Source organism: candidate division KSB1 bacterium (assembly GCA_024655945.1).
GTDB lineage: Bacteria > Zhuqueibacterota > Zhuqueibacteria > JANLFK01 > Oleimicrobiaceae > Oleimicrobium.
Genome location: JANLFK010000010.1, coordinates 57,672 through 115,342 on the forward strand (window position 1 = coordinate 57,672; position 57,671 = coordinate 115,342).

Below are 57,671 nucleotides of genomic sequence, written 5' to 3' on the forward strand. Positions count from 1 at the left end.
CCTCGGGGGCCGCGCGAATAAGAAGGTCGATGCCCTGGTAAGGCTCGAAGGTGCCGGTGTAGAGCACCACCTTGTGGCCCTGCAGGTGATATCGCTCGCGGAGGGTCTCGGGGGTGAGCGGACGAGCGCCCGGCGGAGGGTCCAACTCCAGCACGTTTTCAATGACTGTGATCGGCGTGTGCGGGGCGATGCTCTTGGCGTGGGCCGCTAATTCCGGACAGATGGCAATCACGCCGTCGGCGTTGCGAAGGGTCTTCTTCTCCGCCCAGCGGAACAGGCCCAAAGCCAGCCCGGAGGTGGTGAACTTGAAGTTGAGCAGCTGCTGCGGCAGGCTGGAGTGCATGTCGTACAGGTGGGGAATTCCCCGCCAGCGTGCCAGCACCGCGCCCCAAAAGCAAGCTTCTTCGTGGGTATGGATGAGGTCATAGCGCCTGCGCAGCAGCATCCGCACCGAATAGGGGATCATCCACACCATGTCCAGGAACAGCTTCTCCCTGGATGGCCCCACGCGCGCCTCGCGAATGCACGGCAGTCGCGGGATGCGCACGATGCGCACGTTGGGGTAGGAGATGTCACGTCCAAAAGGGTAAGTGAGGAGGTCAACCTGGTGCCCCATGTACGCCAAAGTGCGTAGTCGATGCAAGGAGCTAAAGGACGTCCCACGTGGTTCAAAGAAGGGCTGGGGCAAAAGCATCAGGATTCTCGCCACACACACCTCACTTCCCATGCTGATGCATAGAGGGACTACAAAGGTTCTTCTTGCTCCCTGCCGGTGGATTCTTCCAGTTTGCGCTGGAGCTCTTCGATCCGCTGCCGGAAACGGGGGTTGTCTGGATGTTTGCGCGCCAGGATGGTGAACACGCTCATGGCCTTTGCGTATTGCCCTTGCGCGGCGTAGATCTCCCCCAAAGTCGGGGTGACCATGCGCTCCTCCTCTGCTTTCGGAGCCTCACGGGCGGGCTCCGCCACTGGTTTAGGCGCCTCAGGCTGCGGTGGCGGCGGGGCTGTCTCCTCTTGGGCCTCGAACAGTTCCTCGGCCAACGGCTCTGCTTCCTCCTCGACGGGAGGCGGCGGTGGAGGTGGAGCGGGCACCGGAGCCGTTTCCACCGGTCCTGGCTCCGGCTCCGGCCAGAAGATGTCCTGCAAGTCTGCAGTCGGCCCAGGAGTCTGCTCTTCATTTTCTATGGTTGGTGCCGCGCCTTCCTCCTCGCTAAAGATGTCGTCAAGAATGTACGAGAAGCGGTCCTCGACAGCTTCGGCGAGTGCAGGTTCTGCCGCCGCCTCTCCTGCCACAGCCCTGGGCGGAGAAGGGGCCTCCTCAGGCGGGGGCGCCAACCGCTGCTGGCGCAAGGCGTTCAGCATAGCCCGCACGTCCTCGTTCAGCGCATCTATGGCCAGCAGTTCACTGTAGCTGCGCTCGGCGGCTTCCTCCTTTCCTAAGCTCTTTTGCAGATCGCCGTAATACTTCCAGCCCAGGGGATGGCGCGGGTCCAGGTCCAGGAGCGACTTTAGCGTGTGCAGGGCCTTGGTGTGCTCACCCTGCGCCAGCAAAGCCTTGGCCAGCACTATCTTGCCTGTCACGTAGCGAGGGTGGTGCCTCAGCCCTTGTTCGCACAGCTCCACCGCCTTGTCCGGGCGGCCTATGGCAATGTACGCGTCCGCCAGACGAGCAAAGCGCATAGAGTCCGGATGGCGGGCCAGTACCGGCTCCAGCTCGCGAATGATGTCTTGCGCAATGTGCGAAGGTGTGGTCATCTCCAATCCCCACGTTCACTGTTGCTCCCCACAGCAGCGGCAGTGCCGCATTCGCGTCCCGTGGCACGCCGCGCCCTTTCTATACGGCAGAACCGGTGCATGTGCTGACAGTTTGTTCGAGCATGCCCTACCATCCGGACACCGTGCGGTTGAGGATCTCGGTGACCAGCCTGCGGATTGCCTCGTTGATCCCTTCCTGCCGAGCGCTGGTGCCGCCGGCCTTAGGGTCGTAGGCGCCCCACTGCGTGAGGCGGTCTTTCCAGACCTCCTGGCTCTTCTTCAGATCGAAGTAGCGGACGTCCACGGTGATATAGACCTTGAGTTCCTGCACCATCTCCTGCTTGTCATAAGGTCCGGCACGGTCATCCACCGACACGATGACACCTTCAAGCACAGAGTCGGCGCTGTGCCGCTCGGCGATGCGCAGCGTGTTGTCGCGGGTGAACTCCTGCACCAGCGCCTCGGTGAGCTGCTCGCGGATGCCAAACTCGGCGGTGCGGTCGTCAAACACCGGGATAGCCACCGTCTTGATGTGCGAGGCGCTCCCCGGCGAGAATGAATAGTAGCCACACGAGCACAGCAACGAGGTGGCCGACAAGAGCAAGACGAGGCGTAAAGGTCTACAGGCCATACTGCTTGATCTTCCGGTAGATGGTGCGCTCCGAAATGCCCAAGAGTTTGGCCGCCTGGCGGCGGTTGTTGTTGGCCGCCTGCAGCGCCTTGCGAATGGCCTCGCGCTCGCTGTCGCGCAGCGCGTGTACAGGAGCTTCGCGCGGCTCGTCCACGGCGACGTCCACCACTGGCTCTGGCTGTGTCGCCCGCCACGGCATCAGGCCACGGGGGGCGATCAGACCGTCGTAGATGAGGCGGCGCAGCTCGGCAATCTCATCGCGCAGTTCCAACAAGGCGCGGTAGATGAACTCGCGCTCTACCTGCTCCACCGTCTTGCCCACGCGCACCGGCAGGCTGCGCTCGCCTTCGCTTGCCGGCCGCAGATGGCGGGCAAGCACGCGCTCATCGATCCTCTTGCCTTTTTCCAGGACAATGATGCTCTCCACCAGGTTCTTGAGCTGGCGGACGTTTCCCGGCCAGGTGTAGTTCTCCAGCAGGTGGTAAGCCGACTCGGTAAAGCCTTCGAACTCGATATGGTTCTCGCGGCAGAAGCGCCGCGCAAAGAGGTCTACCAGCGGACGAATGTCCTCGCGTCGCTCGCGCAAAGGCGGCACCTGAATGGTAACGGCGTTAAGGCGGAACAAGAGGTCCTGCCTGAAGGTGCCCTTCTTGACCTCTGCCTCTAACTCCTTGTTGGTGGCCGCGATCACGCGCACGTCGACGCGCACCGTGGTACTGCCCCCGACGCGCATGAACTCCTTGTACTCCAACACGCGCAGAATCTTGACCTGGGTCGCCAGCGGCATCTCGCCGATTTCGTCAAGGAAGATGGTGCCGGCGTCGGCAATTTCAAAGTACCCCTTTCTCGTGCCGATGGCGCCGGTGAACGAACCCTTCTCGTGCCCAAAGAGCTCTGACTCCAATATGCCCTCGGGGATTGCCCCGCAGTTGACCACCACCAGCGGGCGTTCTCTGCGCAGGCTGCCGGCATGGATGGCTTTGGCAATGAGCTCCTTGCCAGTGCCGCTTTCACCGGTAATGAGCACCGAGATGTCGGTGGGGGCCACCTGCTCCACCGCGCGCAGGACACGCTGCATCGCCTCAGAGGTGGCGATAAAGCCTTCCTCTTGCAGCCAGCTGGTGGTCTTCTGCGGTTGGTCGCTCACGGGTCACCCCTCTGCCTGCGCCCGGAACCACGCCACCGTCCGCGCCAGTCCATCGTCCAGGCTGACCTCTGGCTCCCAGCCCAAGATCACCTTTGCCTTGGCGACATTGAGCACGCTGCGTCGTTGTTCCCCCTCTTTCGGGGCATCGTGCACCTCCTTTTGCCGCGCCCCACACAGCGCATTGAGCTTGGCGAAAATGGTGTTGACGTCGGTCTCGATGCCGGTGCCAATGTTCACGTAACTGTTTGCCGAACTCCGCAAAGCGAGCAGGTTGGCGCGCACCACATCGCCCACGTACACATAGTCCCGCGTCTGTTTGCCGTCTCCATGGATGACCGCTTCCTTGCCGGCCAGCAGGCGGCTGGTGAAGATGGCGACTACCCCTGCTTCGCCAAAGGGGTTCTGGCGCGGCCCGTACACGTTGGCATACCTGAGGATGCAGTAGCGCATGCCATAGGTGGTGGCGTAGAAGTGGATGTACTTCTCGCAGGCCAATTTAGTGATGCCGTAGGGACAAGCCGGCCAGGTGGGATGCTCTTCGTCCGCAGGGAAGGTCTGCTGCTCGCCGTAGACGGCCCCCCCGGTGGAAGCGAAGATGAAAGCCCGCACGCCGTGCCGCTTGCAACTCTGCAGGAGGTTGATGGTGCCCAACACGTTCACCTGCGCGTCGTAGATGGGGTCATCTACCGAGCGGCGCACGTCCATTTGCGCCGCGTGGTGGTTCACCAGGTCGAAGTGCCCTTCTGCGAAAACGGCGCCAAGCTGCGCTTCCCGAATGTCCACTTGCCAGAAGCGCGCCTTCGGGTTGATGTTCTCGCGGCGCCCAGTGGAGAGGTTGTCCACCACGGTGACCTCATGTCCCTCAGCAATGTACGCATCAACTACGTGACTGCCGATGAAACCTGCGCCTCCGGTTACCAGTATCCTCATCAATCGTGTCCCTTTCCCAGCTGTCTGCGTCGCAGGTGTTCCAAAGCGCGTGCCCCAATATCCTTGCGGTAGTAGGCGCCATCAAAAGTTATCTGCTTGACTGCCGCGTAAGCGTCGCGGATGGCCTGGGGGATGCTGTCGCTCACGGCCGTGACGCCTAACACGCGGCCGCCGTCAGTGACCACCTGGCCGTTGTTCCTCTTCGTGCCGGCATGGAAGAGGAGCACGTTGTCCGGAAACTCGTGGTCCAGGCCGGAGATAGGCTTGCCTTTGTCATAGGCACCTGGGTACCCTGCGGAGGCGACAACCACGCACACGGCCGCAGCCTTGTTTTGGGCAAAGGTCTCTTTTGCCAGCGTCCCCTCGATCGTTGCATTCATGAGCGCCGCCAAGTCGCCTTCCAGAAGCGGCAGCACGGCCTGCGTCTCCGGGTCACCGAACCGGCAGTTGTACTCCACCAAACGTGGCCCCGCAGCGGTGAGCATGAGCCCCAAGTAGAGGACACCGCCGTAGGGGTGACCTTCCTGTCGCATTCCCTGGATGGTCGGCCGCACCAGCTCCTCTTCGATGCGGCGGAGCTGCTTAGCATCCACCACCGGCGCGGGGGCATAGGCCCCCATGCCGCCGGTGTTGGGCCCCTGATCGCCGTCAAATATGCGCTTGTGGTCCTGGGCCGGAGCCAGGCAACGGTAGGTGTCGCCGTCTGTGAGCACGAGTAGCGAGGCCTCCTCCCCCTGGAGAAACTCCTCGATGACCACCACGTCGCCGGCCGGCCCAAAAGCCCGCTGCACCATGATGGTGTGCAAGGCTGCGCGCGCCTGCTCCAGCGTCTCGCAGACGATGGCCCCTTTGCCGGCAGCAAGGCCGTCCGCCTTTATCACTAAAGGCAAGGGGTGGCGTTCTATGTACTGCCAGGCGGTCTGTGGATCGCGGAAAATGGCAAAAGCTGCGGTAGGGATGCCATGGCGATGGGCAAATTCCTTGGCAAAGGCCTTGCTGCCCTCCAGAGCAGCTGCCGCAGCAGTCGGCCCGAAGATGCGCAGCCCCTTTTTCGCGAACTCGTCGACGATCCCCAGCACTAAGGGTGCCTCAGGTCCCACGACCGTAAGGGCGATGCGCTGCTTCTTGGCAAAGTCCAGCAGGCGGCGGATGTCCGTGGGGGCAATGTCCACGCATTCAGCTATCTGGGCGATGCCTGCATTGCCAGGCGCACAATAGAGCTTGCGCACCTGGGGGCTCTGCGCGAGCTTCCAGACCAAGGCGTGCTCTCTTCCTCCACCGCCGACCACCAGTACCTTCATCTTCCTCTTCCGTTTGACCGCAATGGAATGATATCCCCAGGTGCTTAGAATTGCACTTTGAGCTTCCTGCTCCTCCCCTGCAGCGCGTCGATCTGGTCGCGCAGTTCGGCCGCCCGTTCGAATTCCAAGCGTCGGGCGGCTTCCATCATCTCCGCCTCCAGCTGCGCGATGAGTTGCTCGCGCTCCACGGGAGTCATCCGTCGCCAGCGCGCCGCCAGCGATTGCGTGCGCTCGGCAGCGCGCGCCCACTTGCTCCCTTTGGCGTCGGCCACGCGTGTGGCCCCGAGCACGTCTTCAACTGACTTGTAGATTGTCGTCGGGGTGATGCCGTGCTCTTCGTTGTACTGCTGCTGCATGAGGCGGCGACGGTTTGTCTCCTCAATGGCCCGCTGCATGGAGGAAGTCATCTGGTCGGCGTAGAAGATGACTCTGCCGGCGGCGTTGCGCGCGGCCCTGCCCGCCACTTGAATGAGCGAGCGCTCAGAGCGCAGGAAGCCCTCCTTGTCGGCGTCCAGCACCGCGATGAGACTGACCTCCGGCAAATCCAGCCCCTCGCGCAGCAGGTTGATGCCCACCAGCACATCGAACTCTGCCAGGCGAAGGTCGCGCAGGATCTCCACCCGATCTAAAGCGTCGATCTCCGAATGCAAGTAGCGCACGCGAATGTCCAGGCCAGCCAAGTAGTCGGTGAGGTCCTCGGCCATGCGCTTGGTCAGCGTGGTGACCAACGTGCGCTCGTTGCGCGCTACCCGCTCGCGAATCTCTTTGACCAAGTCGTCGATCTGCCCCTTGATGGGCTTGACCACGATCTCCGGGTCCACCAGCCCCGTGGGGCGGATAATCTGCTCGACCACCACCCCCTGGCACTTTTCGAGTTCATACTCCGCAGGGGTGGCCGAAACGAACACCGCCTGGTTGAGAAGCGACTCGAACTCGTCAAAGCGCAGCGGGCGGTTGTCCAAAGCCGAGGGCAGACGGAATCCATACTCCACCAGGGTCTCCTTGCGCGATCGGTCCCCGTGGTACATGCCCTGGATCTGCGGAATGGTCACGTGCGACTCGTCGATGAAAACGATAAAGTCCTTGGGGAAATAGTCCAAAAGGGTGTACGGCCGTTCGCCAGGCCCCCTGCCGGAGAGGTGGCGCGAATAGTTCTCGATGCCTGGACAGTAGCCCAGTTCCCGCAACATCTCCAAGTCATAACGGGTGCGCATTTCCAGGCGCTGTGCCTCCAAGAGCTTGTCGTGCGCCCGAAAGTACTCCAGCCGCTCCTGGAGCTCGGCCTCGATGCTTTTGATCGCCTGCTCCAACTTCGGGAAAGTGGTCACATAATGCTTGGCGGGATAAATAGCCGTGCGCTCCAGTTCCGCCTTGATTTCGCCCGTGAGCACATCCACGCCGTAGATGGCCTCGATTTCGTCGCCGAACATCTCGATGCGCAGCGCGTCTTCCTCGTAGGCGGGGATGAGCTCCACCACGTCCCCTCGCACGCGAAAGGTGCCCCGACTGAAGGCGATATCGTTGCGTGTATAATGGATGTCCACCAGCCGAGAAAGGAGCTCGTCGCGGTCGATTCTTTGGCCGCGCTCCACAAAGACCAGCAACGCCTGCCAGTCCTCCGGACTCCCCAGGCCGTAGATACAGGAGACCGAGGCGACGATGATGACATCGCGCCGGGACAGGAGCGAGCTGGTGGCTTTCAGGCGGAGGCGGTCGATCTCCTCGTTGATGGAGGTGTCCTTCTCGATGTAGGTGTCCGTCTGCGGCACGTAGGCTTCCGGCTGGTAGTAGTCGTAATAGCTGATGAAATACTCGACGGCGTCGTGCGGGAAGAAGCCCTTGAATTCGCCGTAGAGCTGGGCAGCCAGGGTCTTGTTGTGGGAGATGACCAGGGTGGGTCGATCCACGTTGGCGATGACGTGCGCCATGGTAAAAGTCTTGCCGCTGCCGGTGACCCCCAGCAGAGTCTGGAAGCGCTGGCCGCGCAGGATGCCCTCGGTCAGCTCGGCGATGGCCTTAGGCTGATCGCCCTTGGGTTCAAGGTCAGTCACTAATTCGAAGCGGCTCATGGTCTCACCCTCTGTCATCTTTCCGGTTAAATATACCCTACTTCTGCCAAAATGTCAAGCCGAAAAAGGGGGATGCCGTGGAGCCAGCCGTCGCCCGTGCGGGGCGAAGGGGGCCAGTGGATTCGGCCTGAACTCCTCCAGACAATGGTAACAAAACGCCTGACAGTCGGTCATGGGTTTATTATATTGCCTGCCACAGGTTATCGTACGTCGCCGCCGGGACGAGTACCATGCAACCGTTGGCCCCACAAGCGCCCGGCTTGGCTGCTGGCAGCCGTGCAAGGCTCCTCGACGAACTGCGTAGCGCCTCTTCGCCCCGCCACTACTCTCGCCGGACGGAGCAGGCACACAGAATGTGGGTCAAGCGGTTCAGCTTTTTCCACCACGTGCCTCATCCGGCGGAGATGGCGGAACCAGAGACCAACGCCTTTCGCACCCAATTGGCGGTCGACGAGAAGGTCAGCGCCTCGAGGCAGAACCAAGTTCTTTCGGCCCTCCTTTGCCACTCACTTGTTCGAAAGCGGTTGCGATGTCGGTACGGTGCAAGCACTTCTTGGTTATGGCCACATCAAGGTTACGATGGTCTATGCCCATGTGCTCAATCGTGGGCCGGGGGGTGTGCAGGTGCCCAGTGGCTGCAGTTTGGGACGATTGCAAATGGGCGTATTATGCCGATGGCTATGAAATGACATATGAAGCCCTAGAGGAAGAGGAAGCGATCTAGAGCAAAGGGGAATTGGACAAGGGATCCTAGAGTTTGTTATTGCTCCTCACGCGAATCTGTGCACGAATGTGGGCATCTTGAGGCCACCGAGACAGTGGAGCAACAGGGTAGAAAAGAACACTGGGGATCGATAGCCCCCTGCCCTCATGCTGATCGCCTTGGCACTGGCATTCATTGCCTCCACAAGGCCGTTGTCAATGGGAAGCTCAAAGTGAGCCAGCACCCCATCGCGATGCCTCCTGAGCAGGGAGGCGAACTCTTGCATCGGGCGGAGTTGGGACTCCATCTGACCCGGCACGCTGGCCAAAAGGGTCCTCTTTATGAGGTCATAAACCTGCGTGTGATAGACATGTCGCCTCCTGCGGCTGATCTCATCAATGCCGACGATGAAGGCCTCTGTCTTGTCACGGCAGGACAGGCCATAGGCTACCACGCGCCTGACTGCCGCATAGACCGCCTGCCAGGAGACGCCAAACAGATGGGCCACTCTGCCCATGGCCAGCAACCGTGCCCATTCGGCCAGCGCCAAATGAGCGGCTACGACAGCGAGCTCTCCCCTTGCTTCCACGGGACAGACGGTCCCGCACCGGGTACATTCCCAATGTTGGCCGAGGACGAAATCAAGGTGAATGCTCAGACCCTTCCGGTCGTCAGTCGCGCTTGCGACAAGATAATTCTTGATTGTCAAAGTCCAGTTTACTACTCTTCGGCTCCTCTCTAGAATTTGTGCAGCATATGCGTGAGGTAACTACTTGAAAGGCATGAGAGATATTCGTAACTTTTGGGGCCTTTCACAGTACCCTGAGCTACGAAAAGGTCTCTCATGCCGATTGAAAAGCTGGTAAAGTAGACTTGGGGAATCAAGTATCATTTTGTCGCAAGCGTCACTGGTGACCTCAAGGCTCTGACCATACACATTGAGCTGACGCCCGGCCAGGATCGGGAAGGCTTCCGTTGCGGCAGCTGCCGGCCAGTGGTGGCTCACTCACCTCTAGACTCATGGCCTCACGAGGCGTGGCCAGCCCTCGTGAAACAACAAGGTCGAGCTGTCTACCCTGTGAACGGCCTTTCATGCCCTGCAGTGCCTGCACAAGCCCCGAACAACCCTAACGACATCACCACTTTGTGGCTCGACCTCTGCCTTTCTCCTCCGTGGCGCTGAAGCGATTTTTCCTGGCAGAATGCATGGGGCTCAGTTTCCGTCTGCCTGGTCTACCTCCCTGCTCCGCGGGAGGCTCCCACTGGCCTGGAAGCGACCTACAACCTGATACCTCGAGAACCATGAGGCGTTACCTGGAACCTATCAATGGTGCCCGCCGAGGCAAGTGATTTCACCAACCTCCGGGAGTTTAGTCGACAAGGTTCTGCTGCTAATACGGCTTTACCCAACGCCTGCCAAAGTCGCAGATGTCCCCCACTCGCGCGTGCGGCCACACGACGGGAAGGCAGACAAAGCTCGCCCGACTCGGTCCCTGAGCGCCAACAAAAAGGCCGCAGGCGGTTTTGCCCGCGGCCTTTCTCGAAACAGGGGGCCGTAGCACCAAGGGCAGGAGGGTGCCCTTTGCTACTTGAGAAGCACCATGCGACGCGTCCCCGTAAAGTCCCCGGCCTGCAGCCTGTACAGGTACACGCCAGAAGGGAGATCACTCCCATCTACCACGATCCGGTGACTCCCGGCGGCCAAAGGTGCGTCGACAACCTCTTTGACCTTCTGCCCGATCACATTGAGGATGACCATGCTGACGTGCGTGTTGTGGGGCAAGTAGAGCTCCACGTAGGTGGTCGGGTTGAAAGGATTGGGGTAGTTCTGGCTCAGATGATAGGTACCCAGTACGGCCGGCTGTTCAGCGACGCGCACCGGCGAGCCGTTGCTACTGCCCCGCGTGATGACCGACACCAGCTGCCAGGGCCCGCCATCAGGGACACGGCTGTACGATTGGGCGACGTCCATCGCGGGAAAGGCCACCGAGTCTATCACCACGCCGGCAGTGTCCTCAAGCCATACCCACTCACCGTTGCTTGACAAGCCAAAGTCGGCGGCGTCGCCAGTGTTGTCGGTGACGATGACAACGAACCCATTCGGCGGAAGCACCGTGCCTCCAGGGAAGAGTTTCTTCGGCTTGGTTCCTGCCTGGCCAGCGTTGTCGTAAATCTTGTAGCCGGAGATGTCCACGGTGTCCAGAGACGCGTTGTAGACTTCGATCCAGTCCGGGTCAGAGGTGGTTCCGCGGGAGTAAATCTCGTTCATCCGCAGGACGCCGTTGAGCGAGCCGCGCGTGACGCGCTTCAGTATTCGCCACCCGCCACCGTCCGGGTACCTGCCGTACGATTCCGCGGTGGCCAGCGCAGGGAAGGCCACCGTGTCGATCACCGCACCGGTCGCGTCCTCCAGCCATACGGTCTCGCCACTGCTGGAAAGACCGAAAGCGCTCGCCGTGCCGTCCTCAGTGACCACCACGTACACGCCTAGGGGTTGGAGCACGGTGCCGGCCGGAAACTCCTTCTTCGGCTTGGTGCCCGCCTTGCCTCCGTTGTCGAAGATCTTGAAACCGGCGATATCGACCGGCTGCGTGCCGGCATTGTAGAGCTCAATCCAATCGGGATTCTCGTTGGTGCCACGAGAGTACACCTCGTTGAGGAGAATCGTCGATTGCGCGTAAAGAGCTCCTGCCAACAGCCATGCGGCAACCACGAGCGCCGCACCGTAGCTAAGCTTTTTCATGTCCGCCTCCTTTGCATTACACTTTTTCTGTGAGCCAACTCCGCGCTGCAGCGTGCACGGAGCTGGGGCATCTTACGGCTTGTCAAAGACATAAAGCTTTGACTCGCCGTCCTGCACCACGTACAGGGTGCGCCCAACAACAGCGATCCCCTCCCCTTTGGAAAACGGTATGAACCACTCCCCCAGCAGCACGCCGTCCCGGCTGAACTTGCCGATTTTGAGCGACTCGTCGCTGATGATCCATAGGCAGTCTTCTGCCTCGTCGTAACAGACATCCGAAAGGTCGGCAAATGCCGTGATTTCGACGCGTGCCATTTCGGCCGGCCCGCGATACTGGAGCAGCATACGCGGGTCCTTTTCGTTCACCACGTACAGGTTGCCTGACTTGTCCAGAGTCACCCCTTCCAGAGCGTGATTCTCCGCAGTGGCCACGCGTACGGACAAGGAAAACAGTTCCGTTCCGTCCCAGCGCACGGCGGTAAGGAGCTGGGGGCACTCCTGAACAACATAGACCGTATCGCCATCGGCGGCGACTGCCACTCCCTCGAGGTCCACGCAGGTGGTCGGTATGCTTCTGATGACCCTGCCCGTGAGGTCTATTTCAAAGACCTCCGGCCGGTCATCGGATACCACTAGCAGCGAATTACTCACCTTGCGGTAACAGATGCCGGAGGCCTCCGCAATCGCCGGAGTGATGAAGTAGGTCGCCACCGGTTGCAACGTCGGCAGCTCAGCCTGCGGGAGCCCAATGGGTGCTTTGCGCGTGCACCCACCGAGCACCACGCCCGCGAGGAGCACCTGGACTGCAAGCCTCTTTGCCAACGCACCGGCTGACTGTAGAAAGCTCAATGCCGCCTCTCCGTCGCCAGTGGCCCTCCCTCGGCAGGATGCCGTCACGGCTGGTTTGGCCCGCCGCGGGTAATCGTGGCAAGCTGCCAGTTAGGACCGCCATCGGGTATCCGCGAGTACGACTGTGTGACGTCCATGGCTGGGAAGGCGACGTGGTCGACAACGGTGCCGGTGCTGTCCTCCAGCCACACTTCCTCACCGGCGCTGGACAGGCCAAAGTCCGAAGGATCGCCTGTGTTGTCGGTCACGACCACATAGAAACCACCAGCCGGAACGGTGACACCTTGGGGAATGGTCTTCTTGGGCTTGGCGCCGCCCTTTCCCCCGCTGTCGTAGATGCGGTACCCGCTGATATTCACCGCCGAGTCGAAGGGATTGAAAAGCTCAATCCAATCTGGGGCATCGGCGGTGCCACGGGAGTAGATTTCGTTCATCACCACATAGGTGGCCTCTGGCGGGGGAGGCTCGGGGCCTTGAATGGGCGGGGCCTCGCGCGAGCAGGCCAGAATGAGCAGGCCGGCCACGATCCCCACACTGATCGCTTTCATCTTTCTCAGCATCGCGCACCCTCCTTTGCTTAGAACGCGGCCTGAACGCGGAACTGAATGAACCAGTGGTCGTCGTCGCCCAGCATATTGCCTTTGCGCGTGGCGTACTGGTCCAAGTCGACCGCGGAGTAGTTGAACTGCAGCTTAATGTTTCTGTTTGGGTAGTAGTTGACGCCCAGCATCAACTGCTTGGAATAGCCGCCGTGGATGCCTGCTCCCAGGTCGTTCAGGTCAAGGAAGCTGGCGCGGGCCGCCAGTTCCAACGCTCCCCACGAGTGCTTCGGCATCTCCACCGGGCCGGGTTCACCTTCGTCGATGTAGTAGTCGCGCGTCTCGCCGGTGACCATCCAGGTGAGGAAGGCGTAGCCGCCTTTCATGTCCACGCGCGGCTTGTTGTACCAGCGCTCCACCGAGGTCCACATCGCCTCAGACTGCAGGAAAAGCGGCCCGTAGATGCCAAGCAGTTCCACGCCGGAGCGCAGGTAGTAGTTCACGTCGCGAAGGTCACCGGTGTGCAGAAGTTTGGGGTCGGACACGTAGGTCTCGTGCCGCGCCTTGATCTCGATGGTGTTCTCCGGCAGGTCAGCCACCGCATCTGGGATCTTGTAGGCGAAGGCGCCTCCGATGTGCAGATTCTTTCCGTGCTGATTGATGGGAGCCAAAGTGAGGCGCACGTTGGTGGAGTAGCCCTCGTCGCGCGTCCCTTTATCGATGCGCGTGCCGGCCTCGTGTCCCATGATCGCACCGGTCAACTGCCCGTACTTGGTCCAGTACCGTGCTGCGGCTCCCATTCTCCTGCCAAGGGGAAAGGCATTGGAGACCGAGGAACGCTCCAAAAAGGTCAGCAGCAGCGAACTGGTGAGCCTCTCAAGCCCAAAAGGCTCCTTGAAATTCCCCACCTGGAGAGAGAGATGAGTGCCTGGCACGCGGTACTTGAGCCACATGTCGCGCAGGTCGAGGACCGCCTCGGCAAAGTCGACGTCTAACTCAGTCTCCCAGTCCTTCCAGAGCACCGTCTTCATGGCGAAGGTGAGCCTGCGGAAAACGGTGCCATCGCTCATGGGGTTCTTGCTGTTGAAGTAAAAGGCCGCGTCCATTTGCAGCCGTGCGTCGAACCACCAGCGGAAGGAACCGTCCGCGGTCTGGAACACCATCCTGCCATTCCTGGCCTCTGCGCCCAGGGGTACCGAGTAGTCGCCTCCCGGAATCCTGGAGGCCTGGCCGAAGACGAGCGCGGTACCCAGCAGCAGCAACACGACAACGGCGAATCGCTGTTTCATGACATAGCCCTCCCAATTAGTCCAAAAGCCTCCTACTGCACTCGTCAACCCTCCCTCCCCCCACGCCGAACATTTCCGCCACTTTCTCCACAGGGGCTGCCCTTCTCTGGAGCACGACCCCCCCACCCTTGGCACCAGGGCACAGGCCAGGCGAACCCTCCTGCGGCGGGACCGCCTTTGCCCGGGCCTGCCCCCTCCGCTCTCCGGCGGAGAACCTGTTCGCCTCCCGAATTGCCCCGGCCCCGGCTACCGCACCACCGGTTGCTGGAAGACATTCTGCACGAAAAACAGGGCAACGAAACTCAACAGGGCCGCAACCACCGGCGTGAGCACCCAGCCGACCACGATCTTGCCCAGGTACCGATAGTTGACCGTACGACTGCTCTTGAGCAGCCCCAACCCGCAGATAGCCCCGACAATCGCTTGGGAGCTGGATACCGGGACCAGTGGCAGTGACGGCAGCCCCACACTGGTCAAGAGCGTCTTCAGCCCCTTTGAAGCAAAGACCAAAAGCACCAGCGAATGCGCAAGCACCGCGATCATGGCCAGAATGGGCGTCAGCTTCACGATCTCGTTGCCCACCGCCGTCATCATGCGAAACGAGTAGCTGCAGATGCCGAACGAAATCGCCAGGCTCCCCAGCAGAAAGAGCTGCTGTGCGCCACTGATGTGTAAAGACCCCGCAATGCCGATGTCGGTGAACGGGGAAGCACGGACAAAGACCCCCACGACATTGGCAATGTTGTTCGCCCCTAAACTGTACGCGCCAAAGGCCCCCACTATGATGAGCCCCGCTCTTGTGTAGGCATCAAGGCGCAACAGATGAATATGGGCCCTGTTGAGCACCCTCTTGAAAAGCAAGTACAGCACCACGGCGAATGCACCCGCCAAAACGGGCGATAACACCCAGGTGGCGACGATCTTGGTGAGCACCGCAGGATCGGTGCGCGAATGGGTGAACATGTTCCACCCTAAGATGGCCCCGACGATGGCCTGCGTCGTGGACACGGGCAAGGTCGCCTTGGTCATCCAGAAAACGGTTAGGCCGGCGACCAGGGCCAAGGTGAAAGAAGCAGCCGGTGCGCTGACGGCCCCGAGCGCCACCAACGTCTCCGTGGTGCCTGCCCCACTAAGTACCGCCCCGAGCAGGACGAAGGCGCTGGAGATAACAGCGGCCGTCTTGAAACGCACCATCCTTGCGCCCACTGCCGTCCCGAAGACATTGGCAGCATCGTTGGCCCCAAGCGACCAACCCAAGAAGAGCCCACTTAGCAGGTAGAACCAGAACATGCGCACTCGCTCATACGTACCGCTTGATCGTCGCGATGGACAACCTGTCGCAGACGTCCTCCGCTTCCTCAGCGATCAGCTCCACATGGTAAGCGAAATATCGCAGGTGAATCTTGTGACTGAGGCGCAACTGGTGCGCAAAGACTTCCCGCTTCAACTTCTCCGCCATCTTGTTTGTCTCTTTGCGGTAGAACTGCACCTGGTTTATGTTGTCCCGCACCGAGGTCAAGTCAGTGAAGTAGGCGCGAATCGCCTTGACCATCCCCTCAACTGCCGAGATGGAAAAGTCGGCAAGATCCACAAAAAAGGGGGAGAACTCCTCGCAGATATCCGGGCTTTCCACGGAGAACTGGAGCAACGTCTCGGCCATCCTGTTGAGCACCTTGTCGGCGTTTTCCAGCAAGCCAAGGACGTCGCCTCTGGACTCGGGGATCAAGGTGTGCGAGTAGAGACTCGTCTCGATCTCTCGTCGCAGCCTGTCCCCAAGGTCTTCCATGTCGGACAACTGCTCCAGGTGCGACTCGAAATCTGGCAATCGCCCTTTCAGGTAGAACTTTACCCCCTCCCTGAAGACCAATCCGCCTTTGACGATGAGGTCCAGGTACTCATCAATCTGCACCTCGAGCCTTTTGCTGCGCCGAAAGAATATGCCCATACCTGCTCGCCAAGTTAGAAGATGCCAAAGACACCGTGCGGCGTGATTCCCAGCAAGCGGAACCACGTCTCGCTGGCCAGCAAAGTAATCACCCATGTGACAATGAGCATGGTAAAGCCGTAACGAAAAGCCTCGCCAAGGCTGTAGTGGTCGGTTTCATAGAGCAGCAACGCCGGCTTGCTGTTGAACGGCAGGACGTAGACGTGTTCGATCAAGAAAGCCACGGGCAGAGCCAAACTAACTATGGGATAGCCGAACCGGGAGGCAGTACCGATGGCAAGCGGCACAAAAATCATGGCGCGCATCGTCTTGGACTGGAAGAGCAGCGCGCTGAACAACATCACGCTCGTCAGCAAGACATAAAGCAACCAGTAGGGAGTGCCTTGGCCGATCCCCACATGGTCGAAGAAGGCATTGACTAGGAGCGAGGGCAGGTCGGTGATCGACAGTCCGGCGCCAAGGGCATAGGCGCCCGCAGAGAAGAGCATCAGGTGCCAGGGGATGTCCACCTCGTTCCACTTCACAATGCCAATGCCCGGAAGGAGCGCCACGATGCCACCCACAAAGGCCACCGCCGTGGCACTAATGCCGTGCAGACGGTCCGTCGCCCACATGGCCAAGATAGCCACCAGGATGAGCACTGCCCGGATTTCTCGTGGTGAGACTGGCCCGAGGCTGCGGTACTCGGCGCGCAGGCGCTCCATTCCCCCCTCTATCTGCGGCACCCGCTCTTGCGGCGACAAGGGGAAGAAAACCTTTGTGGCCAGCACAAATCCAACCAGCAAAATCACGACCGTGACCGGGAACATGGCCACCAACCAATCGGAGAAGAAAATCTTCTCACCGGTAGCCCCAGCGATGATGGCCACCGCCAGCAGATTGGCTGCCGAGCCAGTCATGAACGCCTGGGCGCCGACGCAGTTCTGAAACAGGTTCTGCAGCACTATGCTCCGGCCGAAATTGTTGCGCTTCTCCCCTCCCTGAGCGCCATAGATGGCCGCAATGACCATGAAAATGGGCAACAGAATGGCCGCCTTGGCAGTGGTGGCCGACACCAGCGCCGAGAGCACAAGATTGATGACGAGGAAGCTGAGAAAGATGTAGCTGGGATTGCGCCCAAAGCGCAGGATGAACCACAAGGCAAACCGCTTGGCAACACCGGTCGATACCAGCATGCTCGCCAACACAAACGACATGATATTCAGCCACATCACCTCGTGGCCCAATTGCGCATAGGCCTCCTTCTCGGGGAGAACCTTGGTCAACACCAGCGTGACGATCAAAATCAGGGAGGTCAAGTAGTTGGGGATGGCATCTGTGGCCCACAAGATTATCCCTGCCAAGAAGATGCCCAACATCAGGTGGTTGCTGCGCACAAACGCCTCGGGCCCGAGGTTGCGGTAAGCCCTCTTGGCGGCGTTGGACACCAGCTGCGCCCCATCGATGTGCTGCAGGAAGGGAAGCCGCACCAGGTAACCGATGGAGATAAACGCTCCCAAGGCAAGAAAAGGACCCGCCAGAGCGATCCACCGCTCCAAGGAGGTCTTTTCCCTTTTCGGCAACCGGTCGATGCGGTAGTTGCGCATCTCAAGGGGGTCGAAGGCGCTCATCGCTCACCAGTTTTTGCCCAGTTCTTGTAGGGGTTCTTCATGAGCATGGCATTGTAGTAACGTACGTCCCCGGTCACCTCTTCCCCTAACCAGTCGGGCTTCTCGAACCTCTCCTCTTCGGATTCCAGCTCCACTTCGGCCAGGATGAGGCCCTCGTTGTCGCCATAGAATTCGTCGACTTCAAACTTCTTCCCCCCGACCTTGACCTCGTAGCGGCACTTGTCGATGACCCCGGGTTCGCAGATCTTCAGGAGGTCCTCGGCGACGTCGACGGGTATCTCTTGCTCCCACTCGAAGCGGCTGGCTCCGGAGGCGCCACCGATGCCTTTAATGGTCAGGTACCCTTTGTCGCCTTTGATGCGCACGCGCACCGTCCTTTCTGGCACCGAAGAGAGGTACCCCTGCACAATGCGGGTCTTCTTTTCCGCAAGGTGCTTGAAGGGACCTTTCACCAGGAATTTGCGCTCAATCTCTCGGCCCATGCTCCAATCCTTTCTCTTCGCCGCCCGACCTCAGAAACGAACGCGGTACACTGAGGAATTAGGCAGCGGCGCCATGCCGATGATGCGTTTGATGGCCAACAGATAGTTGACGTTCTCGTAGCCGTTCAGACCCACCATCTCCTTCGCCTGCAGAATGGCCTCCACATGCTCGGACTCTATGCTGGCGGTCATGATTTTGGCTCCGTTGACATACACCTCGGCCAGTTCGGCAATGCAGCCATTGATCGTAAAGCCGAACCGCCGCTTGAAGACGTGGACTGCCACTAGGGAAGGATGAGGGAGAATCAGCTCTTGGAGGAATTGCGACAGAGTATAGGTCTCGCGGTCAAACTTGGGCGTGGCTACCCCAAACGCCGGGAACACCTGCTCGCCAATGACCTGTGCAGACATGGGGAACTGCCCCTTCATGCGAGGGTTCCACTGCTCCAAGCCCAGCTTTTTCTGCACAAGGACCTTGATGTCCATCAACTGGTCACGGATCTTGGTGTTGTTGTCATTGTTCTCCGCAGAGACGATGTAGATTTCAAGGCTCTCGCGTATCTGCTCAACCGGACTCAGCGTGCGCATCCTCTCCTCTACAAGTCCAAAGTTCTGCGCAAAAGCACGAAACTCAAATCGCGGTCTTACCTCTGCCATTCCTTCTCCTCCAGCTGAATTTCCCGGACTTCCCCTTTGTCACCGCCGACGTAGCCACTCACATTGCTCAGCGCGCCTCGCTGCGCAGTCCTGGATCAGCCCTTGGCAATTGCGCAGCAACCGCCTGTCAGTACGATCGCTCGCGGAGGGAACCGGTGCCACACAAAAGAGTCCATTTCGCCTGTGCCGATTTTGGCAGCCACAGGCTGTCGTGGGCCCGTGAACGTCCCGGTGAGCCGAAGTCCCTGTACGCAAGGGCTGTGCCACATGGGGCAGGCGAGAAATCAAGAGGTTAGCCCCGGCGAAAAGAATGGCCCGTCGTCACCTGTTGAAATTTCGGCGGAAAGTCTGCCGCAATTTCGACAAAGCCCTTGCATTTGCCAAGTGAAAGGCGTACATTTCATTGCAAAGCAGCGCCGCTGGTCTGAGAGGCAGCGGGTGTCTCGGAGCCGCCCACTGCTGCGCAAGGCGACGTCAGACAACACCCGCGGCGGCAATGCACGCCGTGGCGCTGCACAAGGACGGTGGCACCATTTGCCCGCACGCACGGCACCTTCGCTTGCAAGATATCGTTTCTTAGCTTGGGGGCTACAATGAAGCGCAAATTTGCCTATCTGGCGGTGAGCATCTGCCTGTTCGTGGCCATCTCTCTTGGCCTCTACGCGGTGGTGATGGACATTGGCACGCGGACCGCGCCGCGACACGCCGGTGCGCCGCGGCAGAGCATCACCAAACGAGACACTATCCGCGTCGGGGTAGTCTCGCGTTTTGCGCCCAATCTCATCTATCAGGGCTACCAGCCCATCGTGGACTATCTCAACGAGGTCACCCCCTACCATTTCGTCTTGAAGCTGGGCGGCTCCTACGAGGAGACTATCCAGCAGCTGGCCCGCGGTGAGGTGCATCTGGCGTTTGTCGGCACCTTTGTCTACCTCAAGGCCAGGCACAAGTACCCGATTCGGTGCCTGCTCAGCCCTCTGAATAGCCGCTATGAGCCCTATTTCCGTTCCGTCCTCGTCACCCTTGCCGACAGCCCCATCCGGCGCGTCGCCGACCTGGCTGGCAAGAGCTTAGCTTTGCCTTCGCCCATGTCTTTCTCCGCTAATTGGCTGTTGCGCGTCGAACTGCCCAAGCACGGCCTGCACCCTACTGACCTTGCGGCAGTGCGCCATTTCGACTTCCACCACACGGTCATTTACGAGATTCTCAGTGGCAGGGTCGACGCAGGGGTGGTCAAGGATCGCGTCGCGGAGGAGTTCTTCGGCAAAGGCATCCGGGTGGTCGCCTCCTCTCCGCCGATACCGGGCTCGCCGCTCATCGTGAGAAACGACCTCGATTCCACCCTTGTCCTGGCGATCCAAGAGGCGCTCCTTAGGGTGGATACGCGCAAAACTGAATATCGGCAACTAATGCGGGATTGGGACCCTGAGTTCACCCATGGCTTCACCAGAGCGCAAGAGGCTGCTTACGACGGGGCCGAACATGCGCTCCCTTCCGGTGAGGACGAACCATGAGGCCGACAAAGAGCCTCAAGAAGCGCATCCTCCTCTTCCTCGGTGGACTGACGTCCATCTTGATGATGGTCGTCTTCATCAGCGTTCTGCTGCGCTGGAAGACGTTGATCCTGGATGCCCATCGGCAAAGAGCCTTGGCGGTGGCCCAGACGTTCTCAGCCTCCCTGCTGGATGCCCTCATCTACCAAGAGAGCAGGCCGATGCGCGATGAGGAGTTTTTGGCCAACCATATCCACAGATTCCTGTCCATGAATCCTGACATCAAGAGCCTTGTCCTCTACGACCAGCGCGGGACGCCCATCTTCCGCAGCAGACTGGGGAGCGGCGCCTTGTCTGAGGAAACGCTGCGCCAGCTGTCTGAGGTCAAAGAGCCCCTGGTGCACATCTATCGTTCCAAAGAGCTCGGCTGGATTCTTGAGACCACCCTCCTGCTCCGCATTCACACCAGGCAATGGGGATGGATGAGGATGGCGTTCGATGCAGAGCCAGTCCGACAGCAGCTGAAGCTGCTCTTCTTTCTCCTTTATGGCCTCGGTGCAGGTTTCGCCGTCGTACTTTTGGTTGCCACCTACCTGATCGTCGACCGCCTCACCCAATCGCTGCGCCGCCTGGTGAGCGAAATGCAGAGACTGGACCTGGAGCACATCGAGCCCAGCAACCTGCGGCCAGGAGATGACGAGGTGGGGCTGCTGGTGGAGACTTTCGAGATGTTAAAGAGCCGGCTAGTCCACTCCCGCAAGCAGCTCTTGGACGCGCAGAGGCAAGTCTATCAAGCCGAAAAGCTCGCCTCCATAGGCCGTTTGGCCGCTGGGGTGGCGCATGAGATAAATAACCCACTGCACGGCCTGAAGAGCTGCTTGTTTGCCATGCAGAGGGAGCCGGGCAACGTCACCGAAGTCACGAAGTACCTCTCCCTTGCCGATGAAGCCGTCGACCGCATTTCCAAGGTGGTGGAGAAGTTGCTGAGCTTCTCACGCCAGGGGGCGCAGCAACGCACGGAAATGAACCTGAATGAAGTCATCGAGGAGGTGCTCGCTCTGATCTCGTACCGCCTCGACAAAGGGGGCATCTCCGTCATTAAGGAACTGGATCCCTCCTTGCCGAGCATCCATGCCGACCCGCAGCTTATCGGCCAAGTGGTGATGAACATGCTCATCAACAGCTTCGACAGCATCCAGGATGGCGGCGAGATCCGCATCAGCACACACCGAGCCGACGGGCAGAACCTCTGCATGGTCATCGCCGACACCGGTTGTGGCATCGCAGAGGAACATCTCGACAAGATATTCGACCCCTTCTTCACCACCAAGCAGGAAGGCCAAGGAACGGGCCTGGGGTTATCGGTCAGCTTGGGCATTGTGGAGGCACACGGCGGCACTATCAGCGTGCAGAGCAAGGTAGGGGTAGGCACCACGTTTCAGGTTACGCTTCCCATTGGAGGTGGCGCATGAAGGTTCTGCTCGTGGAAGACGAGAAGGTGTCGCGCATTGCCCTCGGCGAGGCGCTGAAGAAGGCCGGCTACGAAGTGGTCACTTGCGACAGTGGCCATGAAGGTTTGGAATGGCTCGAAGAGGACCATTTCGAGGCGGTCATCACCGACCTGCGTCTACCGGACCTGAGCGGCATGGAGATCCTGAAAGCGGCAAAGCAGAAGAACAAGGACTGCGCGGTGATTGTCGTCACCGCCTACGGCACGGTGGAAAGCGCTGTGGATGCGTTGAAGCTCGGCGCCTACGACTACTTGACCAAGCCTTTTTCCACGGACAAGCTCCTGGCGATGCTCAAGAACATCCACCAGCTGCACGAGCTCCTGCGCGAGAACATCCAACTCAAGAAATGGATGACCAGCTACCAGGAGCGAGAGATCATTGGCAACTCTGCTGCAATCCGTAGGGTGGTGGACATCTTGCGGTCGGTGGCCGCCACCGACTACACAGTGCTCATCCAAGGAGAGAGCGGCACGGGCAAAGAGCTGGCAGCCCGCTTTTTGCACCGGGCAAGCGAAAGACGACAAGGCCCCTTCGTTGCGCTCAACTGCGCTGCCTTGCCGGAGGGTCTGTTAGAAAGCGAGCTTTTTGGCTACGAGAAAGGTGCTTTCACCGGGGCCCTGCGTCGCCATATCGGCTACATCGAGCGATCCCGCGGGGGCACCCTGTTCATCGACGACGTGGACGATCTGCCGCTTCGTCTGCAGGTCAAGTTGTTGCGCGTGCTGCAAGAGAGGGAAATCCAGCGCCTCGGCGGGGAGCACCCTGTTCCCATTGACTTTCGCCTGGTCTGCGCAAGCAAGGCGAACTTGGCGCAGCTCGTCGCCTCCGGATCCTTTCGCGAGGATCTCTACTACCGGCTGAACATCATCACGGTCATCATGCCGCCCCTGCGTGACCACCGCGAGGATATTCCGATCTTGTTTGACCACTTCGTCAAGCGCTACGGCCAGGGCAAAGCGGACTTTGCCCTCTCGCGCGCGCAGTTGGAACAACTGATGGCCTACGACTGGCCGGGCAACGTGCGCGAATTCGAGAACATCGTGCAGCGGATGTTGGCTCTGCCGCCGGGGGTGAATTTGCTGGAGCTCGGCAACACTTTTCTTCCCGGAGTAGCGGAAAGCCAGAGCGCCGCATCAGTCTCGCCATCGGCCGAGGAACTTCCGGCGCTTGCGGATTTTGTCAGGGCGCAAGAGTACGAACTCATCTCCAAAGCCATGCGTCTTGCGCAGAACAACGTCAGTCGCGCGGCGCGCCTGCTCAAGGTCCCACGCACCACACTGCAGTGCAAGCTGGACAAAATGCGCCGGCCCAGGCGACAAGGCCTCCGGTGAGGGCTCGCAGAATGGCACTACAGGGCCGAGGCGCCCCTGGTGCACGTGCAGCCGAAGCGAGCCAGGCCAAACCTTCAGGCGCGGGGCGGGAGAAGTCCTGCGGCAACCTCGAACAGCCTTGCACGGCCACTTGCACACGTGCCGGCGCCAGAGCGGGCGCTCACTCCCCGGTCGGCGGGCCCGCCAAGCGGACTTTGAGCCAAACCGTCAGCGCCTGTGCCGGAGACTGACGCTGGCCCCCTGGCCGTGGCATGCCCTCCGGCCTCTGGCCACGGGGCGAGCGCATTCCCCCTGATGGTCCCCGGCCGCCATGGGGAGGACCGCCTGCCCATGTTTGACCACCATGCCCGCCGACCTCCAGTCCCAGGCCCTCCTCGTCCCGCAGTTTCAACTCTTCATCCAGCGGAATGCGGAACTCAAAGGAGCAGACGCCGTTCAGCTCCTGCGACGCTGCCGTCGGCCCCTGCGGCACCCCTTCCTGAAGTGGGACTTCTTGCTGGTTGCGGATCAACGTAACGTGGACAGGCGGCATGAAAGCCCGTCCATCCGCTTCTTGCGAGGGTTGCCTCATTTGGGGCGGTTGCCCAAACGCTTCTTCCCGTGACCGGCGTGGCGCGCGGCCCCCGTACAGATGCCAAGCTTCCTCTGCTTGCCGCCTTTCGGGTCGAGCCAAAGCGTCAGCCCGCCGAAACGGAGCCTCCGCGCGAGCTGTTGGTTGCCAACGCGAAGCATGACGAACACGCTGGCGGTGTCGTTCGCCACACCTGCCACCCCCTGCCACTCGTCGACGTAGACGACCGGCAACTTCTCCCATTCGGCGACGGAGCCATCTACCGTGATCTCGTGGTCTAACCACGTGCTTTCCACTTTTTCCGCTCCGCAGGAAGGCGCCAGGCAAACCAGTAATGGGAAAGGAACGAGCAACCACCGCCTTCCCATGCCCGGGTCCTGCAAAGTGTTGAGTGCCATACCGCAAGATCGGTGCAGAATCATCTACAAGACTCCTAACACGGCACGGCGCCGCGACTTGCACATTCTCGTTTGCCATCAGGAGGCGGATTCACGCGGGGCGAAATCATCTGCCCGAGGGGAAAAAGCTCGAGGCCGCTCTGCCGGGGTTTTTGGCGCGCTGCTCTAAGGGAGGTGGACGCGCTCATCGAGCAGACGGGCCAGGCCTGCGCTATCCCCGGGCGACCATCCAAAGGAACGGCGCCAGACCTCGTCGCTTTCCATGCACAGGTAGACCGCCACATGCGGTGCATGCAGGCGAATGCGCTGGTAGAGCCAGCGGAACATCTCTTCCCGGATCGCGCGGAAGTAGCGCAACTTGCCATCCTTGCCCGGAAGGAGCTCCCCCAGCGGGAGATCACTTTGCCCGTGGCGCTCGCGGATCAGTTCGTCCAGGTGAGCGGGGTAGCGCAGGGCACCCAGACTGATCCAGGCGATGTTTTCTGGTCGAGCAAAAGAGAAGAGGCGATGGACCACCGCCGCATACTCCTCTTTCCACCCCTCATGCCAGATGAGAGGATCGAAATGGAAGCCCAGCCGATACCCAGCATCTTGCGCCTTGCGGGCTGCCTCTAAGCGCCGCGCCAATGGGGCGCTGTTCGGCTCGTGGGCCTCCACCATGCGGGCGGTGTTCAAGGACCACGAAAGCACCGTGCGCCTGCCATGCTCAATGCCCAACAGGGGCTCAATCGTGTCAGTCTTGGTCTTCAACTCGAACAGGGCGCGCCTCTTGTCCGCAAAGTAGCAGACCAGCCCCCGGTTCAGTTCGCTGAGGTGGTCAAAGGCAAGGCTGTCGGCCAGTTCACCCGTGCCGATGCGCACCACCGCCGGCCAGCGCCGCCTAAGGAGCTGGTCCAGCTCCTGCCACATGTCCGCAGTGTTGGTGTAGATGGTCGGCACCGGGCTGCTCAGGTATCCCCGCAGGATGCAATAGTGGCAGCCGATGTTGCACCCCATGGCAACATTGAGGTTCCAATAGCCGCAGCAGATGTAGCCCTTGGTGCCGGGACACGGCTTGGCGAAGTGACCTCGCTGTCGCGCAAGGAGGAGGCTATGGGCAGCCTCCTCCTGGGTCAACTCGAGAAGCGGGCTTCTCTCCTCCGGCAGAAGGATGTGTTGCGCCTCCGGCAGCCGATCGAGCAGGCGTTTGGTCAGCGGCTCCTCGGCCACCGAGCATTCGATGAACACCTTTTGAGGAAAAAATAGGCGGTGGCCCACTCTTGATTCTCCACGGAGCTTTGTCAAGGCAAAAGCAGCATTTCTCGCAGCGTGGGGCTTTCGCCGATTTGCTGAAGTCGCTGCGCCGCTGCCTGCAGCTCCTCACTGCTGCCGAATCGCACCTGGCACTGCCATTCGGCGCCCTCGAAATTGGCTGGCGAAGAAAGGCGTACATTGCCGGGCAGGCGAAGCCTGCGCATCAGCTCATGGCAGCGTCGTTCTGCTTCCGCCAAACGCGGAAAGCGCCGTCGGCGCATCCAGGCCAGCACCTTCTCCGTCTTCTGCCCTGGGCTCCAGTCGGTCTTTCCCAAGAGCCCCTGCACCTCCGGCGAGGACAGCACCTCCTGGATGGAAATCGACTCCCTACGCGCCACATCCTCAGCCAGGCGGACAAGGTCGCGCTGATAGTTTTTCCCCAGGCGCAGCTGCGAAATCACCGCGAACAGCGCCGATGCGTCGGCCTGGCTCATTCCCACGAGGCGGAGGGCCACCTCCTGGGAGAGACGGTCCTCGGCCAGCCCCTGCCGCATCGGCTCGGGCAATGCGGCCAAAGAGAGATAGCGCTGCAACAGCGTGCGGCTCGCCCTCAGGTTGAGGAGCGGCATGTAGCGGCTGCTGAGCTCCGCCTCGGGCACGTTGAACTGCATGCGCAGCTTCAGGAGCGCGACGGCGCACTCGACGACGTTCAGGGCGCGGACGCCAAGGTTGTCGCACAAGGCCCACAGGAAAAGCACGAGCCCAGGGGCGGCTTCTTCCACACACCAGGCAGAGATGGTTGTTGCCCCCTGCTCCTTGAGCAGGGCGCACCGCCGGAAACCTGCGACCACGCGCCAACGGCCGTCCTGCCGCCTCTGCAAGGTCGGCGGATTGATCAGACCCACCGCGCGCAGGGATGCCGCCAAAGCGGGGGGCGCCGGCCCATAGCTGACCTGGTACCACAGGTCCTCAAGGTCGACCTCCGCGAGGCTGACGCTCACCAATCGCCGGGGGATGTCCTCTCCGATATCCATCACCTGTCTCCCTCAAGGCAACAAACGCTTCCCCACAAGCGGACACGTACAAGTCTACAACAAGCCCTGCACAAAGTCAAGAGCAAACGCCACCCTGCGCAAATAGATGTTGACATTGCCTCGATTTTTTCTTATCATTGAGGCCTCAAGGGAGACGACTCAACTCAGCCAGAGGGAGCTCGCAATGACAGCCTTTCTCGAGGAGCTTTTGCGCACTTCGCAGATGCTGGCGGATTTTATGTGGGGCAACTGGATGATCCTCCTCTTGGTGGGGACCGGCGTGCTGCTCACCGTAGTGACGCGCGGCATTCAGGTGCGCAAGTTCTTCTTGTCCCTGAAATTCGCCTTCAGCGGCGCTTCCAAGAAGAGCGACGTCCACTCCAAGCAGGGTGACATTTCGCCGTTCGCGGCGCTGATGACCGCGCTTGCCGCCACCGTGGGCAACGGCAACATTGCCGGCGTGGCTACGGCAATCGCCACCGGCGGACCTGGCGCGCCGTTTTGGATGTGGATGTCCGCCCTGTTCGGCATGGCCACCAAGTACGCAGAAGGCTTCTTAGGGGTGAAATATCGCAAGGTGGCCGAAGATGGCTCCATGGCAGGCGGCCCCATGTACTACTGCCGCTACGGCATCAAGTGGAAGCCGCTGGCGCGCGTGTTAGGGATGGTCTTTGCGGTCTGTGGTGCCTTCACTGCCCTATTCGGCACCGGCAACATGATGCAGTCCAACTCCATGGCGCTGGCGTTCAAGACGCAATTCCACGTGCCGACCATGGTGAGTGCGGTGACCATTACCGTGCTGGTGGGGTTGGTCATCATTGGCGGCATCAAGCGCATTGGGGCGGTTGCTGAGCGCCTGGTGCCGACCATGATTCTCTTCTACCTGGGCGGTGCGGCAGTCATCCTCATCAGCAGAGCAACAGCCCTCGACGATGCCTTCGTGCTCATCTTTCGCTCCGCTTTCTCCCTGCAGGCAGCAGGCGGTGCGTTGGTCGGCACGACGGTGCAGAAGGCTATCAGCCTCGGTGTGCGCCGCGGGGTGCTGTCCAACGAGGCGGGCCTGGGCTCGGCAGCCATAGCCCAGGCCGCGGCCAAGTCACCGGACCCCACGTACAACGGCCTGGTGGCGATGACGGGCGTGTTCATCGACACCCTGCTCGTGAACACCATCACGACGCTCACCATCGTGGTCACCGGCCTGTGGATGCTCACCCCTGCCGCAGGTGTGGAGCTCCTGCGGGAAGGCACGCGCCTGGCTCCAGAGGCTGTGGCCACGCTTCCGGCGGCCGCCCAGCAACTTGCGGCACGCATAGGCTATGACCTGACCAATGGCGGGTTGTCCAGCACAGCGCTGACCACGATGGCCTTCAATTCGGTCATCCCATTCGGGGGCTGGATTGTGGCCATCGGCTCTTTTGTCTTCGGCTACACCACGCTGATCGGCTGGGCCTACTACGGCGAGCAGTGCATCGAGTACATCTGGGGCGTGAAGTCGAAGATGCCCTACCGCCTGGTGTACATCACTCTGCTCTTCTTCGGCGCCCTGATGACCGGCAAGTACTTGAACATCGTGTGGTACGTGGGCGACACCGCCAATGCCATCATGGCCTTTCCCAATCTCGTCGGGCTCTTGCTGCTCTCGGGTGTGGTGGCACGGGTGACCAGGTACCACTTCTTGGAGCAGATGTAGCTTGCGCCGAGTCGCAGAAAGCAAGCTGCAGAGCCAGCCCACCCGCCACTACGTCTACATTGTGCGCTGCGGCGATGGTTCGTACTACACGGGCTGCACCAAGAACGTCGAGGGGCGCGTGCGGCGCCATAACGGGGAACTGCGCGGGGGGGCGCGCTACACACGCACGCGGCGGCCAGTGGTGTTGGTGCACTGCGAGGAGTTCGCCTCCTTGGCAGAGGCGCGACGCCGGGAAAGGGCACTCAAGCGCCTGTCGCGCACGGCCAAGGAGCTGCTCATCGCCGGCCACCTGCGAGCCGGATCGGCCGCGCACGCCGCGCGGGCCAGAGGGACGCAGATGGCGGCCGCACGCAAAAAGGTCAGCACGCGCATCAAGGTGGATGAGCTGTACAAGAAGCTCCGCAAACCCATGCCCAAGCCGACGGTGGTGCACAGGGACCGCAAGTGCTATTCGCGAAAACAGAAGCACCCGCGCATTCCCGAAGAGGAGGAGTGAGTGCTGGAGACCAAGTGCGCCGGACCGACGGCCTCGACCCTTGCCGTCAGGGAGATTCGCTGCAGGGCCGCGCTGACTCGATCGCGCATCCCAGGGATAGACTACGCCTTGAACCCCTACGTGGGCTGTGCCCACGGCTGCCGGTATTGCTATGCGGAATTCATGCGCGGCTATACCGGGCATGCCGAGGCGTGGGGGAGCTTCGTAGATGTGCGCATCAATGCGGCGCAGCAACTGGCAAACCATGTGGCACGGCTTAGGCCGGGGGTAATCGGCCTGAGCACGGTCACTGACCCGTACCAGCCCCTGGAGCGGAAGTACCAACTCACGCGTTCCTGCCTTGCGGTCCTGCGGGCGTGCCTTTTTCCCGTGTCGATCCTGACCAAGTCCCCGCTGGTGAGGCGGGATATCGATGTGCTCCGCTCCTTGGCAGAATGCGAGGTGGGGCTGACCGTTACCACGGATGACGAGCGCATGCGCCGGCTGTTCGAGCCCTGTGCGCCGCCCCTTGTGCGGCGGCTGGAGGCGCTTGCGGCGCTCAAGGCGGCCGGACTGCGCACCTATGCCTTCGTGGGGCCGGCGCTGCCGATGAATCCGCAGCATCTGGCAAAGTTGCTCGAAGGCCTCGTGGACGAGGTCCTGGTAGACAGGATGAACTATGTGCACAAGGTCGCGTCTCTCTATCGCGCCCACGGCCTGACAAAGTTCCTGTCCGATTCGTACTTTGAAGAGGTGGAGGCGGCCTTGTCGGCTGTTGCAAAGCGCTGACCTCGGAGAGGCCTCCGGCACCTGCCTGTTGCATTTGTGCGCCGTTTCTGCTATATCGCATGGCCGATGAGAGTACTCGGGCAGACACTCCAGGCGTCAAGGCACAGCACTGCGCGAAGCCACGAGTGCATGTGCGATGGGCCAGTCAGCCGTAGGAGCTTCGGTGAGTAGTTTGCGCGCGCCCATGCGGTGCACGCGCACCGCCGCGGAGGTCGCCATCCTTGCCGGTCAGTTGCGTGCGCACGCCTTGGGCAAAAAGGTGATTCAAGCCTCTTTTCCACCAGCTTGGGCGGGTGAGTTGCCGCCACGGCCGGAAACGCTTCTGTACGGCTCGCGAGTGGCGGGCGTCGACCGCTTTGCCACCTGCCTGATCGTAGGCTTCGACACAGGGCTCTCCATGGTGCTGCAGCTTGCCAAAGGGGGCACGGTGCGCTGGGTGACCGGCCCCGAGCCGACTCCTGAGGAAGGCCGGATGGCCGTGCGCTTCGAGCGCGACGCCTGGCTCTTGGTGAGCGTGGAAGCCCCTGGGGCGACGAGGCTGCTGCCCAGTGGGAACCTCCATCGCCTGCCGCCGCTCAAGGGACTTGGCGCGGATGTCCTGTCCGCCGAATTCACTTTGGAGGTGCTCCGCGCGGCGCTCGGCAAAGCGGGGAACCGCATGGTGCGTCCCTTGCTCCTTGACCAGCGCCGCATCGCCGGGCTTGACGAGCCAATTGTGGACGATATCCTGCTCCGGGCACGCATTCACCCGCGGGCCGAGGCGCGCCACCTCTCTGCGCACCAGCAGCGAGCTCTTTTCGAGGCCATGCGGGAGGTGCTGCGGCAGGCAGTAGAACAGGGGGGCTCAGCAACCACGGGCTTCGTAGACCTGCAAGCCAAGCGAGGCAGATTTCGTTCCGCGGGCTGGGACGCGCGCAGCCGCACGTGCTGGAGGTGCGGCACTCCTCTCGCTCGCCAGCTCTGCGCGCGTCGCCCCTGCTTTTTCTGCCCGCTGTGCCAGGAGCTCTCGTGAACGGGGCCAACCTTTTGACGGCGGTGTTTGTCGCGCTTGCGACGCGCAGAGAGCGGCAGCCAGCCATGAGCGTGGAGGACCTCGTGCGCTGGCACCTGGGCCACCATGCGGGCCTCCACGTGCAGGACGTGTACAAGATGTTCCAGCAGGCCGTCTATGGCCCGGCGCACGTCCTTTTGGACCTGGAGCGGGCATTGCGGGAGTTGCAGCGCGAATTTGCTGAGGTGCACGCCTCCGGAGACGAGCCCCTGGCGGAGCCCATTTCGCCGGACCACTCCGTAGTGCGCCTCAACCTGGGTCCGTACAAACACCGTGGTGGATCTGTCCAGGCTCTCTGGGAGGCGCTGTTAGAGTCCGCCCGCGCGCTGCAGGGCAGCGAGGAGGGCTTCTTTGCCCTGTGGCGGCCCTTTGCTGCTGCGGTACGTCGCGGAGAGCTGCCGTTTTCCGTCTCGGAAATTGCGGCCATGGAAGACTCCTTGAAAACCCGCGGGGTAGCTGCCATGCATCACTCAGAAGCCTACCGTCGCGCCAATGCGCCGGCCTACCGGGTGCTTACGGGGACAGCCCTGCGGAGTTTGCGGAGGTCGTTGACGAGCAGTCGTGGAAGCAAGCCATAGTTCAGGAGGGAGAAAAGTCCTCTTACCTGCGCCACCTCAGCGCCGAGCTGCACGAGGCTGGCATCGAGCTGACGCCAGCAAACCGGCGGCAGATCGATCAGATGCTGCACGAGCTGGTGGGGGTGCCGTTCAAGGCCTGCCCCGAGGCATGGAAGAGGCTCAAGGCAGAGCCGCGCGGCGACCCGGCACGGCGCGGCGCCTTTGTCGCCCGCCTGCGTGACCTCTGGGCGGCCAAGGACAGATGAAGGACTGACAACCAGAAGGGAGGCCTATGGGCAAGACTTTCGCGGAAAAAGTCCTGGGGCACAAAGCAGGCAAAGAAGTGGTAGCAGGCGAAATCGTGGAGGTCACCCCCGATGTGGCCATGAGCCACGACAACACCGCTGCCATCGCCAAGACCTTCTACAGCATCGGCGTGGACAAGGTCTTCAACCCCGACATGCACGTGGTCATCCTCGACCATTGCGTACCCGCTGCTAATGAAAAGTTCGCGCTGAACCACAAGGAGGTGCGCGAGTTCGTAGCCAGGCAGGGGATCAAGCACTTTTACGACATCCATCGCGGCATTTGCCACCAGGTGCTGCCGGAAGAGGGCTTCGCCCTGCCTGGGGAAGTCATCGTGGGCAGCGATTCGCACTCGACCACTTACGGCGCGTTCGGCGCCTTCGCCACGGGCATCGGCCGCAGCGAGATGGCGGTCATCTTCGCCACCGGCAAGATCTGGCTGCGGGTGCCGGAGACCATGCGCATCGTGGTCACCGGGGAGCTTCCCGAGGGCATCTCCGCCAAGGATGTGATGCTGCACATCATCGGCAAACTGACGGCAGACGGTGCGCTGTACAAGGCAGTGGAGTTCACCGGCCCCGCCGTCCGACAAATGAGCATGGCCAGCCGCATGGTTCTCACCAACATGGCCGTGGAAATGGGCGCAAAGATCGGCTATGTCGAACCCGACGACAAGACCATGGTATGGCTCCAAGGCAGGGCTCGCCGCCCGTTTCAGGCGGTTACTTCGGATCCGGACGCGCTCATCGAGGAAGAACACCTGTTAGACGTCAGCAACCTCGAACCGATGGTTGCCTGCCCCCACACAGTGGACAACGTCAAACCGGTCAGCGAGGTGAAGGGTGTCAAGGTTGATCAGGTCTTTTTTGGCTCGTGCACCAATGGGCGCCTGGAGGACTTTGCCGAGGTGGTGAGTGTGCTGCGGGGCAGGCACATTCACCCAAGCACGCGCATGATAGTGATTCCTGCCTCACAGCAGGTGCTGAAAGAGGCACTGGCGGCCGGCTACATCGCCGCGCTGGTGGAGGCTGGGGCGGTGATTGTCAACCCTGGCTGCGGGCCATGCATGGGGAATCACGAGGGAATCCTGGCCCCGGCGGAGGTGACGCTGAGCACCTCCAACCGCAACTTCAAGGGACGCTTTGGCTGCAAAGAGGCGGAAATCTACCTCGCCAGCCCCCGCACTGCGGCGGCCACGGCCCTCACCGGCACCATTACCGATTTCCGCGAAGTGGTCTGAAACGCAGGAGAGCAAGTGGCCATGAGCATAATTCGAGGAAGAGCCTGGAAGTACGGTGACGACGTCAACACCGACGTTATCTTCCCCGGCAAATACACCTACACGGTGACCGACCCCAAGGAGATGGCCAGGGTGGCCATGGAAGACCTCGACCCACGCTTTGCGCGCGAAGTCCAGCCAGGCGACGTGGTGGTGGGAGGAAAGAATTTCGGGTGCGGCAGTTCCCGCGAGCAGGCCGCCTTTTGCCTCAAGTACACCGGCGTGGGCGCGGTTATCGCCAAATCGTTCTCCCGGCTCTATTTCCGCAACTGCATCAACGCCGGCCTGCCGGCCATTCAGTGCCCGGAAGCAGTGGCTGCTATCGAGGACGGGCAGCGCGTGGAGGTGGATCTCAAGGCTGGCCTGGTGCGCGTAGGGAGCGCATCGTTCGCCTTTCCGCCGCTCCCGCCAGAGGTCATCGGCATCTTCGAGGCCGGAGGCCTCATCCCGTTCACGCGCAAACGGCTGGGCCTGGGGTAGACCAACAGGCCACGTCCTCTGGCCGGGCGAGGCGATGATCTGCAGCTGCAACCTCCATCCAAGACCTGGCGAGCGCAGGGCTATTGGGGCAAAGCGAGCAGCGAAGAAGTACGGGAGAGGTCGTGGACAGAACCTTCGAGACCCTGCAAGCCGGTGCCTTGTCGTGAGACCCTCGGTGTCCGGGATCTTGGCCAGGGCCCTGGCAAACGATGAGGCAGATGGGATCGGAAGCCGGTCGCCCCTCAGACTGAGGCAGGCCGGCAGCTGGCAAAGGGCAAACAGAAAGCGCGACCTCATACCCTGCGTGCCACACAACTATGCGGATGGGAGGTGGACGCTGCCTTAGGACGCGCGCTGCGCCGGGTACGGATCGCGCTCACACGGGCAAATGGCGGGGCCGACGGGACTCGAACCCGCGACCTCTGGCTTGACAGGCCAGTGTGCTAACCAAGCTGCACCACGACCCCGTTGGAGTGGGCGATACTGGACTCGAACCAGTGACCTCCTGCTTGTAAGGCAGGCGCTCTGAACCACCTGAGCTAACCGCCCGCGTCTGCTACCCCTGCGACGAGGTAGTGCCCGGCTGCTCGCTGCGCCGCTCCCCCCGGTCCTTGCCCCTCCAGAGAATCGCAAGAGGCATAATGACACAATAGCCGGCAACCAGGAGGATGGGGGCCACCGTGAGGGTGAGAAAGCCGTTAACCGGCGGCTGGGCAAGACAGACATAACCGATGACAATCACTATCAACCCCAAGGCGGCAAGGAGATAGTTTGTCTTGCCGAGGGCGATCCCTTGACGCCTGCTCCACGCGTCGCGCCGGCCGGTCTTCTGTCGTTTCGCTTCTTTGCGCATATGGCAGCGCAAATATACAGAAAAATATCCTCAATGTCAAGCTCAAAAAGGCTGTCAGCTGACGCGAGCGGCACTGTCGCCTGCGGGATCCCCCCTGGGCGACTGCCATTTCCTCCCCACTAGGGCAAATCTTCGATCCGCCCAGCGCCCGGACTCCCCAGCGGCTCAGTAGGGCAAATCTCCGATTTGCCCGGCGCAAACCGCAGGTTTGCGCTACGCGGCCGACCGTTGTGATAGGTTGCCATCTGCGGGACACTAAGCTGTCAGAGCGAGGTCGTGAGTGAAGAATTTGCCTCTAAGACCGGTTGGTTTGCCCACCGGCAAAGGCGAACAGGAAGGGGGCAATTTGCCGCGCAGGGGGACAAAACTCGCATTGGCCAGGCGCAAACCAGAGGTTTGCGCTACCCTGCCCGCCCAAACCGAAGCTCGGTGCTTGCGCAAATTAAAGTTTTGCGCTACGCAACCCATCCCGAGATTCGTACTGCAATGGTGCCACTACTGCCCACTGCCCTTAGTGTCCCATGAGGTTTTTCACACCAGCGTTGCCCGTTCGAAAGACTTGGCGAGGCTGTCGTAATCCTCCGCATTACGACACAGGAATGCGGACCTCTTGCCTGACCTCTCCACAAGCACCAAAGATTCTGCTTGCATTTCTCCCTTCCCCTGGTTACCTTTTCCGCAGGAAAGCAGATGGCAGACGAGCGGAGGGAACCATGTCAGTGTTAGGGTTTTTCGTTCTCCTGATTGTCGCGGCGATATGTGGTTCGGTGGGAGCCGCCATCGCCGGCTACTCGCGGCGTGGGTGTCTAACCAATATCGCCATTGGCCTCATCGGCGCCTTGATCGGCAGTTGGATGGCAGGGCAATTGCACGCCCCGATTTTCCTCGTAGTCGGGGGCATCCCTGTGCTCTGGGCGGTGGTGGGCGCCGCCCTGTTCATGGCCGTCATCGGTGCCCTCAGTGGCAGACGATAGCCCACGGCTGCGTCAGTCTGCGGAATAGAGCATGCGTCCCCTTTGCTGGATCACATTCTTAGCGATGAGCCTGGGCGCGCTCACTGCATCGTGGGCCGGCCTGCCGCACGCGCGCCCTGAACAGGTGGGAATGTCCACCGAGCGCCTCTCGCGGCTGGATGAGCTGATCACGCAAGCAGTGGCCAAGGGGGAGATACCTGGGGCCGTGGTCCTGGTCATGCGCCACGGCCACATCGTGGTGCACAAGGCCTTTGGCCACTCCCAGCTCGTGCCCGAGCGAAAGCCCATGGAAAAAGACATGGTCTTTGATCTGGCCTCCATCACCAAGCCAGTGGCCACCGCCACCTCGGTGATGCTGCTGGTGGAACAGGGCAAGCTCCGCCTGCACGACAAGGTGACGACGTTCGTCCCCGAGTTCACTCCCTTCGTTGACGACAAGGGAGCACCGGCTGAGGATGCTTGCGTGTGGCATCTGTTGACCCACACCTCAGGCCTGCCACCCTACACCAATGCCGACAGCGTGGCGCGCCGCCTCGGGCGCCCCTGTCCCACGGACTCGCTGGTCGCCCACATCGCCAAGCTCAAAAAGCTGAATGCACCGGGCAAGGAATTCCACTACAGCTGCTTGGGCTTCATCACCTTAGCGCACATTGTGCGCAAGGTCTCCGGCCATCGTCTTGACCAGTTCGCTCGCGAGCAGATCTTCCTGCCCTTGGGCATGAAAAGCACCTCTTTCTGTCCCGGTAAGGAACTGCTGTGGCGGGTCGTGCCCACCGAGGTGGTGGACGGCGCGCCCTTGCATGGGGTGGTGCACGATCCGTTGGCGCGCCTGCAAGGCGGTGTTTCGGGCAATGCGGGGCTCTTCTCCTCTGCGGAAGACCTCGCCATCTTCGCCCAGATGATGCTCAACCAGGGGCACTATGCGGGCGTGCGTATCCTCAGCCCTTTGACCGTGCGCCTGATGACTTCCGTCTATCCAGAAGCGGCGCAGTCAGGCCGTGGCCTTGGCTGGGACATCAGCAGTGCGTACGCCTCCAACGGCGGCGACCTCTTTGCCGGCGGCTACGGCCACACCGGCTACACCGGCACCTCCATCTGGATCGACCCCGCCACTGACGCAGCGGTGATCTTGCTGACGAACCGGGTCCACCCCAAGGACGTTGGCAGCGTGGTGCGTCTGCGCAGCGTCGTCGCCAACGTGGTGGCCGGGGCGATCGTTGGGCCGTAGCTCTGGCGCCTTCACTCTGCCAGGGCCCAGAAGTGGAACGGTGGCGCCGGGAAACGGTCGATGGCCTTTAGGTAGCGACCCGGGCGGAACAGGAAGGCCGGCCCTTGTCGCACCTCCTCGCCGTTCACTTTGGTCACGGCGTATGTGGCGCCGAAATAGCAGTCGCCATTCTCCACCGGTGTGATCGCGAAGGCGATTTCGTAGGTGATGGTGGTCTCGGGCGCGGAGAAGGTGTACGTGTAGTGCTCGCCCTGCCTGGCCGTAGTCCTGAAGAATAGCTCATCAAGAACCCGGCCTGCCGTGGTGTCCACACGGGCAAAGAAGAGGCCCTCCTCCGTCTCCCGCACGGCGAAGAACTCAGCCAAAGGCAGGTACTCGCTTCCCTGCAGCATCACTGGTTTCCCGACCTTCCAGACAACCGTTTCGCCGGTGCAGGGCGCCCCTGGCAGGCTGTCGTAGATTGTGTGCCGATACACCCAACTTGTCCCCACGGCAAGGGGCAGAAGCCGGGTTCCCGAGGGAAGCGTTTCGGGCACCTCGGTGGGCCACTTCTCTGCGCAACCAATCAAGATGGTGCCGGCGAGGAGCCCAATCAACACAAAGCTCCGTGCGCACATTGCTCATGCCCTCCCCAAATTGCACCGAACAGGCGCCCGCCTCTGCGGGCTTCAAGCAAACGGCGAGCTTTGACCGCACCAGATGCACACCCGGGCCCGGCGAACGCCCCGGGAGCGCTGCCCGCCCTACTTGACCTACGTCTTCTCGTCCCTCTTCTTGCCAAACTCCGGGTCCAAGGGGAGCAACTTCACGATGATGAAGCCAGGGATGGTGCAAAGCAGCACCCAGAGGAAGAACTTTTCGTAGCCGATGAGCTCCTGTATCCACCCGCTGATCATGCCGGGCAACATCATGCCCAGCGCCATGAAGCCAGTGGCGATGGCAAAGTGGGCCGTCTTGTATTCCCCGTCGGCGATGTAGATCATGTAGAGCATGTAGGCCGTGTAGCCAAAGCCATAGCCGAACTGTTCAGTCGCCACACACAGATTGATGAGCAGAAAATTGTCCGGCAGATAGTGCGACAGGTACACGTAAGCCACGTCCGGCACATTGATGGCCAGCACCATGGGCAGAATCCACTTCTTGAGGCCATCGCGCGCGACCAAGAAGCCCCCGAGGATCCCCCCTAATGACAGCGCCAACAACCCCACAGTGCCGTAGACAAAGCCCACCTGCCCGGTGGTCAGGGCGAGCCCGCCTGCCTCCTGGCTGTCCAGGAGAAAAGGCGAGGCGATTTTCACCAACTGGGCCTCGGCCAACCGGTAGAGCAGCAACAGGGCCAGCGCGATGCCGATCTGCTTCTTGGTGAAGAAGCTCGCAAAGGTGCGGGCAAAGTTGGCAAAGAAAGGCTTGAGGCCACCGGTCCGGCGCGGCACATCGGCCTTTGGGTAGGGCAGTACAAAACGATGATAGACCATGAACAGCAAGAACAGGGCGCCGAGCCCGGCAAAGGTGAGCGTCCAGGACAGGCGGACGTTGCCGGCGCGCGCCATAAACCGCGCGGAACTGGTGGTGCGCAACTTCGGATCAAGCTGGATCACCGCAACCGCCGGTTGCGCCCAGTTGTCGCTGGTGAACTCGAACCTGCCGCCTTCCACCAAAGCGATGCTCTTGTCGCCCCCTTCCCGACCAAAGTGCACCACCACGCTCTTGCCCGCCGGCGGCGGACTCGACAGATGCAACCAAATCAGGCCGACGTTCCCCGCCACGGTCTGGCCGCTCTGGCCTGAGGAGCGAGAGCCGAACACCGCCACGAACGCTGCGGCCACCCTCCTGGCCACATGGCGCTGCCACCAAGTGGTGTGCTGCGCCCGCGCTGCCTGGCACTGCTCGGCAACGGCACTGGCCCTCGGCTGCCGACGGGCGTTCCATTGGCGCGCGCGGGCGATGAGCTCATTGACCTCTGCCGGCGTCCGCGCCTGTAAGCCGATGGCCAAAGTATCAGGCCTGACGATGATCCTCAGCTGCCCTTCAGCCGGAGCGACTGTGCTGTCGGCCCACACGACCTCCGCCCCAGCGCGGGTGGCCACCACCGGCACCTCCACCGGCCGCAACCCCGTGTGGCTCTCGATGTAGCCTGCCACGATCACCAGCAAGCCCTGACCGGTGAGCATCGCAAACCGGTAGAACGTGCTGCGAATGCCCACGAACCATGCCTGCTGGTGTTGGCTCAGGCCCAGCATGTAGAAGCCATCTGCCGCGATGTCGTGGGTGGCAGAACTGAAGGCCAGCAGCCAGAGGATGGCCAACGTCACCTTGAAGAAATTCGGCAATGGAATGGCCAGCGCCATCGAGGCTAAGGCCGCGCCAATGACCAGCTGCATGAGGACAATCCACATGCGCTTGGTCTTGATAATCTCGACCACCGGACTCCATAGCGGCTTGATCACCCAGGGGAGGTAGAGCCAGCTCGTGTAGAGAGCTATCTCCGCGTTGGAGATCCCCATGCGCTTGTAGAAAATCACCGACACGGTCATCACCACGATGTAGGGGATGCCCTCGGCAAAGTACAGACTGGGCACCCACAGCCATGGCGAGCGCCCCTTCTTCTGCCCGGTCTCTTGCTCGGTCACCTGTTCCTCGTCTGCTGTGGTCTCAAGCGCCTCCACCGCTCACGGCAGCGTCTCCAACACCTCCTTGATGCGCACGAACGCCCAGTCGATGTCCTTCTTGGTGATGACCAGCGGCGGGGCAAAGCGGATGATATGCTCATGGGTCTCCTTGCACAGCAGACCCTTCTTCTGCAAGGCCTCACAAAAGCGCCGTGCGCCCCCTGCCTGGGGATGAAGCTCGACACCGATGAGAAGTCCCTTGCCGCGCACTCCCTTGACGTGCTTGCTGTTGATAGTGCGGAGCTTTTCCATGAAATAGGTGCCCATCTTGAAGGCGTTCTCCGGCAAGCGTTCCTCGACGATGACCCGCAACGCCTCCCTGGCGACGGCGCAGGCAAGAGGATTGCCGCCAAAGGTGGAGCCGTGCTCGCCTGGGGTGAACACGCCGAGCACCTCCTTCTTGGAGAGCACCGCGGACACCGGATAGAACCCTCCGCTCAAGGCCTTGCCGACGGTGATGACATCCGGCTTGATGCCCTCATGCTCGTAGGCGAAGAGCTTGCCGGTCCGGCCTAACCCGGTCTGGATCTCGTCGAGCATCAAGAGGACGTTGCGCGCGCGGCAAATCTCCGCCGCCTGACGCAGGTAGCCCACAGGCGGCACGATGATGCCCCCTTCACCCTGGATGGGCTCCACCAAGAAGGCCACTGTGTTCTTGTTGATGGCCTTTTCCAAGGCGCGGGCATCTCCGTAGGGGATAATCTTGAAACCCGGCGTGAAGGGGCCAAACCACTGCCGGTAGAGCGGTTCCGTGGAAAAGCCGACGATCGTGGTCGTGCGGCCGGCAAAGTTGTTCTCGCAGACGATGATCTCGGCCTTGTCCTTCTTCACCCCCTTCTTGATGTAGCCCCATTTGCGTGCCGCCTTGATGGCGGTTTCCACTGCCTCGGCGCCGCTGTTCATGGGCAGCACCATGTCAAAGCCGGTCAGTTCGCAGAGCTCCTTGCAAAACAGGCCGAGCTGGTCGTTGCGAAAGGCGCGCGAGGTGAGAGTGAGCCTGCCGGCCTGGCGCGTCATCGCCTTCACCAAGCGCGGGTGACAGTGTCCTTGGTTGAGGGCAGAGTAGGCGCTGAGAAAGTCGAGGTACCGATTGCCCTCCACATCGTACGCCCAGATGCCCTTTCCTCTGGTGAGGACGACGTCCAGCGGGTGGTAGTTGTGTGCCCCGTACTGGTCCTCGATCCGGATTAGCTCCTCGGTCTTCATCCGGTCTCCTTTCGGCTGTTCCGTCTCTTGCAGACCCGATGGCAAAAATACAACAAATGCCGGCAAATTGCAAACGCAATCTTGGCGCAGGTGGAGGAGGACCTTACTGCATCCGTCGCCTTGCTGGCCTTCAAGTGTTCTTGCGCAAGCGGCGGAAGCGACCGGAGAGCTTGGTCCCGTTTCCCTGGCCAAGCGCCGAAAACACTTGACTCTTGCGCCGGGATTTCCTAAATTGCGCGCGCAACGGACGCCTCAAAGAGGGCAATGTCGCGCCTGTTATGCGGAGACCAGACGAAACCCGGGGCCCTGCCCGAGGCCACTGCAACCCTTGGTCTCTATGGTCCCTTGGAGAACATGGGTGCGTCTCGGGTATCTGGAAGTGGCTCTTGAGACGGGTTTGGCCGGGAACCAGATACGGAGTAGTTAGGCGGCGGTTCGCCAGAGTTGTTTGTACTCATCAATCAAATAAGGGAGGAAGGCTGGATCAAGATGATCAACCTATACTGGAGGACGCGCGGCCAGACACGTAGCCTGGTCGAAAAGCCATTCCCGTCCGGGGCTGAGCTGGAGAGATACATACTTGACAATCAGGAAATTCTTGGGGGTGACATCTACGTCATCCATCGCCAGATTCGTACTGGATCCAAACAAGGGATTCCTGATATGTTAGGGGTAGATCAGGACTCCCGCGTGTGTATTATAGAGATCAAGAACGAAGAAGCAGGCGAGGACATTTTGCCACAAGCGCTTGGATATGCAATCTGGGCCGAAACGAATCCAGACTCCATAAAGGCAATTTGGCTAGAGAGTAAGAACAAACCTGAGGGCATTGAGCCGGACTGGGAAAACCTAGACATTCGCACTATCCTGATTGCCCCTTCTTTCAAACCAGCCGTACCTCGTATGGCAGGTAAGATAGGGTATGCTATTGATCTAGTGCAGGTGAGGCGTTACTGCTTTGAGGAAGAAGAGTTCTTGATGGTTGAGGTTCTAGAGTCCAAGCCTTTGCCCAAGGTCGGAGTGACCAAAGTGGCGGGAGAATGGGATTGGGATTGTTACGAATCCGAACACGGAAAGGAAGCGACAGCGCAGTTCCGAAAAGCTGTAGAAGCAATAGCCGCGATGGCAGCTGAGCAAGGGTGGGAGTTGCCGTATAATCTCAATAGGTACTACACCGGCTTTAAGCTTGGGAATAGGGTAGTCTTTGCTGTGGGCTGGGGGGCACCTACCCTTGGAACCTAAGGTTCAAATTACCCGAAGATATCGCCAGGAATTTTAGGGGCCACCAATGGGAATTTCAAAGGTATGATAGCAGCTTCCACGAAGCAGTGTTCCGACCTTTGAGGCTGGATTCTCTTGATATTTCGGAGTTGAAGCCGCTATTCATTGAAGCATACCGATATGTTTCTGGGCGTAGGTAGTTGAAGACCTTCTGCCGCCTAAGCTGGGGCTTAGCCGCGAGTCGTTAGGCGGCCAACCAGAGAGACGGCACATGGTACATCGAGCAGCAAGTGCTGCAAGTCCGGGGTTCAAGTCGGTCGAGGAGGTCAAGGAGCAACCCTACGACCTTACCGCCTGACACCCGAACCGCCAAGAGGCCGAGGCTTTACCCTCCCCGATTGAAATCGTGACTGGACTACTGGAGAAAGAGCGGGAGATCCTGAGCATAGTGGAAGAGCTGGACGAACTTTTGAATGACCGAGAGTCGCAGACTGCCAATGCGTCGGGCCATAGATAAACAGGAAGTGAGAAAATGGCTCTCCGGACAACGAGCCGCAGGGGAGCGCCTCGCACAAGAGCGGGTGCAATTCCTGGTCTCTCTTACCTATGAGCGCTCCATCGAAATTTACCTTGGGTTATGTGGCGTGATGGCGGGTGATCAGAGAGAGACCCCTTCTCCTGTGCTTCTGGCGGTCCGTCAGGCTGTCTTGCGCCTCAATGGAGCGAATGGAAGATGGATGTCCTGCAAGCTGCCGTTGAAGTAGCGCGCTTTCTCGAAGACCGTGGGATCCCGTATTTCCTCATCGGAGGTCTGGCCCTGCAGCACTGGGGCGAGCCGCGCCTGACCCGAGACGTGGACATAACGGTACTTATGTCCCCGGAAAAACTGGATGCATTTGTAGATGCGGTTCTCTCGCAGTTCGCTCCTCGGATATCCGATGCCCGGGAGTTTGCTCTTCAACACCGGGTCCTGCTGGTTCAGACTGGGCAGCGACTGCCGATTGACATTTCCTTAGGAATCCCGGGCTACGAGGAAGAGGCGCTTCAACGGGCCGCAGAGGTGGACTTTCCTGGCGTAGGGAAACTGCGGCTGATCGGCCCGGAGGACCTGATCATCCACAAATGCGTCGCCGGACGGGCTCGCGATGGAGAGGACGTGGAAGGCATTCTCATCCGTCAGAGACTGAAGCTGGACCTTGACCTGATTCGGAGCTGGCTTGGTGGGTTTCGGGAGGTGGTGGATACGCATGATCCGCTTGAGCTCTTTGAGAATGCCGTAGAACGGGCCCGGCGGGCACTGGAGGAGGCAGGAAACAAACCATGACCGAAGGTCCCTACAAACTCCCCTCCGGCTGGCGCTAGGTGCGGTTAGGGGAGGTGTGCGAGATCAATCCTCGACGGCCTCGCAGACAACGAGAACCAAATGTCCACGTTTGTGCCAATGTCGGCAGTTGATGGTGAAAGCGTGACGGTTGTCAGCGCTGAAGAGCATCCTTAAGAGCGGGTCTGGAAAGGCCACACTTACTTTGAAGAAAAGGACGTCGTTTCGCCAAGATCACGCCCTGTATGAAAAATCGGAAGGCCAATATTCTACGAGGGCCAATCGACCAGTATTGGACCTGAATCGACCGAGTTCCGTGTGCTGCACCGTGCGAAGACGTTATCTCGGAGTGGATATGGGTTCTCGTAAGGCAAGAACGCTTGCGCGAAGAAGCCAAGATGGCCTTCTGGGGAGGCGTGGGCAATGAAGGGTGCCTCAGGAATTTCATGAACCGCACCTCATCCCCTCCCACCCCTCCCCAAGCAACGGCGCATCGTGGCGCACCTGGAGCAGGTCCAGGAACGCGTGCGGGCGCTGAAGGAAGCCCAGGCGGCCACCGAAGCAGATCTCCAGCGCCTGGAGCAGGCGATTTTGGATAAAGCCTCTCGGGGGAGCTGTGAGCGATGGAGAGAGGTCTGTGGGGCCAACCGGCCAGGCGAACCGCCGAATACCACCAGTTCCATGATGAAAGTGAGCCGAACAAGCGCTGGCTCTTGATTGGCCTACTTTTCCTTGGGACGCGACACCCTAATGAGGTGCGGGCCGTTCCAAAAAAGTGGCGAAGCTACGAAAACTACTGCGGCGAGATCCACTTCGCTGATTTGCCCAAGAGCTTTGGCGGCAACTGGACCGCGAAAGGGCGCGTGGCACGAGAGTGGATGCGAGGCTTCCAAAATAGCCTGAACGACCGCGTCTTCTTCTCTGCCCTGACGCTTGATCGCCATGGCCCCCGGCACGAGCACCAGCGCTTCTGCGCAGACTTCCAGGCGTACAACCGGTTTACGGCGATGGCAAAGCCGGCATCGCCTGGCACCTTGGGCCACAGAATCTGGACGACCTTGCCGTTCACTTCATGTCCGACGGTAGAAACGGCGCCGTGAAGGTACTGGGTGGGCCGACCTTAAGACGAATCGCGTAGTACTTAGTGCAGACGGTGCGGCCCAACGCGTCCGTCGACACCAGAAGTGACCGTAATCAGAGATGCTTCCCTCGCCGAGAATAAACGAGGCAGAGAGTGCTATTCGTGAGCCGTGTGGGAAACGTTGCTTGTTCCGCCTTACGGTCGAGCCATTGAATCCCCGCGCTCAGACGCCCTGCTTGAAGGGGTGAAGGCCTTGGCGCTGGTTGCGCACGGAGAATCTGATTTCTCGCGGATCAAGCAGATCACATCATCGCTGCTGATGCTGCGCGCGTCCATGTTCCAGGCCCGGAGCTGGTTTTTGAACCCTTCTCGCCATGCTTCGTTCGGGTGGATAGTTTCGGGCTCAAGATTTCCTGGACGAAAATCGCATGAGGGCAAACCATCTCCAGAGGAGAGCCTATCCGGGCAGGAGCCTGGTACAGCGCGCAAGGCACATCGCTCATTTCAAGGTGATTGACGAAACCCGTGGCAGCTTGCGCATCGTTTCTGCATCGAGAGGAAGACCGGCAGCAAGACGAAACCATTCGACCGGCAAGCAGCGGCGCTCCGAATCGGGCGGAAGTCGGCAAGCCGACCTCCCGAAAGCCCGGGCAATGGGCGAATTCGCTGCCTCAGAGCGCACCCAGCTTGACAGGATTTCACTCGGCCCGGCGGCGGAGCCCGGCACCATAGAACAATCGGCGATGCTGGGGGTGGCAAGTTGCCATCCCACGTAAACTCAATTCGCGGAGGTAGTCATGCGTCGGTACATCGTGCTTGTTGCTATTGTCGCGTCGGTGGTGTGCCTTGGCATCTTGGCCTGCAGCCAGGAAACCCCGGTGACGGAGGAGATGATCCCCAAGGCAGTGAAGGATGCCCTGCTGGCCAGGTTCCCCACCGCCGAGATCGGCCGAGCCACCAGGGCCAAGGAGGGTGGCGCCATCGTCTACGACGTCGAATTCAAGGAAGGCGACCGGAAGTGCGAGGCGGACATTAGGGAGGATGGGAGCTACATCAACTACGAGAAGGCAATCGCGCCCAGTGACCTACCCGAAGCCATCCGCCAGGCCATCGAGGAGCGCTATCCCGAGTCCACCTTGAAGGAGGCAATGGAGGAAACCGAGGTGCGAGGGAAGGAGGAGAGGCTCTCCGCCTACGAGGTGACCATCACCACGACCAACGACAAAGAGGCGGAAGTGCGGGTGTCTGCTCAGGGCAAAATTCTCGAGGACAGCGGAGCAAAAAAGCCGAAGAACAAGAACTGACCGCGGCCGAACCCACTGCGGTCTGCTTTCCGGTTCGCTGCTCGTCAGTGCTCAGCCGCTCGGGGCTGCGTCGCAGGCATTCCTACTCAGCTGCAGAGCGTCGATCCTCGCATAGGCGGAGTCCCGGGTTGCCTTCGCATTTGGCCGGCGAACAGAGCGAGAAGCGGTGTCTCTGCCTTTCGCGAGCCGGCACAGCGCCCTAATCTGCCAGGTTGAGCCCGCGCGGTGGTCTGGTGCCACGGCAGAAGCGGATGCCTGGTCCCTACAAAGGCCTCCGCATTTTCTCTTGACAAACTCGCAAAATTGTGGTAACTTGGCTTCGCCGGCGGGGCAGAAGTAGCCAGAACAGAGGACGAACTTCGGAGGAAGTATGCGAAGCCAGCATCTGCAGTGGACGGCTGCGGTCTGCGTATGCGCGATGGTACTGTGCAGTGTGGCAAACGCCAACGCCGACGGAAAGGGAGCTTATGGGGGCGGCGGTGGACCGCTCCTGCATTTCCAGACCTTCAGCAGCGACGGCATGGACCAATTGGCGCGGGTGCTCGGCGTGCCGCCACTGGGCTCGTACCTGCGCGGGGCAGGCGGCGCCGGTTACGCATATTTTCTGCATTCGCGCATCGGCGGCCTCGGTGCAGGGGCCTCCCTGCGCAGCTCAGCGCTGATCAACGGGAAGGAACGGTCGTTGGAGGTGTCCTTCGGCTACGGCGGCTTCCTGGCTGAGTACATCAATCGACACGGTAGGCTCGTCACTTCGGCAGGCTGCGTCATTGGGGGCGGCGGCTACGAGGTGGAGATCAAGGACGACTCCGGCAGCCATAAGGCCAGCAAGGGGTTCTTCTGCATAGAGCCCTGCGTGGGGCTGCGCCTGCAATTGGTCGAGTTTGCGGCCTTGCAGGGGTGGGCTGGATACCTGCTGCCCGTGTCCGAGGAGCTGACCATTCGCTACGGGTCGGCGCTGTATCGACTCGCCGCAGGAGAGATGGGCGGCCTGTCGCTGAAGTTAGGCGTGATCTTCGGCGGCCAGGCACCCTGAGAGGTACCCGCAGTCCCCGCCGGCGTCTTGCGCTGGTGCCGTGGGCTCGCGGGGTGACGCCACGCTCACTGCCCGGCATGTGACGCGCCACCAGTCACCCAATCCACCGAACAGAAAGGAGGCACCGGTGGCCTTGCGCTATTGGCTCATGTGCCTGGGGACCACCTACGTGGCCGCGCTCTCCTGCAAGCCGTGGTTTTCCTCCACCGAGAGCATCCCAAAAGAGGCGACCAGGGAAGCGCTGCAGGAGCCCCAGCGATGGACTCCTCTGGACGAGCTGCTGAGCGCAGCGGCACAGCGCGCACTGGAGGAGTGTGACAGCCCCAAGCCCCAGGGAGGCATCCTCTGGGCCTCGCTCATCGACCTTGGCGACCCGCGCCTTCCCAAGTTGGCGTCCTATCGCGGGAACGAGAAGGTTTACCCGGCGAGCGTTATCAAGGCCTTCTACATGGTGGCAGCTCTCTACCAGGTGCAACAAGGCATGCTCCGCTTAGATCGGGCGTTGCGCCGCGACCTGGAGCTCATGATCGCAATCAGCGACAACCAGGCCACCAACCGCATCGTGGATCGCCTCACGAACACTACCTCCGGAGACTCGCTGGACGGCAGCGCCTTCGAGGAATTCGCCTACAAACGCGGGTGGATGAACCGCTACTTCCGCAGCATTGGATTCGACAGCGTCAACGCCTGCCAAAAGACCTGGGATGGCGACCCTTATGGCCGGGACTTGCAGCTCCTCGGCCAACCAACGGGCCTGAACTACCTCAACAGCAACAAGCTGACCACCGACGAGACGGCGCTGCCTCTCTATCTGATCGACCAGCGCAAGGTGGTGAGCCGGCGGGCCTGCGCAGCCATGCTCAAACTGATGAGGCGTGAGCCCGACCCAGACGAGCAATTCCTGGCAGGCGTGCTGCCCAAAGGGGCCCGGCTGTGGTCCAAGCAGGGCCTGGTGGATAGCAAGCGCCACGATGCCGGAATCGTGCAACTGCCGAACGGCGCCCGCTTCATTTTGGTCGTCTTCACCGACAAGTCGGCGGGCGATTGCGACCTCTTGCGCCGTTTCGCCCGCAAGGTGGTGAGCTATTACGCCGGGGAAAACTCAGCCCGAGACGGCGACTAAGGGCTCATCAGGCCGGCAGCAGTGCCACGCGGGTCATCTGCCAAGAGCCGTAGCGCATTTTGGGGATTCATCGCAAAAGGAGTCGATGTGATGAGCAGAAACATTTTCGTTATCATCTTCACCGCGAGCATGCTCTGGTTGGCACCTTCGTGCATCAGGAAGGTAGGAGTGAACGATATGCACTACGTCCAGGAGCGGCACATTGCCACCGCAGTCACCGACTTGGTCGGCAAATACGGCGAAGCGCAGCGGCAACGCATCGAGCGTGGTGTGCGTCAGGTGGCGCAGATGTGGCAACAGCAGGACGGCCCTCCCGAGGCCTTTGTGGCGTTCTGTACTGAGCACTTTGTCGGCGACACCGCAACCCTCGCCCAGATCACCGAACGGTACGAGCGGAACTTTGAGAGCATCTTCGGTCACTTCGCCGAGATGGGCCGAGAGCTGCGGCGACCGCTCGACCTGGACATCGGGCCGATCTTGCCCATCGACTACCTCTTCGCGGAGTTTTCCCCTGCGGCTCACCTCATGGAAGACCTTTTCCAAAAGCGGATTGCCTTGGTGGCGCTGCTAAACTACCCGGTTTTCACCCTGGAAGAGCGCCTTGCCTTGGGGCCGCAGTGGAGCCGGCAGCAATGGGCGCATGCACGCCTGGTGCAGACCTTTTCCGCGCGCGTGCCAGCGGCCATCAACCAGCGCCTGAGCGAGGCCTACGTCAGCGCCGACGACTACATCAATCACTACAACATCTTCATGCACCACGTGCTCACTGAGGACGGCAAGCGGCTCTTCCCCGCGGGCATGAAGCTGATCAGCCATTGGAATCTGCGCGATGAGCTCAAGGCGCAGTATGCCAACCCAGAGGGCCTGCCCCGGCAGCGGCTGATTCAACGCATCATGGAGCGGATTATCATGCAGGAGATCCCTGCAGTGGTCATCAACAACCCGGCGGTGGATTGGAAGCCGGTGAGCAACACGGTTGCACCCGCGGCAGTGCAGGACGTCGAAGGGGCAACCCCGCCGGCCAGGGTGGAAACCACACCCGAGCCCGACCGCCGTTACGAGCACCTTCTGAAAATCTTTCAGGCAGAGCGCGAGGCCGATCCGTACTATCCCACCATGCCGACGCTCATGGACCGGCGCTTCCAACGCGACAGGGAGATACCGGAAGAAACGGTGGAGGCGCTGTTCAAGCAGGTCTTGGCTTCGCCGGAGGTGGCGCGCACTGCCCGGCTCATTGAAAAGAGATTGGGGCGGCCCTTGGAGCCGTTCGACATCTGGTACAACGGCTTCAAGCCGCGCAGCGCGTACAGCGAGGCGGAGCTGGACAGGATTGTCGGCAAGCGTTATCCAAATGCGCGCGCCTTCGAGGGCGACATCCCCCGGATTCTCCAGAAGCTTGGCTTCTCCGCTGAGCAAGCGCGCTTCTTGAGCGAAAGGATCACCGTCGACCCGGCGCGCGGGCCAGGGCACGCCTGGGAGCCCGGCCGCAGGGCAGACCAGGCCCATCTGCGCACGCGCATCCCGGCCACCGGCATGAACTACAAAGGGTACAACATCGCCATCCACGAGCTCGGGCACAATTGCGAACAGGTCTTTTCCCTGAACAAGGTGGACCACACCCTGTTGCGGGGCGTGCCCAACACTGCCTTCACCGAGGCCTTTGCCTTCGTGTTCCAGGCGCGGGACTTGGAGCTGCTCGGCCTGAAGCAGAAGGACCCCCTTGCCGACCATCTGCGCACCCTGGACAACCTGTGGGCCACCTACGAGATCGCCGGCGTGGCCCTGGTGGACATGCGGGTGTGGCATTGGATGTACGAGCACCCCAACGCCAAGCCAGCCGAGCTGAAGGATGCCACCATCGCCATCGCCAAAGAAGTGTGGAACGAATTTTACGCCCCGGTCTTTGGTCAAAGGGACCAGCTCCTGCTGGCTATCTATTCGCACATGATCGATGCCGGCCTCTACCTACCGGACTACCCCCTGGGCCACATCATTGCCTTCCAGATTGAGCAGTACTTGGCCGACAAGAACCTGGGGCAGGAGATGGAGCGGATGTGTCGCCTGGGGTCAATCACGCCCGAGGCCTGGATGCGGGCAGCGGTGGGCGCGCCTCTGTCGGCGCAGCCGCTGCTGGAGGCGGCAGAGCGTGCACTCAGCGTGCTTGCGCCTTAGGGCCTCCTTGGGACAAACACGGCCGCCTCGCCAGGGAGGTGCGCCGCTCGGTACCCCCTTGGCGATCCGCGCGGTCATGGCTGTGGTGGTCTTGTTTGCCGCATGCGCAAAAAGGCCGCCGGAGCCCGTGGCCGTCATCGCCCGTGCCCCTTACGGTTCCGAACCCTCGCCGGAAGCGGTGGCAGCCTTGCCTTCGCTGGGCTTCACTGCCGGCATCGTCGCGCACCATGACGAAGCCGCACTGAGGGGCGCGCTGCATGCGGCACAGAAGGTGGGCCTCAAGCTCTTCGTGGGAGACCAGCGGCTGCTCGCCTGGGACTTGCCGCTGGACTCTGCCCTGACCTATGCAGAGCGGATGGCGACCCGCTTTGCCGCTCACCCGGCGTGCGCGGGCTACTGGCTGGGGTTGGTGGCGGACACGGCGCTGTTCAACCGCGCCGCAGCCCTGAGGCAGCGCCTGGCGTCCCGCGACCGCGCGCACAGGGTGCTGGTAGGCCTGACTGGGTACGGGCCTGAGCAAATGCGCCACCCGGCGCGCTACGCCCTGCGGCCGCTGGAGCAGTTCGCTGCCACTGTGCGGCCGCCGGTCATCCCCTTCGACCAGCAGGGAATCGAAGGCGGGACACCTGCGCCGGATTTTCTTGCCAACCTCGCCGCGGCCAGAGAGGCAGGGCTGGCCACGCGCCTTCCCTGGTGGGGGACGGTCTTTGCACCGCACGGCGGCGACGAGGTGGGCCCGCGCGACAACTACCTGCGCTTTCAGGCGATGTGCCTTCTGGCGCATGGCGCCACGGGGTTGGAATACGTGCTCGACTGGGCCACCCTGCGCGCCTGGGGTACCTCCCGCGCACCTCTGCCGCCGGCGGCCCGCGCCCTTGTTGAAATCAATGGCACCGTGGCGGCTTGGTCGCCAGCCCTGTCGCGCGCCAGGTGCACGGCAGTCTACCATAGCGACCCTGTACCCACCGGAGGGCAGCGCGTCAACTTGCGGGGCATGGTCTACAGGATCGATGGGGAGTTCGTCACGGTAGCGCTCTTCCGTGGCAAGAGCAAGCGGGACCAATACGTCATGGTGGTCAACCGCAACTACAGCAGGGGAGCCAAGCCAAGGCTCTTTTTCAGCCGCCAGGTGAAGGGCCTGGAAGAAATTGCCCCAGAAGGAGCCGCGCGCCAGGTGCTCCGTTTTGCTCCGGAGGAGAGTTCGCGGGAACTGGCAGTGTTGCTGAAAGCGGGAGGTGGCCGCCTGTTCCGCCTGGTCACCTGAGCGCCACTTTCACAGCACCAGAATGTGCACGGGACTACTCGCCACCACGCCGTGCTCGGTCTCTGCGCTGACCTGGAAGCGATGCCTGCCCGGCACCAGCCGCCAACGTGCCCGGAACGGATGCTGTACGGTGCACCATAGGGAGTCGTTCACCCACCAGGAGACAGTCTTCACGCCCTGGGGAAGCACCGCCTCGAGGTCCAGGGTCTGATACTCGGGCCGCAGCACCGGATCGACCTTGTAGATGTCGCCGTTGTCAGGGAAGGTGATGACCGGGAGCTGCGGCTCAGTGGGAGAATGCTCCGCCCTCGGCGCCACGGGAACGCGCGGCGGCCTGGGTAAACCTGCCTCCACCATCCAGCGCTCGTAAAGAGGTGGCCAGACCTCGTACACCTGAAGCCCGCCACGGCCAATCGCCTGATGTTCTGCCTCGTGCACCACAAATGGGCGATGCACGGAGCACATGCGGGTGGGTTCTGTGCCGGCGATGAACACCTCCCGCACCGTACCCCGGCAATAGGGGCCAGGCCGTTCCCCGGAGCGCGCGCAGATTTCGCGCTCGACCAGACCGGGCGGGGCAGCAAAGGGGGCCGGCCAATTCTCGCGGTGGAGAAGAAGCAAAATGTCGCGGAAAAGCAGTCCGGCCCCGGTAATGCCCGACACCTTGTGCATCGCCTCGCCGCTAAAGTTGCCGACCCAGACGCCCACGGTATACCGCGTGGTGTAACCCAGTGCCCAGTTGTCGCGATAGTCCTTGGAGGTCCCCGTTTTGGCGGCACAGGGGAAAGGCAGCTCCAAGGCGTTCCCCTCGCCAAAGGCCCCCATCCTCGCCTCACGGTCGGCCAAAATGTGGGTCAGCAAATAGGCCACTTGCGGCGCGAAGATCCTTGAGGAATCCGCGTTTTGCTGGCCGAGCAATACCTTTTCTCTGCGCACCCACCCGCCGTGAGCTAAAGCGCAGTACGCCCGCGTCAGCTCCAGCAGAGACACTTCGCCGTTGCCCAGCGTCAGCCCCAAGCCGTAGTAGGTGGCCGGCTTGGTGAGACTGGCAAAACCTGCGGCACGGAGCTTAGCCAGAAGGAGCTCGGTGCCCAGCTCCTCCAGCAAGCGCACGGCCGGCACATTGTAAGAACAGGCCAGTGCCACCCGCAGGCGTACCGGCCCGTGGAAGAGACGGTCGTAGTTGTGGACGCGGAAATCGCCTCCAGCGGTTGCTGCGTGGGTCTCGATGTCCGGCACAATATCCGCAGCGGTGCGGCCATGCTCGAGCGCCAGGCCATAGGTGAAGGGCTTGATGGTGGATCCTGGCTGGCGCAGACAGAGGCAGCCGTTCACTTGGCCGTGGTTGAGCTCGTCAAAGTAGTCGGCCGAGCCGACCATGGCCAGTACCGCAACGTCTTCATTGTCCAGAATCACGGCCGCAGCGTTGGTGACGTTCCTGTCGGCCAGCAGCCGCAGGTGGCTGCGCAGCAGCAGCTCGATCTTCTGCTGCAACGGCAGGTCGATGGTTGTCCTCACCGTGCCTGCATGGGGCAAGTGGAGGGCCTTGCGGTTGACGAGCAGCCAGTCGCAGAAGTGCGGTGCAGCGAGGGAGCGCTCCGCAGGGCTGAAGGTGAGCTCTGCGGCGCGGGCCTCAGCAAACCGGGCGCTGTCTATGGCTCCGCAGCGGAGCATGGCCCGTAGCACGAGCTCTTGGCGCCTCTTGGCTGCATCGCGGTTCCGGTACGGGTCATAGCGGGCTGGCGCCTGCGGCAGCCCAGCAAGGAGGGCCGCTTCGGGCAAGGTGAGGTGCAGTGCCGGTTTGGCAAAGTACAGCCGGGCAGCAGCCTCCGCGCCGATAGTTCCGTTGCCGTATGGCACGCGATTCAGGTACTGGGTAAGTATCTCCTCCTTGCTGAGGGTCAACTCCAACTTGACAGCCAAGGCCATTTCCACCGGCTTTGCCCACCAGCGGCGCGGAAGGTGGTACGCAGCCCGGACAAGCTGTTGGGTGAGAGTGGATGCGCCGGAGACCACTCGGCGAGAGCGGAGGGCTTGGGTTGTCGCGCGCATCACAGCCAGCGGATCAACGCCCCAGTGGCGAAAGAAGCGCCGATCTTCCACCGCAATCGTCGCCTGAACCAGGTAGAGGGAGACGTCACGCAGTTCGACCCACTGCCCGCGGCCGCCAGAGCCGAGCACGCGCTCCTGGAGCAGCCTGCCCTCGCGGTCGGTGAGGCGCAGGCTACTGCCGCTTTTCCGCTGCGCAAGGTCCCGTGGCAGCGGGCTTAAGAACAGGGCGAGCAGCATCAGCGCCAAAGCGCCAGCCACGCCCCTTGCCGCCCATCTTTTCAACTTTGGTCTGGACACACTCCCATGGCCAAGGCTTGCTCCGCCCCCATCATGCAATGGCCTATTCTGTCCTCCGCACGCGCACACGGGTGCCTGCCCGTCTCCCAAAGACTTCTGGTTCGTACATCTGCGATGCACAGGTGGCAGGCATGCCAAAGTCGCCGACGGTGGTGGCGCGCGCCAAGTACGTGTAAGTGTGCACCCCTGCGCGCAGATAGTCCGCGAACAACAGCACCCGGTCGTCGTGCAGCTCCACGTGGCTGAAGCCGCCCCAGGAGGTCTCCTCCCATGCGCCGGAGCTCAGCTCTGCGACCCGTTCGGCCTCGGCCGCAGCCATCTGCAAGGAGATGTCCACCGCCTCCATCCCGGCCGGCAACGGGTCATCCACCACGACAAAGGTCCGACCCTGCGGCGTGATGACTTTGAGCTCCACCTTGAGCAGGGTTCCTGGAGCAAAGGAGAGAACTTGCCCCTGCGGCTGTCCAGAGAGCGGAGTGATGGCCTTCACCACGGTGAGCCCCTCGTCTCTTGTGGGCAAGGGAGCGCTGGGGTAATAGTTCATGCGCACGCCGTAGTAGAGCTGGCCCGTTCCCGACCTTTGCACCTCCACCGGCAGGCGTTTCCCCTTGGCCAGTTCATCCAGGCCCACAGTTGCCCGCCTGGTCGCCAGGTCTCGTCCAGCAAAGGTTTCGCTGAGCAGGCTCTTGCCGGCGACGCGTATTTCCGCTTTGAAATTGGCCGGCTCTTTCTCGTAGATGGCAAAATAGCGGGCCAGCGCCATCAGCGCGAACACGTTCTCCTGCGTGCTGCGCCACAGCCCATTTTTGCGCTGCGCCATCAGCCACTGCACGACCTTATGGTCCAGTGGGAAGCCGCCCCGCGCTTCCAGCAGCGCCTCCAGCACGACGGCCGTGGTCCGCACATCCGAATGGAAGATCCACACCAGTTCGCCAGGCTGCTCTTCCTCGAAGTGTGCCGCGATAGGGTCCACCCGGACGCTGTTGAGGAGTGCCTCGGCCAACTCCTGCTGGCGCTCCTCGGCCATGCCGGCTGCCCCCAAAGCCCTGAGCAGCATAGCCTTGCCAAAGAGCGGCAAGCGCCCACGCTGTTCGTACAGGTGGTCCAGGTAAGCCTTGTCCGGCTCGCCGGCCCGGGCCAACACGTACGCGGCCAACACCTTGCTGGTCAGCCATGCGCGCTCCGGCAGGGTGTAGGGCGAGGTGCCCGGCTTTTCGCGGAGAAAGGCGCGCAAGTACTTCAGGCCCTGCCGCAGGACTTGCTCGTCCACCTTGTAGCCATGGGCGCGCGCCTCGACCAGCGCTTGCAAGGCGTAGGCCGACACAAAGGGCGCTACCCGCCGCTCACCCGGCCAGTAGGAGAAGCCGCCGTCTGGAAGCTGGTAGGCCCGGAGCTCGCACAACGTGCGGTTGACCACCTCGGCAAAATCATCACCCGCCAGAGCGGGCAAGTCAAAAGCTCTCACCAAGTCGCCGGCGACTATCATCGGCAGCACTGAGGAGACGCGCTGCTCAAGGCAACCATAGGGATAGGTGAACAGATACTCGGCACCGGGCGCAAGCTCGGTCATGGCCGTGGACGAAGCCGAGACCTCAAGACTCCCCATGCCGGGCATGGAGTTCGCCGGCACCTCTACCGCCTCGCTCACTCGTCCCTCGGTGCGCCCGGAGGTGGCCACGCTCTCTTTGGGCTGCGGCTCCTGGAGGGGAATTGTTACGCGCACGGCATCGCTCAACCCGCCCATGCGCGCCGAAAAGGTGAAGGTAGCCCTGCCTGTCCTCTGCACCTCAACCGGAAAGCGCACCTCCCTCGCCTGCCCTGGAAGAACCGCGACTTGAACCGTCGTTCTGTCCTTGAGGAGCACGCCCTCCGCCTGCACAGCCACCTGCACGTCACCGGCAGTTGCCGTCTGATTGTGAATAATCGCCCCGGCTTCGAAGGTATCTCCCACCCGGGCGAATCTCGGCAGTGCTGGCTGCACCATGAGCTCCTTGTTCACGACAAACTCGCATTGGCCACGACCGAAGCGGCTGTCCTTGCTCTGCGCCACGGCCATGACCACGTATCGCGTCAGATTGTCCGGCAGCCGAAACCTGACCACCGCTTGTCCGTTGGCGTCGGTGAGCAGCTCGGGATTCCAGTAGGGCGTGAGCACAAAGCGCGAGCGCAGGGCCTGGGCGGCAACTCCCCGAAGCTCGCCGCCGTCACCGCCGCGATGCTCGCCCTTCTCGCCATAGTTCCGCTGTTCCACCACGTGCAGGCGCGTCTCGGCAGTCTGCACACTGAGGGGGCGCGGCCCGTAGAAAGCAAAGAACGGATCGGGCAGGCGATAACCAGTGAGGTTCAGCACCGCTGCATCTACCACTGCCAGTGCCACCTCGCCGCGCACTGGGGACCCCGCTGCATCGCGCAGATTGACGGTCACGCTCACCTCCTGGCCCGGGCGGTAGGAGGTGCGGTCAGTCTGCACCTCCAGTTGCAGGTGGCAGGTGCCAGGATCGACATTGAGCCCCACATAGCCAATCTTGAAGGCCGGTCTGCCCACATCTTCACCCTCTGCTGAGAAGACGTGGCTGGCAGTCCGTCCTTTGAGGAGAATGACGGAAACGAACACATTGGGCAAGTCTTGCTCCTGCAGGTGGATCTCTATCCTGGGCGCGGTGCCCTTGACGTGGCGGACCCAGTGGCGGAGGACGGTCTCCCGCTCCACGGTCACCAGGGCCTCTGCCTCCTCGAAGGGCGACTTGACCAGAATGCTGGCCACCTCCCCTGGCTTGTAGGAAGCGCGCTCGGCCACCAGCTCCAGCAGGTCGTCATCGCGCCTCTGCCAGGCAACGTACTGCCTGCCGGTCGCATAGACAGGCGCCCAGGTGGTGACCTGGTTGCCGCGGCCATCCTGCCCCTCGGCGCACAAAAAGTAGCTCCCCGCACTGGTGAGCAGGAAGGAAAGCTGCTGCGGCTCCTCGCCGGTCACCACGTATGCCGAATCCACCACCGTGCTGACCGCCTTGCTTATCCACTCGTAGCGCCCGCCCACTCCGGCCTTGCGCACCGAATGGTATTGCCTCTTCGCCAGGGTCAGCCGCACCTTGACCCCTGGCACCACCTTGCCGTCGGCGTCAAGGGCAACCACTTGGTAGTTAAGCGGCCGCCCTTCCCTCGCCATCGTCGAGCTTAGCAGGATGCCGAGGGCGAACTCTCCGGGATGGAGTGTGGCCGTGGCGGAGCTACTCACGTGCTGGCGGCTGGCGCTCTCCACATCGGCGGAAACGGTGACCTGCATAGGTGCCTTGAGGCCGAGGCTGGCAAGAGGTGCAGAAACGCGCAACAGGCCGGCATTGTCCAGCTTGCCCTGACCAGAAGTGAGAAGGCGCGTGCGCGGCTCTGCCGCCTGCTCTTCCTCCTCCATCATCCACTCCTGGACGCCGAAAAAGTAGCCGTCGTAGCCAGGCGGCGAGAAGCTGCTCGGATAGAGGCGCACCCACCACTCCACTGGCTGCTGTGACATCGCCCCGCCGAACAGGTAGGCGCCGGTGACCGTGGCGTGGAGAGTGTCGCCGGCTATGTACTGCGCGCGTTCGGTGCGCACCTTCACCTCACATTCTGCCGGACGATATGCCTCCACTCGGAACACACCCTCCGCAACTGGCTGAACATACACGCCCTGTGCGGGCTTAGCCCGGGAAGAGTCCACCGTGACCCGGTAGTAGCCGAGGGGGGCCCCCTCTGGCACCGCGTAGTCCAATGCCAAGGAACCGAACGCGTTCAAGGCGACGGGCTTGTCCCAGACCACTTCGCCGCGCGAGTCGAAGACCTTGACCTGCGGGCGGAGGCGTGCGGGGACCTGCCACTCCTCACGCACCTTCTCGCGAATCACGCATTTGACGTGCACCGTATCGCCGGCGCGATAGATGCTGCGGTCCGCGAACAGGATTCCCTGAAAGCGCTGCGGCTCAGCTTGCCAGTCATAGTCGATGCCAAACCGGTAGGGGTAGATACCGGTTCCCCAATCCGAGGCGGTATAGGCCACGTCCCGCCCGTGGTAGACAAGTACCCACAGCCGAGGCTTCTCCCACGCCTGCTTCGGCATAATGCCCAGCCGTTTCCAGCCGGGGGCAGTGGCCAACCCTTGGGCCTCAGTAGTCGCCTGGTAGTACACCCGGTTGTCATCGCCCCGCAGCTCAACCACTGCTCCTGGCACAGGGGAGGCGTCGGCCAGGCGGGTCACGTACACCAAGACGTCGTAGGGCGAGAACTTGGCGGTGACCCCCAGCTCGGTCACCTGCAGCAAGGCCTTGCACACCTCGTGACGTGGGTCGGGAAGCTGGTTGTCCACCTGAATGAACACCAGCCCGTGGGGAGCACCGGCCAGCACCCAGTCCACGTTGATGGGCACCAATTTGCGCTCGTTGCGCTTGCCCGGCAACTTCCAGATGCGGTCCACGAGGAAAGAGCTCGCCGGTCTGGTAAAACTCGAGTTGAACAGCTCCGGCTGGAGCAAGAGAGGGATCAGAGAATCGGGCACCACCTTCGCCAATTGCAGGCGCACACTGGGCAGGTTCACGTACTCCAGAGGATAGCGGCGGTCGCCCACCGCCTCCAACACGCCCGGGCCGGAGGTCATGATCAGACGGCTGGGGTAGGGACCGGTGGTCACGCGCAGTCGCGCCGCGCCCACCAAGCGATTGCCGTAGGCGTCGGTGAGCGAATCATCGATGACTACCTGGTAGGCCGTGTCCGGGAGAAGGGGGAACCATAGTTCCACAGTCTGGAGATAATAGGTGCGCTCGAAGTAGCTCTCTGGGATCTCGACTGGCGGCGAAAAGTGGAGATGCCTGACCAGCTCCGCAGGAGTAACCGGGTTGCTGAACTTGAAGGAAAGCGGCTGTTGAGGGTCATGACCGACCTGTTCCCTCAGCTCCACCAGGCGCAAGTCGCCGTACGTCTGGAACCTGATCCTTTGCTCGCGAAAAAGACCGAGAGAGCCCTCCGCAGCCAACAACCCCTCTTTGAGCAGAACCACGT

Annotated in this window: 46 protein-coding genes, 2 tRNA genes and 3 pseudogenes (2 of these 51 cut by a window edge); 23 read left to right on the top strand and 28 right to left on the bottom strand. The window is 61.6% G+C overall.

Annotated features, from left to right (window positions below; genetic code table 11):
• The 7 genes from NUW13_12080 to uvrB all read right to left on the bottom strand — a co-directional run.
• On the bottom strand, positions 1-709 hold the 5' portion of the coding sequence (locus tag NUW13_12080; protein ID MCR4439758.1) for a glycosyltransferase family 4 protein. The gene continues 503 nt to the left of window position 1, outside the view; 709 of the gene's 1,212 nt are visible here — the first part of the coding sequence; the start codon lies at positions 707-709; the stop codon falls past the left edge of the window.
• Between the two features lie 35 nt (positions 710-744).
• Positions 745-1,755, bottom strand: a complete 1,011-nt coding sequence (locus NUW13_12085; protein ID MCR4439759.1) for a tetratricopeptide repeat protein — start codon at positions 1,753-1,755, stop codon at positions 745-747.
• Between the two features lie 127 nt (positions 1,756-1,882).
• Positions 1,883-2,386, bottom strand: a complete 504-nt coding sequence (gene lptE / locus NUW13_12090; protein ID MCR4439760.1) for an LPS assembly lipoprotein LptE — start codon at positions 2,384-2,386, stop codon at positions 1,883-1,885.
• Positions 2,376-3,533, bottom strand: a complete 1,158-nt coding sequence (locus NUW13_12095; protein MCR4439761.1) for a sigma-54 dependent transcriptional regulator — start codon at positions 3,531-3,533, stop codon at positions 2,376-2,378. The genes lptE and NUW13_12095 overlap by 11 nt, the downstream gene beginning before the upstream one ends.
• Positions 3,534-3,536: 3 nt before the next feature.
• Complete coding sequence (locus NUW13_12100) at positions 3,537-4,463, bottom strand: NAD-dependent epimerase/dehydratase family protein (GenBank protein ID MCR4439762.1); 927 nt, start codon at positions 4,461-4,463, stop codon at positions 3,537-3,539.
• Positions 4,463-5,764, bottom strand: coding sequence for a phosphoribosylamine--glycine ligase (gene purD, locus NUW13_12105; GenBank protein MCR4439763.1), 1,302 nt, complete (start codon positions 5,762-5,764; stop codon positions 4,463-4,465). The genes NUW13_12100 and purD overlap by 1 nt, the downstream gene beginning before the upstream one ends.
• 44 nt (positions 5,765-5,808) lie before the next feature.
• Positions 5,809-7,833, bottom strand: coding sequence for an excinuclease ABC subunit UvrB (gene uvrB / locus NUW13_12110; GenBank protein ID MCR4439764.1), 2,025 nt, complete (start codon positions 7,831-7,833; stop codon positions 5,809-5,811).
• A gap of 230 nt (positions 7,834-8,063) precedes the next feature.
• Here uvrB and NUW13_12115 point away from each other — a divergent pair.
• Both NUW13_12115 and NUW13_12120 read left to right on the top strand, forming a co-directional pair.
• A pseudogene (locus tag NUW13_12115) lies at positions 8,064-8,273 on the top strand (integron integrase).
• 46 nt (positions 8,274-8,319) lie between these two features.
• Positions 8,320-8,517: pseudogene (locus tag NUW13_12120) on the top strand (tyrosine-type recombinase/integrase).
• Between the two features lie 86 nt (positions 8,518-8,603).
• Here the strand turns inward: NUW13_12120 and NUW13_12125 are convergent.
• From NUW13_12125 to NUW13_12170, 10 genes are all read right to left on the bottom strand, one after another.
• The gene (locus tag NUW13_12125; protein ID MCR4439765.1) at positions 8,604-9,125 is read right to left on the bottom strand and encodes a transposase; all 522 of its coding nucleotides are present in this window, start codon (positions 9,123-9,125) and stop codon (positions 8,604-8,606) included.
• 996 nt (positions 9,126-10,121) lie between these two features.
• On the bottom strand, positions 10,122-11,279 hold the full coding sequence (locus tag NUW13_12130) for a lamin tail domain-containing protein (protein ID MCR4439766.1): 1,158 nt from the start codon (positions 11,277-11,279) through the stop codon (positions 10,122-10,124).
• A gap of 72 nt (positions 11,280-11,351) precedes the next feature.
• Positions 11,352-12,128 (bottom strand): SdiA-regulated domain-containing protein, encoded by a 777-nt coding sequence (locus NUW13_12135; protein ID MCR4439767.1) that lies wholly within the window; start codon positions 12,126-12,128, stop codon positions 11,352-11,354.
• A gap of 44 nt (positions 12,129-12,172) precedes the next feature.
• Complete coding sequence (locus NUW13_12140; protein MCR4439768.1) at positions 12,173-12,688, bottom strand: lamin tail domain-containing protein; 516 nt, start codon at positions 12,686-12,688, stop codon at positions 12,173-12,175.
• 17 nt (positions 12,689-12,705) lie between these two features.
• Positions 12,706-13,956, bottom strand: a complete 1,251-nt coding sequence (locus NUW13_12145; protein MCR4439769.1) for a porin — start codon at positions 13,954-13,956, stop codon at positions 12,706-12,708.
• A gap of 246 nt (positions 13,957-14,202) precedes the next feature.
• Entirely contained in the window at positions 14,203-15,246 is a 1,044-nt protein-coding gene (locus NUW13_12150) for an inorganic phosphate transporter (GenBank protein ID MCR4439770.1), read from the bottom strand.
• 10 nt (positions 15,247-15,256) lie between these two features.
• Positions 15,257-15,901, bottom strand: a complete 645-nt coding sequence (locus tag NUW13_12155; protein ID MCR4439771.1) for a DUF47 family protein — start codon at positions 15,899-15,901, stop codon at positions 15,257-15,259.
• Between the two features lie 14 nt (positions 15,902-15,915).
• Positions 15,916-17,511, bottom strand: a complete 1,596-nt coding sequence (locus NUW13_12160) for a DASS family sodium-coupled anion symporter (GenBank protein MCR4439772.1) — start codon at positions 17,509-17,511, stop codon at positions 15,916-15,918.
• Entirely contained in the window at positions 17,508-17,993 is a 486-nt protein-coding gene (locus NUW13_12165) for a CYTH domain-containing protein (GenBank protein ID MCR4439773.1), read from the bottom strand. The genes NUW13_12160 and NUW13_12165 overlap by 4 nt, the downstream gene beginning before the upstream one ends.
• Positions 17,994-18,023: 30 nt before the next feature.
• Positions 18,024-18,650 (bottom strand): hypothetical protein, encoded by a 627-nt coding sequence (locus NUW13_12170; protein ID MCR4439774.1) that lies wholly within the window; start codon positions 18,648-18,650, stop codon positions 18,024-18,026.
• Between the two features lie 593 nt (positions 18,651-19,243).
• On the opposite strand from NUW13_12170, the gene NUW13_12175 reads away from it, so the two are divergent.
• The 3 genes from NUW13_12175 to NUW13_12185 are packed head-to-tail and all read left to right on the top strand — an operon-like array spanning position 19,244 to position 22,985.
• The gene (locus tag NUW13_12175) at positions 19,244-20,164 is read left to right on the top strand and encodes a PhnD/SsuA/transferrin family substrate-binding protein (GenBank protein ID MCR4439775.1); all 921 of its coding nucleotides are present in this window, start codon (positions 19,244-19,246) and stop codon (positions 20,162-20,164) included.
• Positions 20,161-21,615, top strand: coding sequence for an ATP-binding protein (locus tag NUW13_12180; protein MCR4439776.1), 1,455 nt, complete (start codon positions 20,161-20,163; stop codon positions 21,613-21,615). Before NUW13_12175 ends, NUW13_12180 begins: the two co-directional genes overlap by 4 nt.
• Complete coding sequence (locus tag NUW13_12185) at positions 21,612-22,985, top strand: sigma-54 dependent transcriptional regulator (protein ID MCR4439777.1); 1,374 nt, start codon at positions 21,612-21,614, stop codon at positions 22,983-22,985. The genes NUW13_12180 and NUW13_12185 overlap by 4 nt, the downstream gene beginning before the upstream one ends.
• A gap of 567 nt (positions 22,986-23,552) precedes the next feature.
• On the opposite strand, the gene NUW13_12190 is transcribed toward NUW13_12185, so the two are convergent.
• From NUW13_12190 to NUW13_12200, 3 genes are all read right to left on the bottom strand, one after another.
• Entirely contained in the window at positions 23,553-23,852 is a 300-nt protein-coding gene (locus NUW13_12190) for a hypothetical protein (protein ID MCR4439778.1), read from the bottom strand.
• Positions 23,853-24,119: 267 nt separating this feature from the next.
• Complete coding sequence (locus tag NUW13_12195) at positions 24,120-25,211, bottom strand: DNA photolyase (GenBank protein MCR4439779.1); 1,092 nt, start codon at positions 25,209-25,211, stop codon at positions 24,120-24,122.
• Positions 25,212-25,234: 23 nt separating this feature from the next.
• A complete protein-coding gene (locus NUW13_12200) occupies positions 25,235-26,221 on the bottom strand; it encodes a ParB N-terminal domain-containing protein (protein ID MCR4439780.1) in 987 nt (328 codons plus the stop codon).
• Between the two features lie 184 nt (positions 26,222-26,405).
• Between NUW13_12200 and NUW13_12205 the strand changes: the two genes are divergently transcribed.
• The 8 genes and pseudogenes from NUW13_12205 (at position 26,406) to NUW13_12240 (ending at position 32,848) form a co-directional block, all read left to right on the top strand.
• A complete protein-coding gene (locus tag NUW13_12205) occupies positions 26,406-27,911 on the top strand; it encodes an amino acid carrier protein (protein MCR4439781.1) in 1,506 nt (501 codons plus the stop codon).
• 25 nt (positions 27,912-27,936) lie between these two features.
• A pseudogene (locus NUW13_12210) lies at positions 27,937-28,197 on the top strand (GIY-YIG nuclease family protein).
• A 210-nt stretch (positions 28,198-28,407) separates the two neighbouring features.
• A complete protein-coding gene (locus NUW13_12215) occupies positions 28,408-29,175 on the top strand; it encodes a radical SAM protein (protein MCR4439782.1) in 768 nt (255 codons plus the stop codon).
• Positions 29,176-29,338: 163 nt separating this feature from the next.
• Positions 29,339-30,187 (top strand): hypothetical protein, encoded by an 849-nt coding sequence (locus tag NUW13_12220; GenBank protein ID MCR4439783.1) that lies wholly within the window; start codon positions 29,339-29,341, stop codon positions 30,185-30,187.
• On the top strand, positions 30,184-30,804 hold the full coding sequence (locus NUW13_12225; GenBank protein ID MCR4439784.1) for a hypothetical protein: 621 nt from the start codon (positions 30,184-30,186) through the stop codon (positions 30,802-30,804). Before NUW13_12220 ends, NUW13_12225 begins: the two co-directional genes overlap by 4 nt.
• A gap of 101 nt (positions 30,805-30,905) precedes the next feature.
• Entirely contained in the window at positions 30,906-31,049 is a 144-nt protein-coding gene (locus tag NUW13_12230; GenBank protein MCR4439785.1) for a hypothetical protein, read from the top strand.
• Between the two features lie 26 nt (positions 31,050-31,075).
• Positions 31,076-32,329: a 3-isopropylmalate dehydratase large subunit gene (locus tag NUW13_12235; protein MCR4439786.1), complete on the top strand. Its 1,254-nt coding sequence runs from the start codon at positions 31,076-31,078 to the stop codon at positions 32,327-32,329.
• 21 nt (positions 32,330-32,350) lie between these two features.
• Positions 32,351-32,848 (top strand): 3-isopropylmalate dehydratase small subunit, encoded by a 498-nt coding sequence (locus NUW13_12240; GenBank protein MCR4439787.1) that lies wholly within the window; start codon positions 32,351-32,353, stop codon positions 32,846-32,848.
• Between the two features lie 389 nt (positions 32,849-33,237).
• Here the strand turns inward: NUW13_12240 and NUW13_12245 are convergent.
• The 3 genes from NUW13_12245 to NUW13_12255 form a co-directional block, all read right to left on the bottom strand.
• A tRNA-Asp gene (locus tag NUW13_12245) sits at positions 33,238-33,315 on the bottom strand.
• A 7-nt stretch (positions 33,316-33,322) separates the two neighbouring features.
• Positions 33,323-33,397 (bottom strand) — tRNA-Val (locus NUW13_12250).
• A gap of 7 nt (positions 33,398-33,404) precedes the next feature.
• On the bottom strand, positions 33,405-33,701 hold the full coding sequence (locus NUW13_12255) for a DUF3098 domain-containing protein (GenBank protein ID MCR4439788.1): 297 nt from the start codon (positions 33,699-33,701) through the stop codon (positions 33,405-33,407).
• 713 nt (positions 33,702-34,414) lie between these two features.
• Between NUW13_12255 and NUW13_12260 the strand changes: the two genes are divergently transcribed.
• A complete protein-coding gene (locus NUW13_12260; GenBank protein ID MCR4439789.1) occupies positions 34,415-34,675 on the top strand; it encodes a hypothetical protein in 261 nt (86 codons plus the stop codon).
• Between the two features lie 31 nt (positions 34,676-34,706).
• Entirely contained in the window at positions 34,707-35,903 is a 1,197-nt protein-coding gene (locus tag NUW13_12265) for a beta-lactamase family protein (GenBank protein ID MCR4439790.1), read from the top strand.
• Between the two features lie 11 nt (positions 35,904-35,914).
• On the opposite strand, the gene NUW13_12270 is transcribed toward NUW13_12265, so the two are convergent.
• The 3 genes from NUW13_12270 to rocD form a co-directional block, all read right to left on the bottom strand.
• The gene (locus NUW13_12270; GenBank protein ID MCR4439791.1) at positions 35,915-36,520 is read right to left on the bottom strand and encodes a hypothetical protein; all 606 of its coding nucleotides are present in this window, start codon (positions 36,518-36,520) and stop codon (positions 35,915-35,917) included.
• Between the two features lie 135 nt (positions 36,521-36,655).
• A complete protein-coding gene (locus NUW13_12275; GenBank protein ID MCR4439792.1) occupies positions 36,656-38,569 on the bottom strand; it encodes an MFS transporter in 1,914 nt (637 codons plus the stop codon).
• A gap of 3 nt (positions 38,570-38,572) precedes the next feature.
• Entirely contained in the window at positions 38,573-39,778 is a 1,206-nt protein-coding gene (rocD, locus tag NUW13_12280) for an ornithine--oxo-acid transaminase (GenBank protein MCR4439793.1), read from the bottom strand.
• 489 nt (positions 39,779-40,267) lie between these two features.
• Here rocD and NUW13_12285 point away from each other — a divergent pair, with 489 nt between their 5' ends.
• The 8 genes from NUW13_12285 (at position 40,268) to NUW13_12320 (ending at position 50,297) form a co-directional block, all read left to right on the top strand.
• Positions 40,268-41,020, top strand: coding sequence for a hypothetical protein (locus NUW13_12285; protein ID MCR4439794.1), 753 nt, complete (start codon positions 40,268-40,270; stop codon positions 41,018-41,020).
• Between the two features lie 712 nt (positions 41,021-41,732).
• Positions 41,733-42,323, top strand: a complete 591-nt coding sequence (locus tag NUW13_12290; GenBank protein ID MCR4439795.1) for a nucleotidyltransferase — start codon at positions 41,733-41,735, stop codon at positions 42,321-42,323.
• Positions 42,324-42,943: 620 nt separating this feature from the next.
• Entirely contained in the window at positions 42,944-43,420 is a 477-nt protein-coding gene (locus tag NUW13_12295) for a hypothetical protein (protein MCR4439796.1), read from the top strand.
• Between the two features lie 778 nt (positions 43,421-44,198).
• Positions 44,199-44,705: a hypothetical protein gene (locus tag NUW13_12300; protein ID MCR4439797.1), complete on the top strand. Its 507-nt coding sequence runs from the start codon at positions 44,199-44,201 to the stop codon at positions 44,703-44,705.
• 370 nt (positions 44,706-45,075) lie between these two features.
• Entirely contained in the window at positions 45,076-45,738 is a 663-nt protein-coding gene (locus NUW13_12305; protein MCR4439798.1) for a hypothetical protein, read from the top strand.
• Positions 45,739-45,865: 127 nt separating this feature from the next.
• A complete protein-coding gene (locus NUW13_12310) occupies positions 45,866-46,861 on the top strand; it encodes a class A beta-lactamase-related serine hydrolase (GenBank protein ID MCR4439799.1) in 996 nt (331 codons plus the stop codon).
• A gap of 90 nt (positions 46,862-46,951) precedes the next feature.
• A complete protein-coding gene (locus NUW13_12315; GenBank protein MCR4439800.1) occupies positions 46,952-49,033 on the top strand; it encodes a hypothetical protein in 2,082 nt (693 codons plus the stop codon).
• Positions 49,008-50,297: a hypothetical protein gene (locus tag NUW13_12320; GenBank protein ID MCR4439801.1), complete on the top strand. Its 1,290-nt coding sequence runs from the start codon at positions 49,008-49,010 to the stop codon at positions 50,295-50,297. Before NUW13_12315 ends, NUW13_12320 begins: the two co-directional genes overlap by 26 nt.
• 9 nt (positions 50,298-50,306) lie before the next feature.
• Here the strand turns inward: NUW13_12320 and pbpC are convergent, their stop codons facing one another.
• On the bottom strand, positions 50,307-52,607 hold the full coding sequence (gene pbpC / locus NUW13_12325; protein ID MCR4439802.1) for a penicillin-binding protein 1C: 2,301 nt from the start codon (positions 52,605-52,607) through the stop codon (positions 50,307-50,309).
• An 82-nt stretch (positions 52,608-52,689) separates the two neighbouring features.
• A protein-coding gene (locus NUW13_12330) for an MG2 domain-containing protein (GenBank protein ID MCR4439803.1) crosses the window boundary here: on the bottom strand, positions 52,690-57,671 show its 3' portion. It continues 664 nt past the right edge of the window; 4,982 of the gene's 5,646 nt are visible here — the last part of the coding sequence; the start codon falls outside the window, past its right edge; its stop codon occupies positions 52,690-52,692.

What these genes read in the sequence shown, in the direction of transcription:
- NUW13_12290 (MCR4439795.1), top strand. Translation starts at nt 41,733, where the DNA reads ATGGATGTCCTGCAAGCTGCCGTTGAAGTAGCGCGCTTTCTCGAAGAC.
- NUW13_12285 (MCR4439794.1), top strand. Translation starts at nt 40,268, where the DNA reads ATGATCAACCTATACTGGAGGACGCGCGGCCAGACACGTAGCCTGGTC.
- NUW13_12235 (MCR4439786.1), top strand. Translation starts at nt 31,076, where the DNA reads ATGGGCAAGACTTTCGCGGAAAAAGTCCTGGGGCACAAAGCAGGCAAA.
- rocD (MCR4439793.1), bottom strand. Translation starts at nt 39,778, where the DNA reads ATGAAGACCGAGGAGCTAATCCGGATCGAGGACCAGTACGGGGCACAC.
- NUW13_12260 (MCR4439789.1), top strand. Translation starts at nt 34,415, where the DNA reads ATGTCAGTGTTAGGGTTTTTCGTTCTCCTGATTGTCGCGGCGATATGT.
- uvrB (MCR4439764.1), bottom strand. Translation starts at nt 7,833, where the DNA reads ATGAGCCGCTTCGAATTAGTGACTGACCTTGAACCCAAGGGCGATCAG.
- NUW13_12305 (MCR4439798.1), top strand. Translation starts at nt 45,076, where the DNA reads ATGCGAAGCCAGCATCTGCAGTGGACGGCTGCGGTCTGCGTATGCGCG.
- NUW13_12150 (MCR4439770.1), bottom strand. Translation starts at nt 15,246, where the DNA reads ATGTTCTGGTTCTACCTGCTAAGTGGGCTCTTCTTGGGTTGGTCGCTT.
- NUW13_12180 (MCR4439776.1), top strand. Translation starts at nt 20,161, where the DNA reads ATGAGGCCGACAAAGAGCCTCAAGAAGCGCATCCTCCTCTTCCTCGGT.
- NUW13_12185 (MCR4439777.1), top strand. Translation starts at nt 21,612, where the DNA reads ATGAAGGTTCTGCTCGTGGAAGACGAGAAGGTGTCGCGCATTGCCCTC.
- NUW13_12270 (MCR4439791.1), bottom strand. Translation starts at nt 36,520, where the DNA reads ATGTGCGCACGGAGCTTTGTGTTGATTGGGCTCCTCGCCGGCACCATC.
- NUW13_12295 (MCR4439796.1), top strand. Translation starts at nt 42,944, where the DNA reads ATGGAGAGAGGTCTGTGGGGCCAACCGGCCAGGCGAACCGCCGAATAC.
- NUW13_12085 (MCR4439759.1), bottom strand. Translation starts at nt 1,755, where the DNA reads ATGACCACACCTTCGCACATTGCGCAAGACATCATTCGCGAGCTGGAG.
- NUW13_12315 (MCR4439800.1), top strand. Translation starts at nt 46,952, where the DNA reads ATGAGCAGAAACATTTTCGTTATCATCTTCACCGCGAGCATGCTCTGG.
- NUW13_12265 (MCR4439790.1), top strand. Translation starts at nt 34,707, where the DNA reads ATGCGTCCCCTTTGCTGGATCACATTCTTAGCGATGAGCCTGGGCGCG.
- NUW13_12165 (MCR4439773.1), bottom strand. Translation starts at nt 17,993, where the DNA reads ATGGGCCGAGAGATTGAGCGCAAATTCCTGGTGAAAGGTCCCTTCAAG.
- NUW13_12230 (MCR4439785.1), top strand. Translation starts at nt 30,906, where the DNA reads ATGCTGCACGAGCTGGTGGGGGTGCCGTTCAAGGCCTGCCCCGAGGCA.
- NUW13_12100 (MCR4439762.1), bottom strand. Translation starts at nt 4,463, where the DNA reads ATGAGGATACTGGTAACCGGAGGCGCAGGTTTCATCGGCAGTCACGTA.
- NUW13_12145 (MCR4439769.1), bottom strand. Translation starts at nt 13,956, where the DNA reads ATGAAACAGCGATTCGCCGTTGTCGTGTTGCTGCTGCTGGGTACCGCG.
- lptE (MCR4439760.1), bottom strand. Translation starts at nt 2,386, where the DNA reads ATGGCCTGTAGACCTTTACGCCTCGTCTTGCTCTTGTCGGCCACCTCG.
- NUW13_12170 (MCR4439774.1), bottom strand. Translation starts at nt 18,650, where the DNA reads ATGGCAGAGGTAAGACCGCGATTTGAGTTTCGTGCTTTTGCGCAGAAC.
- NUW13_12240 (MCR4439787.1), top strand. Translation starts at nt 32,351, where the DNA reads ATGAGCATAATTCGAGGAAGAGCCTGGAAGTACGGTGACGACGTCAAC.
- NUW13_12140 (MCR4439768.1), bottom strand. Translation starts at nt 12,688, where the DNA reads ATGCTGAGAAAGATGAAAGCGATCAGTGTGGGGATCGTGGCCGGCCTG.
- NUW13_12255 (MCR4439788.1), bottom strand. Translation starts at nt 33,701, where the DNA reads ATGCGCAAAGAAGCGAAACGACAGAAGACCGGCCGGCGCGACGCGTGG.
- NUW13_12160 (MCR4439772.1), bottom strand. Translation starts at nt 17,511, where the DNA reads ATGAGCGCCTTCGACCCCCTTGAGATGCGCAACTACCGCATCGACCGG.
- NUW13_12200 (MCR4439780.1), bottom strand. Translation starts at nt 26,221, where the DNA reads ATGGATATCGGAGAGGACATCCCCCGGCGATTGGTGAGCGTCAGCCTC.
- NUW13_12155 (MCR4439771.1), bottom strand. Translation starts at nt 15,901, where the DNA reads ATGGGCATATTCTTTCGGCGCAGCAAAAGGCTCGAGGTGCAGATTGAT.
- NUW13_12205 (MCR4439781.1), top strand. Translation starts at nt 26,406, where the DNA reads ATGACAGCCTTTCTCGAGGAGCTTTTGCGCACTTCGCAGATGCTGGCG.
- purD (MCR4439763.1), bottom strand. Translation starts at nt 5,764, where the DNA reads ATGAAGGTACTGGTGGTCGGCGGTGGAGGAAGAGAGCACGCCTTGGTC.
- NUW13_12175 (MCR4439775.1), top strand. Translation starts at nt 19,244, where the DNA reads ATGAAGCGCAAATTTGCCTATCTGGCGGTGAGCATCTGCCTGTTCGTG.
- NUW13_12300 (MCR4439797.1), top strand. Translation starts at nt 44,199, where the DNA reads ATGCGTCGGTACATCGTGCTTGTTGCTATTGTCGCGTCGGTGGTGTGC.
- NUW13_12130 (MCR4439766.1), bottom strand. Translation starts at nt 11,279, where the DNA reads ATGAAAAAGCTTAGCTACGGTGCGGCGCTCGTGGTTGCCGCATGGCTG.